This is a genomic window from Actinomadura sp. ATCC 39365, from assembly GCF_054392275.1.
Genome location: NZ_CP184335.1, coordinates 3,153,089 through 3,208,234, shown reverse-complemented (window position 1 = coordinate 3,208,234; position 55,146 = coordinate 3,153,089). Strand labels below are relative to the sequence as shown.

56 protein-coding genes and 2 pseudogenes (2 of these 58 only partly in view) are annotated in these 55,146 nt (G+C 73.1%); 27 read left to right on the top strand and 31 right to left on the bottom strand.

What is annotated here, in order from left to right:
• The 3 genes in view from ACNF49_RS16025 to ACNF49_RS16015 are tightly spaced (each overlapping or abutting the next) and all read left to right on the top strand, a layout consistent with a single transcriptional unit that may run on beyond the window.
• Positions 1-951 carry the 3' portion of a phospholipase D family protein gene (locus ACNF49_RS16025; RefSeq protein WP_482944205.1) on the top strand. The gene continues 609 nt to the left of window position 1, outside the view, so the window shows 951 of its 1,560 coding nt (coding positions 610-1,560); the start codon falls outside the window, past its left edge; its stop codon occupies positions 949-951.
• Positions 951-1,676, top strand: coding sequence for a phosphatase PAP2 family protein (locus ACNF49_RS16020; protein ID WP_482944204.1), 726 nt, complete (start codon positions 951-953; stop codon positions 1,674-1,676). Before ACNF49_RS16025 ends, ACNF49_RS16020 begins: the two co-directional genes overlap by 1 nt.
• Positions 1,663-2,361, top strand: coding sequence for a phosphatase PAP2 family protein (locus ACNF49_RS16015; RefSeq protein WP_482944203.1), 699 nt, complete (start codon positions 1,663-1,665; stop codon positions 2,359-2,361). The genes ACNF49_RS16020 and ACNF49_RS16015 overlap by 14 nt, the downstream gene beginning before the upstream one ends.
• Here ACNF49_RS16015 and ACNF49_RS16010 read toward each other — a convergent pair.
• A complete protein-coding gene (locus ACNF49_RS16010; RefSeq protein ID WP_357980824.1) occupies positions 2,358-2,534 on the bottom strand; it encodes a DUF6203 family protein in 177 nt (58 codons plus the stop codon). The two genes, ACNF49_RS16015 and ACNF49_RS16010, sit on opposite strands and share 4 nt — an antisense overlap.
• An 87-nt stretch (positions 2,535-2,621) precedes the next feature.
• Between ACNF49_RS16010 and ACNF49_RS16005 the strand changes: the two genes are divergently transcribed.
• Positions 2,622-3,503, top strand: a complete 882-nt coding sequence (locus ACNF49_RS16005) for a DNA-3-methyladenine glycosylase family protein (protein ID WP_357980827.1) — start codon at positions 2,622-2,624, stop codon at positions 3,501-3,503.
• 61 nt (positions 3,504-3,564) lie between these two features.
• Entirely contained in the window at positions 3,565-4,134 is a 570-nt protein-coding gene (locus ACNF49_RS16000) for a DUF1707 SHOCT-like domain-containing protein (RefSeq protein WP_482944202.1), read from the top strand.
• A gap of 93 nt (positions 4,135-4,227) precedes the next feature.
• Here the strand turns inward: ACNF49_RS16000 and ACNF49_RS15995 are convergent, their stop codons facing one another.
• The gene (locus tag ACNF49_RS15995) at positions 4,228-5,151 is read right to left on the bottom strand and encodes a TIGR03620 family F420-dependent LLM class oxidoreductase (protein WP_482944201.1); all 924 of its coding nucleotides are present in this window, start codon (positions 5,149-5,151) and stop codon (positions 4,228-4,230) included.
• Positions 5,152-5,243: 92 nt separating this feature from the next.
• Between ACNF49_RS15995 and ACNF49_RS15990 the strand changes: the two genes are divergently transcribed.
• Positions 5,244-5,789, top strand: coding sequence for a TetR/AcrR family transcriptional regulator (locus ACNF49_RS15990; RefSeq protein WP_357980836.1), 546 nt, complete (start codon positions 5,244-5,246; stop codon positions 5,787-5,789).
• Between the two features lie 23 nt (positions 5,790-5,812).
• On the opposite strand, the gene ACNF49_RS15985 is transcribed toward ACNF49_RS15990, so the two are convergent.
• On the bottom strand, positions 5,813-6,343 hold the full coding sequence (locus tag ACNF49_RS15985; RefSeq protein WP_482944200.1) for a TetR/AcrR family transcriptional regulator: 531 nt from the start codon (positions 6,341-6,343) through the stop codon (positions 5,813-5,815).
• Complete coding sequence (locus tag ACNF49_RS15980) at positions 6,336-6,674, bottom strand: hypothetical protein (protein ID WP_482944199.1); 339 nt, start codon at positions 6,672-6,674, stop codon at positions 6,336-6,338. The genes ACNF49_RS15985 and ACNF49_RS15980 overlap by 8 nt, the downstream gene beginning before the upstream one ends.
• Before the next feature lie 82 nt (positions 6,675-6,756).
• Between ACNF49_RS15980 and ACNF49_RS15975 the strand changes: the two genes are divergently transcribed.
• Entirely contained in the window at positions 6,757-7,221 is a 465-nt protein-coding gene (locus ACNF49_RS15975; RefSeq protein ID WP_357980846.1) for an AAA family ATPase, read from the top strand.
• A 14-nt stretch (positions 7,222-7,235) separates the two neighbouring features.
• Here ACNF49_RS15975 and ACNF49_RS15970 read toward each other — a convergent pair whose 3' ends face one another.
• On the bottom strand, positions 7,236-7,985 hold the full coding sequence (locus tag ACNF49_RS15970) for an SDR family NAD(P)-dependent oxidoreductase (protein WP_482944198.1): 750 nt from the start codon (positions 7,983-7,985) through the stop codon (positions 7,236-7,238).
• On the bottom strand, positions 7,982-8,434 hold the full coding sequence (locus ACNF49_RS15965) for a MarR family winged helix-turn-helix transcriptional regulator (protein ID WP_482944197.1): 453 nt from the start codon (positions 8,432-8,434) through the stop codon (positions 7,982-7,984). The genes ACNF49_RS15970 and ACNF49_RS15965 overlap by 4 nt, the downstream gene beginning before the upstream one ends.
• A gap of 90 nt (positions 8,435-8,524) precedes the next feature.
• Between ACNF49_RS15965 and ACNF49_RS15960 the strand changes: the two genes are divergently transcribed.
• Entirely contained in the window at positions 8,525-9,499 is a 975-nt protein-coding gene (locus ACNF49_RS15960) for a hypothetical protein (protein ID WP_498702508.1), read from the top strand.
• Here ACNF49_RS15960 and ACNF49_RS15955 read toward each other — a convergent pair.
• From ACNF49_RS15955 to ACNF49_RS15930, 6 genes and pseudogenes are all read right to left on the bottom strand, one after another.
• Positions 9,456-10,589, bottom strand: coding sequence for a HupE/UreJ family protein (locus ACNF49_RS15955; protein ID WP_482944195.1), 1,134 nt, complete (start codon positions 10,587-10,589; stop codon positions 9,456-9,458). The two genes, ACNF49_RS15960 and ACNF49_RS15955, sit on opposite strands and share 44 nt — an antisense overlap.
• A gap of 67 nt (positions 10,590-10,656) precedes the next feature.
• A complete protein-coding gene (locus tag ACNF49_RS15950) occupies positions 10,657-14,610 on the bottom strand; it encodes a metallophosphoesterase (RefSeq protein ID WP_498702507.1) in 3,954 nt (1,317 codons plus the stop codon).
• A gap of 230 nt (positions 14,611-14,840) precedes the next feature.
• Positions 14,841-14,993, bottom strand: coding sequence for a hypothetical protein (locus tag ACNF49_RS15945; protein WP_357972116.1), 153 nt, complete (start codon positions 14,991-14,993; stop codon positions 14,841-14,843).
• Between the two features lie 141 nt (positions 14,994-15,134).
• Positions 15,135-15,305, bottom strand: coding sequence for a zinc-binding dehydrogenase (locus ACNF49_RS15940; protein WP_482944193.1), 171 nt, complete (start codon positions 15,303-15,305; stop codon positions 15,135-15,137).
• Positions 15,306-15,415: 110 nt separating this feature from the next.
• Positions 15,416-16,042 (bottom strand): annotated as a pseudogene (locus ACNF49_RS15935) (NADP-dependent oxidoreductase); the annotation flags it as partial.
• A gap of 78 nt (positions 16,043-16,120) precedes the next feature.
• Complete coding sequence (locus tag ACNF49_RS15930) at positions 16,121-17,029, bottom strand: hypothetical protein (protein WP_482944192.1); 909 nt, start codon at positions 17,027-17,029, stop codon at positions 16,121-16,123.
• A 161-nt stretch (positions 17,030-17,190) separates the two neighbouring features.
• Between ACNF49_RS15930 and ACNF49_RS15925 the strand changes: the two genes are divergently transcribed.
• The 4 genes from ACNF49_RS15925 to ACNF49_RS15910 all read left to right on the top strand — a co-directional run bounded on the left by ACNF49_RS15925 (position 17,191) and on the right by ACNF49_RS15910 (position 22,179).
• Complete coding sequence (locus ACNF49_RS15925) at positions 17,191-17,745, top strand: papain-like cysteine protease family protein (RefSeq protein ID WP_357972122.1); 555 nt, start codon at positions 17,191-17,193, stop codon at positions 17,743-17,745.
• A 14-nt stretch (positions 17,746-17,759) separates the two neighbouring features.
• Positions 17,760-18,476: a hypothetical protein gene (locus ACNF49_RS15920; RefSeq protein WP_357972124.1), complete on the top strand. Its 717-nt coding sequence runs from the start codon at positions 17,760-17,762 to the stop codon at positions 18,474-18,476.
• Positions 18,477-18,623: 147 nt separating this feature from the next.
• On the top strand, positions 18,624-21,284 hold the full coding sequence (locus ACNF49_RS15915) for a hypothetical protein (RefSeq protein ID WP_482944191.1): 2,661 nt from the start codon (positions 18,624-18,626) through the stop codon (positions 21,282-21,284).
• 16 nt (positions 21,285-21,300) lie between these two features.
• Positions 21,301-22,179 (top strand): hypothetical protein, encoded by an 879-nt coding sequence (locus tag ACNF49_RS15910; protein ID WP_357972128.1) that lies wholly within the window; start codon positions 21,301-21,303, stop codon positions 22,177-22,179.
• A 52-nt stretch (positions 22,180-22,231) separates the two neighbouring features.
• Here ACNF49_RS15910 and ACNF49_RS15905 read toward each other — a convergent pair whose 3' ends face one another.
• The 3 genes from ACNF49_RS15905 to ACNF49_RS15895 form a co-directional block, all read right to left on the bottom strand.
• A complete protein-coding gene (locus ACNF49_RS15905) occupies positions 22,232-23,980 on the bottom strand; it encodes a serine/threonine-protein kinase (RefSeq protein ID WP_482944190.1) in 1,749 nt (582 codons plus the stop codon).
• 152 nt (positions 23,981-24,132) lie between these two features.
• Positions 24,133-24,558: a carboxymuconolactone decarboxylase family protein gene (locus ACNF49_RS15900; RefSeq protein ID WP_357972132.1), complete on the bottom strand. Its 426-nt coding sequence runs from the start codon at positions 24,556-24,558 to the stop codon at positions 24,133-24,135.
• A gap of 281 nt (positions 24,559-24,839) precedes the next feature.
• Positions 24,840-25,370 (bottom strand): GNAT family N-acetyltransferase, encoded by a 531-nt coding sequence (locus ACNF49_RS15895; RefSeq protein WP_482944189.1) that lies wholly within the window; start codon positions 25,368-25,370, stop codon positions 24,840-24,842.
• Between the two features lie 360 nt (positions 25,371-25,730).
• Here ACNF49_RS15895 and ACNF49_RS15890 point away from each other — a divergent pair, with 360 nt between their 5' ends.
• From ACNF49_RS15890 to ACNF49_RS15860, 7 genes are all read left to right on the top strand, one after another.
• Positions 25,731-26,153 carry a hypothetical protein gene (locus ACNF49_RS15890; protein ID WP_357972136.1) on the top strand — a complete coding sequence of 141 codons (423 nt, stop codon included), beginning with the start codon at positions 25,731-25,733 and terminating at the stop codon, positions 26,151-26,153.
• Between the two features lie 358 nt (positions 26,154-26,511).
• Entirely contained in the window at positions 26,512-26,880 is a 369-nt protein-coding gene (locus tag ACNF49_RS15885; RefSeq protein ID WP_482944188.1) for a hypothetical protein, read from the top strand.
• Between the two features lie 299 nt (positions 26,881-27,179).
• Positions 27,180-27,923, top strand: coding sequence for a rod shape-determining protein (locus ACNF49_RS15880; protein ID WP_482944187.1), 744 nt, complete (start codon positions 27,180-27,182; stop codon positions 27,921-27,923).
• 32 nt (positions 27,924-27,955) lie between these two features.
• Complete coding sequence (locus tag ACNF49_RS15875) at positions 27,956-28,282, top strand: TraR/DksA family transcriptional regulator (protein ID WP_357972142.1); 327 nt, start codon at positions 27,956-27,958, stop codon at positions 28,280-28,282.
• Positions 28,283-28,377: 95 nt separating this feature from the next.
• The gene (locus ACNF49_RS15870; protein ID WP_482944186.1) at positions 28,378-28,977 is read left to right on the top strand and encodes a TetR/AcrR family transcriptional regulator; all 600 of its coding nucleotides are present in this window, start codon (positions 28,378-28,380) and stop codon (positions 28,975-28,977) included.
• 55 nt (positions 28,978-29,032) lie between these two features.
• Positions 29,033-30,928, top strand: a complete 1,896-nt coding sequence (locus ACNF49_RS15865) for an alpha/beta fold hydrolase (RefSeq protein ID WP_482944185.1) — start codon at positions 29,033-29,035, stop codon at positions 30,926-30,928.
• Positions 30,925-31,773: a phosphotransferase gene (locus ACNF49_RS15860; protein WP_482944184.1), complete on the top strand. Its 849-nt coding sequence runs from the start codon at positions 30,925-30,927 to the stop codon at positions 31,771-31,773. Before ACNF49_RS15865 ends, ACNF49_RS15860 begins: the two co-directional genes overlap by 4 nt.
• Before the next feature lie 19 nt (positions 31,774-31,792).
• Here ACNF49_RS15860 and ACNF49_RS15855 read toward each other — a convergent pair whose 3' ends face one another.
• From ACNF49_RS15855 to ACNF49_RS15830, 6 genes are all read right to left on the bottom strand, one after another.
• Entirely contained in the window at positions 31,793-33,541 is a 1,749-nt protein-coding gene (locus tag ACNF49_RS15855; protein WP_357972150.1) for a SpoIIE family protein phosphatase, read from the bottom strand.
• Between the two features lie 9 nt (positions 33,542-33,550).
• Positions 33,551-34,072: an ATP-binding protein gene (locus ACNF49_RS15850; protein WP_482944183.1), complete on the bottom strand. Its 522-nt coding sequence runs from the start codon at positions 34,070-34,072 to the stop codon at positions 33,551-33,553.
• 106 nt (positions 34,073-34,178) lie between these two features.
• Entirely contained in the window at positions 34,179-34,544 is a 366-nt protein-coding gene (gene crcB / locus ACNF49_RS15845; protein WP_357972154.1) for a fluoride efflux transporter CrcB, read from the bottom strand.
• Entirely contained in the window at positions 34,541-35,167 is a 627-nt protein-coding gene (locus tag ACNF49_RS15840; protein WP_482944182.1) for a fluoride efflux transporter FluC, read from the bottom strand. The genes crcB and ACNF49_RS15840 overlap by 4 nt, the downstream gene beginning before the upstream one ends.
• Before the next feature lie 202 nt (positions 35,168-35,369).
• On the bottom strand, positions 35,370-35,948 hold the full coding sequence (locus ACNF49_RS15835; RefSeq protein WP_482944181.1) for a TetR/AcrR family transcriptional regulator: 579 nt from the start codon (positions 35,946-35,948) through the stop codon (positions 35,370-35,372).
• Positions 35,945-36,733, bottom strand: a complete 789-nt coding sequence (locus ACNF49_RS15830) for an SDR family NAD(P)-dependent oxidoreductase (protein WP_482944180.1) — start codon at positions 36,731-36,733, stop codon at positions 35,945-35,947. The genes ACNF49_RS15835 and ACNF49_RS15830 overlap by 4 nt, the downstream gene beginning before the upstream one ends.
• Before the next feature lie 132 nt (positions 36,734-36,865).
• On the opposite strand from ACNF49_RS15830, the gene ACNF49_RS15825 reads away from it, so the two are divergent.
• The 3 genes from ACNF49_RS15825 to ACNF49_RS15815 all read left to right on the top strand — a co-directional run bounded on the left by ACNF49_RS15825 (position 36,866) and on the right by ACNF49_RS15815 (position 39,867).
• A complete protein-coding gene (locus tag ACNF49_RS15825) occupies positions 36,866-37,852 on the top strand; it encodes an aldo/keto reductase (protein ID WP_482944179.1) in 987 nt (328 codons plus the stop codon).
• A 65-nt stretch (positions 37,853-37,917) separates the two neighbouring features.
• A complete protein-coding gene (locus ACNF49_RS15820; protein ID WP_482944178.1) occupies positions 37,918-38,679 on the top strand; it encodes a 3-keto-5-aminohexanoate cleavage protein in 762 nt (253 codons plus the stop codon).
• A 99-nt stretch (positions 38,680-38,778) separates the two neighbouring features.
• Complete coding sequence (locus ACNF49_RS15815) at positions 38,779-39,867, top strand: serine hydrolase domain-containing protein (RefSeq protein ID WP_482944177.1); 1,089 nt, start codon at positions 38,779-38,781, stop codon at positions 39,865-39,867.
• Positions 39,868-39,895: 28 nt separating this feature from the next.
• Here ACNF49_RS15815 and ACNF49_RS15810 read toward each other — a convergent pair whose 3' ends face one another.
• From ACNF49_RS15810 to ACNF49_RS15795, 4 genes are read right to left on the bottom strand one after another with little or no spacing between them, the layout of a single operon-like run.
• Positions 39,896-40,561 carry a transglutaminase-like domain-containing protein gene (locus ACNF49_RS15810; RefSeq protein WP_357972168.1) on the bottom strand — a complete coding sequence of 222 codons (666 nt, stop codon included), beginning with the start codon at positions 40,559-40,561 and terminating at the stop codon, positions 39,896-39,898.
• Positions 40,562-40,620: 59 nt separating this feature from the next.
• Positions 40,621-41,139, bottom strand: a complete 519-nt coding sequence (locus ACNF49_RS15805; RefSeq protein WP_482944176.1) for a hypothetical protein — start codon at positions 41,137-41,139, stop codon at positions 40,621-40,623.
• 17 nt (positions 41,140-41,156) lie between these two features.
• Positions 41,157-41,681 carry a hypothetical protein gene (locus ACNF49_RS15800; RefSeq protein WP_482944175.1) on the bottom strand — a complete coding sequence of 175 codons (525 nt, stop codon included), beginning with the start codon at positions 41,679-41,681 and terminating at the stop codon, positions 41,157-41,159.
• 60 nt (positions 41,682-41,741) lie between these two features.
• Complete coding sequence (locus ACNF49_RS15795; RefSeq protein ID WP_482944174.1) at positions 41,742-42,326, bottom strand: RNA polymerase sigma factor; 585 nt, start codon at positions 42,324-42,326, stop codon at positions 41,742-41,744.
• A 464-nt stretch (positions 42,327-42,790) separates the two neighbouring features.
• Here ACNF49_RS15795 and ACNF49_RS15790 point away from each other — a divergent pair.
• The 4 genes and pseudogenes from ACNF49_RS15790 to ACNF49_RS15775 form a co-directional block, all read left to right on the top strand.
• Positions 42,791-43,534: pseudogene (locus tag ACNF49_RS15790) on the top strand (S8 family serine peptidase); the annotation flags it as partial.
• 77 nt (positions 43,535-43,611) lie between these two features.
• Positions 43,612-45,558: a S8 family serine peptidase gene (locus tag ACNF49_RS15785; protein WP_482944173.1), complete on the top strand. Its 1,947-nt coding sequence runs from the start codon at positions 43,612-43,614 to the stop codon at positions 45,556-45,558.
• 188 nt (positions 45,559-45,746) lie between these two features.
• Positions 45,747-47,285 carry an alpha/beta fold hydrolase gene (locus ACNF49_RS15780; protein ID WP_357972176.1) on the top strand — a complete coding sequence of 513 codons (1,539 nt, stop codon included), beginning with the start codon at positions 45,747-45,749 and terminating at the stop codon, positions 47,283-47,285.
• 126 nt (positions 47,286-47,411) lie between these two features.
• Positions 47,412-47,774, top strand: a complete 363-nt coding sequence (locus ACNF49_RS15775; protein WP_352360762.1) for a cupin domain-containing protein — start codon at positions 47,412-47,414, stop codon at positions 47,772-47,774.
• 28 nt (positions 47,775-47,802) lie between these two features.
• On the opposite strand, the gene ACNF49_RS15770 is transcribed toward ACNF49_RS15775, so the two are convergent.
• Entirely contained in the window at positions 47,803-48,174 is a 372-nt protein-coding gene (locus ACNF49_RS15770; RefSeq protein WP_482944172.1) for an STAS domain-containing protein, read from the bottom strand.
• A gap of 250 nt (positions 48,175-48,424) precedes the next feature.
• Between ACNF49_RS15770 and ACNF49_RS15765 the strand changes: the two genes are divergently transcribed.
• Positions 48,425-48,862 carry a hypothetical protein gene (locus ACNF49_RS15765; protein ID WP_482944171.1) on the top strand — a complete coding sequence of 146 codons (438 nt, stop codon included), beginning with the start codon at positions 48,425-48,427 and terminating at the stop codon, positions 48,860-48,862.
• Between the two features lie 53 nt (positions 48,863-48,915).
• Here ACNF49_RS15765 and ACNF49_RS15760 read toward each other — a convergent pair whose 3' ends face one another.
• From ACNF49_RS15760 to ACNF49_RS15740, 5 genes are all read right to left on the bottom strand, one after another.
• Positions 48,916-49,524: a cysteine hydrolase family protein gene (locus ACNF49_RS15760; RefSeq protein WP_482944170.1), complete on the bottom strand. Its 609-nt coding sequence runs from the start codon at positions 49,522-49,524 to the stop codon at positions 48,916-48,918.
• Between the two features lie 69 nt (positions 49,525-49,593).
• Entirely contained in the window at positions 49,594-50,577 is a 984-nt protein-coding gene (locus tag ACNF49_RS15755; protein WP_357972184.1) for a GlxA family transcriptional regulator, read from the bottom strand.
• Between the two features lie 81 nt (positions 50,578-50,658).
• Entirely contained in the window at positions 50,659-51,996 is a 1,338-nt protein-coding gene (locus ACNF49_RS15750) for a PP2C family protein-serine/threonine phosphatase (protein WP_482944169.1), read from the bottom strand.
• Between the two features lie 82 nt (positions 51,997-52,078).
• On the bottom strand, positions 52,079-52,861 hold the full coding sequence (locus ACNF49_RS15745; RefSeq protein ID WP_498702502.1) for a neutral zinc metallopeptidase: 783 nt from the start codon (positions 52,859-52,861) through the stop codon (positions 52,079-52,081).
• A 42-nt stretch (positions 52,862-52,903) separates the two neighbouring features.
• Positions 52,904-55,146: the 3' portion of a penicillin acylase family protein gene (locus ACNF49_RS15740; protein ID WP_482944168.1), read on the bottom strand. The gene runs 61 nt beyond the window's last position; the window shows 2,243 of its 2,304 coding nt (coding positions 62-2,304); the start codon falls outside the window, past its right edge — the gene reads right to left on this strand; the stop codon is at positions 52,904-52,906.

Here is a 55,146-nt window from a genome sequence, read left to right as displayed (position 1 = left end):
GAGAAGACCTTCTGCGAACGCTGGGAGGACCCGGCCCCCGAGACCAGGGACCCGCTGCGCCGCCTGCGCGACCACTTCAGCAAGCTGGACGACGCTCCCCCGCTGCCCGAGCCGGGCCCGCCGCCCCCGCCCGCCGGCACGCACCACGTGCAGCTCCTGCGCACCTACCCCGCCCGGCACAGCGCGTACCCGTTCGCGCCGGACGGCGAGCGCAGCATCGCGCACGCCTATCACAAGGTGCTCGGCAGGGCCCGGTCGCTGGTGTACCTGGAGGACCAGTACCTGTGGTCCACGGACGTGATCGAGCCGTTCGCCCAGGCGCTGGAGCGCGAGCCGGAGCTCCGCATGATCATCGTGGTGCCCCGCCACCCCGACCAGGACGGCTGGCTGGCCGGCCCGGCGAGCCTGATCGGCCGGGTCGAGGCGCTGGACCGGCTGATGAGGGCCGGCGGCGACCGGGTCGCGATCTACGACCTGGAGAACCGCCAGGGCACCCCCGTCTACGTGCACGCCAAGGTGTGCGTGGTGGACGACGTGTGGGCGTCGGTCGGGTCGGACAACGTCAACCTGCGCTCGTGGACCTACGACTCGGAGCTGAGCTGCGCCGTCCTGGACGAGCGGGAGGACCCGAGGCCGCCGCACGGCGCCCTGAGGTTCGCCCGCGACCTGCGGCTGGCGCTCATGGCCGAGCACCTGGACGAGGAGTCGGAGTCCGGCCGGGACGAGCTGTGCGACCCGGTCGCCGCGTTCGACGCGTTCGCCGAGTCGGCGGCCCGGCTGGAGGGCTGGCACTCGGCCGGCTGCCGGGGCCCGCGCCCGTCCGGCCGGTTACGCCCCCACCCGGCCCCCACGCTGTCCCGGGTGCGCAGGGCGATGGCCATGCCGCTCTACCGGTTCGCCGTCGACCCCGACGGCCGGCCGCCGGAGCTGCGGAGATCGCGGAGGTTCTGATGAAGACGTTCCTGCTCGACAGGCTGGGACCGCGGATGACGGTCGCGGCGTTCGCCGTCGCGCTCATCATGATCCCGTTCTCCCTGCTGCTCGTCGTGGCCAAGATGCCGCTCAACCGGCTGGACGCCGGGGTGGCCCACGAACTGCACGAGTACGCGCTCGCCCATCCCGGCGTGACCAGGGTGCTCATCGTCTGGACCGACCTGTTCGGGCCGTGGCCGTGGCGCGTCGCGGTGGTGGCGTTCACGGTCTGGCTGCTGATGCACGGCAGGCGCAGGCTGGCCCTGTGGGCGATCACGACCGTGACCGCGGGCGGCCTGATCGGGCTCGGCCTCAAGATCCTCGTCGCGCGGGTGCGACCGCACCTGCCCGACCCCGTCGCGCTGGCGCCCGGCGACTCCTTCCCCTCCGGCCACGCGGTCAACGTGACGCTCGGGGCCGGCGTCGTCACCCTGCTCCTGCTGCCGATGTTGCCCCGGTGGGGGCGCCGGCTCGCCTGGGTGCTGGCCTGTTTCGTGGTGGTCTCGGTGGGCTTCACCAGGATCGCCCTCGGCGTGCACTGGGTGAGTGACGTCGTGGCGGGGGTCGTGCTGGGCGTGGCGGTGATCGCCGCGACCGCGGCGGCATTCGAGACGTGGCGGCGCGACACGGGCCGCCGGCCCACTGCGCCGCTGACCGAAGGTATGGAACCCGAACCGGTGAAGGTGCCCGATGAGCAGAGCTGAGCATGTCCGGTACTACGCGTTGTCGCTGGTGTTACCTCTGGTGCTGATGGGCGCCGTCACGTACGGCATGGGGCTGCTCATCGTCGGCGTCCCCCAGCCCGGTGACGTGACCGTGAGCAAGGACTTCGCCTCCATCCGCACGTCGCTGTGGAACACGCTCACCGACTACGGCACCAGCCTGTCGGACACGCCGTACGTCGTGGCGTTCACGGCGGTGGCGGTGATCCTGTTCCGGCTGGTCTACAAGCGCTGGCGGGAGTCAATCTTCATGATCGCGGCGGTCTGGGGCCAGTCGCTGGTCTTCCTGGCCACCACCGAGCCCGTCGGCCGCAGCCGTCCGCCGGTGCCCCACCTCGACCCCGCGCCGCCCACCTCCAGCTTCCCCTCGGGGCACGTCAGCGCCGCCGTCGCGTTCTACTGCGGGCTGGCGCTGGTGCTGACGACCCATGTGCGCAACCGGGCCCTGCAGGTGGTGATCTGGACGATCGGCATCGCGGCGCCGCTGATCGTCGCCTTCTCCCGGCTCTACCGCGGCATGCACTTCTTCTCGGACGTGACCTGGGGGCTGCTGCTCGGGGTGTTCTGCGTGGTGGTGGCCGCGCGGTCCATCCTCTACCGGACCTGGGACAGACGGCCGGCGGCCGTGGAGGGCGGCCGCCGGCGTCCGGCCTCCGTAGGGGACTAACGGCGGTGGTACGCGGGCCCGCGGCGCGCCCGCCGGCGGCCGGTCGGCCGTCCGGCGGGCCGCCCGGCCTGCTTCCTCCGCCGTCCGAGCAGGTAGCCGGCGGCCAGGATCGCCAGCCCCCAGGGGGTGCGGGCCAGCCAGCGCGCCACGAAGATCTTCAGGAACTTCTTCATGCCCGCCCGCTGCCCCCGCCGGGCCCCGTGATGCGGAAGCCCGGCCCCACCAGGGACCATGCCGCCGCGGCGCCTACCATACGGCCCATGACCACGCACGGATTCACGCTCACCGCGAAGGGCCCGTTCGACTTCGGCGCCACGCTGCGCTTCGTCGAGGACTGGCCGGCCACCAGCGCGCTGCCCTCCGACGGCCGGACGCTGCGCTTCGCCTACTGCGCCGAGTCCGACTGGCTGCCGATCGGGGTGAGCGTCACCGCCGCCCCCGGCGGCGTCGCCGTCACCACCACCCGCGCCCCCGGCCCGGCGATCCGCGGCGAGGTCGCGCGCATCTTCTCCCTCGACGTGGACGCCACCGGCTTCGCCGAACTGGGCGCGGCCGACCCGGTGCTCGGCGACGTGCAGCGGGACCGCCCTGGGCTGCGGCCGGTGTGCTTCTGGAGCCCGTGGGAGGCGGCCTGCTGGGCGGTGATCGTGCAGCGCTCGTCGATGATCGTCGCCTCGCGCATCAAGCAGCGCATCGCCGACCGGTACGGCGCGGCCGTCACCGTGGACGGGCAGGCGTACCAGGCGTTCCCGCCGCCCGTGAGCCTGGTGGACGCGGGCGGTCTCGGCCTGCCGGCGCAGAAGGAGGAGTGGCTGCGCGGCCTGGCGCGGGCGGCGCTCGACGGCGTGCTCACCACCGAGCACCTGCGCTCGCTCACCCCCGAGGACGCCCTGGCCGAACTGCGCGCGCTGCCCGGCGTGGGGCCGTTCTCGGCCGGGTTGATCCTGATCCGCGGAGCCGGCGCGCCCGACGCGTTCCCCGGCGACGAACCCCGGCTGTTCGGCATCCTGCGCGAGGCGTACGGGCTGCCCGAGGACGCCCCCGCGGGCGCCTACCGCAGGCTCGCCGAGTCGTGGCGGCCCTACCGGTCGTGGGCGTCGTTCCTGTTCCGCGCCACCGGCTACCGGGCCGCCGCAGACTGAGCCGGAGACTGAGCCCGCGCGCGCATGGCCCGCGCGCCCGATGATCCTTAGAGTGGTCGCCATGACGGACGACGCCGACATCCGGGCCGGCGACCACGACCGCGACCAGGTGGCCGACAGGCTGCGGCAGGCGGTCGCCGAAGGCCGCATCAGCCTCGACGAGTTACGCGAACGCATCGACCGCACGTACGCCGCCAGGACGGTCGGCGAGCTCGGCGCCCTCGTCGCCGACCTGCCCGTCATCTCCCCTGCTCCCTCCGCCGCCTCCGACGTGCTGCGGATGCACACCGAGCACTGGCGGGTGAGCCGGGCGGGGCGGTGGGTGGTGCCGCCGCGCATCGACGTCCGGCTCGGCGTCTGGGGCACCGCGAAGCTCGACTTCCTCGCCGCCGAGTGCCCCCATCCCGAGGTGGAGGTGCGGGTGACGATCACCTCGTGGTTCGGCGACCTGCATCTGAAGGTCCCGCACGGCTGGCGGGTGCGCGCCGACGAGGTCGTCTCCCCCGGGCTCGGCCGGGTCCACAACAAACCGGTCGAACCGCCCGCCGCCGACGCGACGGTGCTCCGCCTCTCCGGCCACAGCCGAGGCGACATCTGGATCCGCTACCGACCTCGACGACTTGAGGGCTGATCACCTCGCGTTGATCATCTGTCCCCCTCTCCCGCCGCCTGCCCGGTTCTGGGAACCCCCTCGGGCCGCCGCCGCCCGTGCCGGGCATGGTCGTCACAGAGAGGTCAGCGCGGCGAGTTCGCGCCACTCGGGGAGGGGCAGGTCGCCCGGGTTGCCGGTGAGGACCTGGAGGCACACGTGGTCGGCGCCCGCGTCGAGGTGGGCGCGTACGCGCTTCTCGATCGCCGCCGCGTCGCCGTGGGCCACGATCGCGTCCACCAGCCTGTCGCTGCCGTGCTCGATCTCGTCCTCGCCGAAGCCGAGCCTGCGCAGGCTGGCGGCCTGGTGGGGCGCCGCGGTGCGGTAGAAGGAGACGTGCTCCGCGGCCACCTCGCGGGCCCTGGCCGGGTCGCGGTGCAGCACGACGGCCTGCTCGACGGCCAGCAACGCGCCTGGCCCCATCGCCTCCCTGGCCCGCGCGGTGTGCTCGACGGGCACGAAGTACGTGTGGGCGCCGAGCGTCCGCCGGGCCGCCAGGTCCAGCATCTTCGGGCCGAGCGCGGCCAGCACGCGGCGCGGCGCGTGCGCCGGGGGCGCCGAGTCCAGCGGGACGGCGTTCATGGCGTCGAGGTAGCCGCCCATCGTGGTCACCGCCCGGCCCAGGCTCGGGATCGCGTAGCCGTCCATCTGGATCGGCTCGTCGCTGATGCGGTGGCCGCCGAGGCCGAGGAGGTACCGGCCGGGGTGGGCCTCGTTGAGCGCCCGTTCGGCGGCGGCCATGGTGATCGGGTCGCGCAGGGCGATGTTGGCGATGCCGGCGGCCACGGTGATCCGCCTGGTTGCCGAGAGCAGCAGCCACGACTGGCTCACCGAGTCGCGGCCGAACCCCTCGCCGAACCACAGCGCGCCGTACCCCAGCTCCTCGATCTCGGCCGCGGCCTCGCGCGCCTCCCCGGCGGGGCGGGCGTCGAGGGCGAACGTCCACAGGCCCACCTTGCCCAGGCGGGGTCCGTCGTCGTGGTGGACGTCGTCGGTCATGGGTCACCGTCCCGTCTATACGGAGAACTTCTCCGGTTACGTCGGGGACTATAATCGGAGACGTTCTCCGATTCAACCCGCGGGAGTGTCCAGTGCCGGCACGGGCCATGCGCGCCGACGCGCGCCGCAACTACGAGCAACTGGTGGCGGCGGCCATCGCCGTGGTCGCCGAGGAGGGGCCCGACGCCTCGCTCAACGAGATCGCCAGACGGGCCGGCGTCGGGGCAGGCACGCTCTACCGGCACTTCCCCACCCGCGAGGCGCTGCTCGCGGCCGTGTTCGAGGGGCGGCTGGCCCGGTTGTGCGCGCGAGCGGAGGAGGCGGGCCAGGCGCTGCCGCCCGGCGAGGCGCTGGTGGCCTGGCTGCGGTCGCTGGTCGCGCACGCCATGACCGACCGGGGGCTCGGGGCGCGGGTGATGCTCACCCAGGACGGCGCGGGGGTCGACTGCTGGGCGACGTTGCGCGCCGCCGCCGCGCGGCTGCTGCTGCCGGCCCAGGAGGCGGGGGCCGTGCGCGCGGACGTCGAGGTCGCCGACCTGGTCGAGCTGGCGGCGGGCATCGCCCAGGCCACCCCCGACCCGGCCCGCGCCGACCGCCTCCTCACCCTCACCCTGGACGGCCTGCACCCCCGCCCCTGAACCCCTTCAGGGGACACGGCCGCTCAGCGGGCCGCGGCGGTGGTGAACGCGGACATCCCGGCGGTCCAGGCGGCCTCGATGTCGGCTCCGGGCGGGAAGCGGCCGTCGAGTTCGAGCATGACCAGGCCGTGGGCCAGCCCCCAGACCGCGCGGGCGGCGGCCTCGCCCCGCACGAGCCGGACCAGCGGCAGCGCCGCCCGCTCCTCCACCCCGGCGGGCAGCAGGTCACGCGGCAGCGGCCCCGCGCTCATCAGCCGGTACAGGTGCGGCTGGCCCAGCGCGTACGCCCGATAGGCCCGCCCGAGCACCGCCAGCCCGCCTCCGCGGCCGTCGTGCTCGGCGCGTTCCAGGGCGGTGGCCAGTTCGGCGAGGGCGATGGCGATGAGTTCGGCCTCCACGGCGGACTTGTCGGGAAAGTGCTTGTAGAGCGACGGCGCGCGGATTCCGAGCCGGGCGGCCAGCGCGCGCATGGTCAGCGCGTCCGCCCCGCCCGCCTCGACCAGCTCCCGCGCCGCCGCGACGATCTGCCCCGCGCGCGGCGACAGCTCAGCCACGCGCGCTCCTCGGACCGTGACCGAGGAGACGGGCGACGGCGACGTACGTCATCCAGGCCAGCCCCGCCGTGAAGACCGGCACCCAGCCCAGCGGCGAGACCGAGTAACCGACCAGCACGGCCAGCGGGATCCACGGACGGTGGGCGAGGTCGTGCAGCACCGCCGGCCCGCCGAACCTGGTCGCGTACGGCGCCAGCACGAACAACGCCGAGCTGACCGGCGTGGCGCCCCCGTGCTTGACCACCTCGAAGACGAGGAACGCGAGGCAGAAGGCGGCCAGAGCGGCCCACCCGGAACGGCCGGCCACTCGCCTGACGGTCACTGCGGTCATGATGCCCTCCTGGAAGCTAACGCCGTTAGCCACACTCTAGGCTAACGACGTTAGCCTGTCCAGGACCAAATAGGGTGGAACCATGATCGATCGGGAGGTGGCCGTGCTCATCGGCCTGCAGGCCTCCGGCAAGTCCACCTTCTACCGGCGCTGCCTGGCCGCCACGCACGCGCACGTGAGCAAGGACGACTTCCCCAACGCGCGCCGCCGCCAGCACCGCCAGCTCCGGCTGATCCGCGAGGCGCTGGAGGAGGACCGGAACGTGGCCGTGGACAACACCAACGCCTCGCCCGAGGAGTGGCAGCCGCTCATCGTGGCCGGCCGGGAGCACGGCGCGCGGGTGGTGGCCTACTGGTTCCCGCCCAACGTCAAGGGCTCGCTCCAGCGCAACGCCGAGCGCACGGGCCGGGCCAGGGTCCCAGAGGTGGGCGTCTTCGCCACGCTCAGACGGCTGCGCCGGCCGCGCGCCTCCGACGGCTTCGACGCCGTGTACGCGGTGGAGTTCGACGGCCGCGGCGGCTTCCTCGTCCGCAGACAGGACGGCTGAACCGACGCCGGACGTCAGGGGCGGCGGGTGGCGAAGCGGTAGGCGATCTTGGCGGGGGTCAGCCAGCGTACGTGGGCGCCGTTCCTGGCCCGGCCGACCACCCGCTCGGCCAGCCACGGCGCCACCGTCTCCACCGGGTCGGCGAGGATCGCGAAGATGCGGGCCGACCGCTCCCGTTCGGCGTCCGAGTAGCCGTGCGTCAGCAGGTCGGTGACCACCATGCCGGGGCTGAGCAGGCCCGCCGTCACCCCGTCGGGGGCCTCCTTGGCCAGCGCCCTGGTCAGGTACGTCACGGCCCGCTTGGTGGCGCCGTAGACGGCGAGTCCGGGCACCGTCCGGCCGTCGCCGCCCAGCCCCTCCATGTTCCAGACGTGGCCGCCGCCGTCCTGCGCCGCCATGCCCGCCACCGCCACCGCGCAGCCGTTGACCGTGCCCAGCAGGTTGACCTCGGTCACCGCGCGGGCCTCGGCGGCGGGCAGCCGCCACAGCGGGAGGCGGTCGTGGGAGATCCCGGCGTTGTTGACCCAGATGTCCACCCGGCCGTGCCGCCGTACGGCCTCGTCCCAGAGGTCCTGGAGGCGGGCGCGGTCGGCGACGTCGGCCACGACGGCGGGTACGCCGAGCTCGGCCCCCGCCGCGGCCACGCGGTCCGGGTCGGTGCCGCACACGGTGACCCGGTGGCCGCGGGCGGTCAGCGAGCGGGCGAGGCCGAGGCCGAGCCCGCGGGTGCCGCCGGTGATCACGATCGAGCGGGACGCGCTCACGCCTCGTGCTCCTTCCTGGCCGCCACGGTCGCCTCGATCGCGTCCGCGAGGAACCTGCCGACGACCTCCCGCTCGGCCGGGGTGAACGCGTCGATCGCCGCGGTGAGGCGCCGGACGAGCGGGGCGAAGAAGGCGCCCGCCAGCTCGACGGCCTGCTCGTTCATGACGACCTCGACCTTGCGGCGGTCGCCAGCGTCGCGCCGCCGTACGACGTGGCCGGCCTGCTCCAGCCGGCCGAGGAGGGCCGTCGTGGCGGGGGCGGAGAGGTTCAGCGCGGCCCCCAGTCCGCCGGGCGAGAGCGGCCGGCCGGCGAGGTGGGCGTCGAGGATGACCACCAGGGCGTTCATGTCGGTCCTGTGCAGCCGGTGCCCGACCGCGAAGCCCTCCACGAACCGGTCGCTCTCCACGTTGAGCCGGCGGATGAGGACCATCAGGTCGTAGGCCGTCATGTCACCCCTTATATTTCTATGGTGGAAGTATTCCATCGTAGAAAGAAAACGTTAGCCGCGATCCGTCCTGAGACGGTACTCGTCGCGGGGGTGGTCGCGAGCGCCGTCCTGACCGGCCTGATCTGGTTCCTGGGCCGGTGGCTGGACGACGTCGTGCTGCTGCCCGACCAGGGCTCGTCCTGGTACTACTGGAAACTGCCCGAGCCCACCGTGTGGACCAGGCTGTCGGCCTGGGCCGGTTACGCCGCCCACCAGCTCGTGTTCTGGTGGCTCATCCACCACGCCCAGACCCGGGTCCGCCGCTACTCCGCCGGTCTCCACCCGGTGAACGTCGTCGCGCTGGCGGTGAACGCCGGGTTCGTCGCCCTGCACACCGTGCAGACCCATCTGTTCTACGACGGCCTGGCCCAGGACGTGTCGATCTACAGCTCCCAGGGCTCGGTCGTCCTTCTGCTGGTCGTCGTCCTGATCATGGAGAACCGGCGGCGCGGCCTGTTCCTCGGCCGGCCGGCGCCCATCAGGCGGGAGATCGTCGACTTCGCCCGCCGGTACCACGGCTACCTGTTCAGCTGGGCGGCGGTCTACACCTTCTGGTACCACCCGGCCGAGTCCACGCCCGGCCACCTGATCGGCTTCTTCTACATGTTCCTGCTGCTGCTCCAGGGCAGCCTCTTCCTCACCAGGGCGCACACCAACCGCTACTGGACGGTGACGCTGGAGCTGGCCGTCGTGGTCCACGGCACCCTGGTGGCCGTCATGACCTCGGGCCCGGACGGATTGTGGCCGATGTTCCTGTTCGGCTTCCTCGGCGTCTTCGTGATCACCCAGATGCACGGCCTGGGCCTGTCCCGCGCCGCCCGCTGGGCGCTGACCGGCTGCTACGCGGTGGCCCTGATCGCCGTGTACGCCGTGCGCGGCGACCTGGCCGGCACGAACGAGGCGATCAGGATCCCGGCCATCGAATACCTGCTGGTCGGCGTGCTGGCCCTGCTCGCCTGGGGAGCCGGCCGCCTGTGGGCGCTCAGAGCGGGAGCGGGATCCGGTCGAGGAACCAGTACAGGCTGACCGCCACGATGGACAGCGACACCGCGGCCACCGTCCAGCGGGCCGCGGCCGTCCGCCGCAGCAGCACCAGCAGGGGGAAGAGCACGGCGATGATCGCGAGCTGGGTCACCTCGATCCCGACGTTGAAGCTCAGCAGCGACAGCAGCAGCTCCCACGACCCGCTCTCGCGGATGTCGAGCGCGCCCGCGAACCCGAGCCCGTGCATCAGGCCGAAGGCGAAGACGACGGGCAGCCGCCAGGCGCCCGGCCGGTCACGGCCCAGCAGGTTCGCGAGCGCGACGACGACGATCGAGGCGGCGATGACCGGCTCGACCACCGCCGCCGGCACGTTCACCACGCCCATGGCGGCCAGCAGGAACGTGATGCTGTGGGCGACCGTGAAGGCGGAGGCGGTGACCACGACGTCACGCGCGCCGCGGGCGCCGATGATCAGGGTGAGCAGGAAGAAGACGTGGTCCAGCCCGAGCACGAGGTGCTCGACGCCGAGCAGGAAGAACTCCCCGATCTGGCCGGCCGCCGCGCGTTCGGCCAGGCGCAGGGTCGGGCTCGCGGCGGTCAGGACGGCCGAGCCCCGCTCGCCGGCGAGGTCGTAGCGCAGGAGCGTCCGGGTGCTGTGGACGAACGTCTCGGCGTCGGGGAACAGGGCGCTGGAGATCGTGTGCTCGCCGCCGTCCACCGCCGGGCAGGCGTAGGCGAGGGTCAGCGTCGCGAAGGCGGCCTTGCCGCGCGGGTGCACATCCGCCCCGCCCACCTGCCGGGGGACGCACGGCCGGTCGGCGCGGGCGACGGCGAAGCGGCGGGTGACGTAGCCGAACACGGCGTCGCGGTTGACCGCGAGCTGCCGCAGCTGCTCGGCGCGCTCCTTGGCCTCGTACGCCTCGGCGTAGAGCCAGGCGGACTTCATCAGCAGGTCGTACTCCAGGTCGAGCACGACCCTGACGTCGGTGGCGGTGCCGGTCACCTCGGCGTGGGCCTTCGTGGTGGCGTCGTGCGCCGCCGCGGGGGCGGGGTGCAGCAGGTCGGCCAGCGCTGCGCAGAGGATGACGGCCAGGACGACGGCGTAGGGCCAGCGCCAGCGCCGGTGAGGCATGTCCGGTCTCTCCAGGGTCGGGGGAAGGGCCGCCCCGGGCGCGGGCCCGGGGCGGCGAGGGGGCGGATCAGCGGGTGAACCAGCGGTACATGGGCGAGTCCTTGTCCCACTTGCCGGGACGGCCGTGCTCGTCCTTGGTGACGAAGACGCTGGGCTCGGAGGCGGTGACGCCGCCGCCCGCGGAACGGGCCGTGACGAACCAGGCGTAGGCCGTGTCGTCCTTGAGGTGCTTCCACGTCACCGAGGCGACCTGGCCCGAGGCGGCGGCGCTCCTGCCGATGATCTTCGTCGGCTTGTAGAGCGCCAGGGAGTCGGTCCTGAAGCTCGTCGTCCGCGTGGTGAGGTCGACGGGCAGGACCATGTTGTCCTCGCGCCCGTCGTAGCGGCGCAGCGGGTCGAACTCGCCGGCGCCGAAGTCGCCGAGCAGCGGGGAGTAGGTGTCCACGCTCAGCTCGGCCCGCTTGACGTCGAACTGCAGCAGCCGGAAGTAGCTGGCCCCGAACTGGAGCTGGTCCTCCGGCTGGTAGCCGCCGATCTCGGTGAGCCCGAGCCGGTCGGCCGAGACCGTGTAGAACTGGTAGTCGGCCAGCAGCTCGACCACGCCGTTGCCGACCTGGCCGACCTTCGGCTTCACGTTGGTGCCCACGCCGTGCTCGTGACCGGCCAGGATGAGGAAGACGTTCGGGTTCTTCTCGACCACCGTCTTGTAGAGCATCGAGCCGTCGGGGGCGGAGAAGGGGGCGCCGCGGCCGTCGGCGTTGCCGCTCGGCACGAGGTAGTCGTGCGAGAGCAGGATGCCGTTGCGGCCGGGGAACTTCTTGAAGACCGAGTCGGCCCACTCGGCCTCCTCCCTGGTCACGCCGTACGACAGGCCGACGACCACGAAGTCCAGGCCGCCCGCGGAGAACAGGTCGTAGTGGTTCTGGTTGTCGCCCTCCTTCCACGGGCCGCCGTACTTGGCGTGCCGCCAGCCCTGGGAGGCGTCCTGGTAGCGGGACGGGCCGTAGTACTTGTTGTAGATCGCCTCGGGGCCGTTCTCGGTGCCCGACTGGTTGTCGTGGTTGCCGGCGATGACGCCGTTCGGGATGTTCGCCTGGTCGAGCACGCGCTGCTGCTTCGACGACACCTCGAACTCGCCGACGACCTCGCGCTGCATGGCCTCGTCGGCGGGCTTGCGGATGTTGTTCTCGATGATGTCGCCGGTGTGGGCGACGTAGGAGATCTTGCGCTGGTCCTTGTTGGCGGTGATCCAGTTGACGATGCCGGCGTAGGCCGACTCCCACACCGCGCGCTCCTGCGCGGTCTCCTGCTCCACCGCGCCCTCGGAGATGTACTGGGTGTCGGTGAAGTGCACGATCGAGAAGTCGTACGTGGCGGGGTCGGCGAAGCCGTTCGGGTCGCCGGGGTCGATGTCGTCGGCGAACGGGTCCTCGCCGGTCACCATGACGTGCACCTGCTGCCGGTCCACGTACTCGGGGCCGACGACGGCGGTCAGGACGGTCCTGCCGTCGGCCCCGCCGCGGGCGCTGGTCAGCAGGTCCCACGCCTTGGCCTCGGTGTTCCAGGCCCGCAGCGAGGCCAGGCGCTCGGGGTCGACGACGCCCTCCCAGCGCAGCACGGGCGCGTCCACGTGGCCCTGCACCTTGACGTCGAACCGCTGGTAGACGAGGTCGCGTCCGGCGGGGGCGTCGAGCGTCCGGCCGTCGCCGGGTTCCAGCCCGTCGGCCCTGATCCGCTGCTCGCCCGGCACCTTCAGCGTCGTGGGCAGTGTCGTGGCCGTGCCCTGGTACGCCTGGTCCGGGGTGAGGATTCTGGCCTCGGAGAAGGTGGCCGTCACCTGGCCGCCGCCGGGCTCGCCGACCTTGGCCGACAGCGTGACGGGGTCGGTGACGTCGGCCGTCCCCGAGGCCGGGGTGAGCTCGGCGGGGGCGTCCGGGATGCCGGCCGACTCGAAGACGATCTCCCGGGCCGCGGTGTTGCCGAGCCCGTCGGCGCCGGTGACCGACAGCGTGTGCCGGCCCGCCTTCAGCCCGGGGCCGATCCGGGCGCCCAGCTCCACGGCCTGGCCGTCGAGCTTGACGTCCGGCCCGGACACGACGCCGGAGGCGTCTTCGAGCTTGACGTCCAGGACGACCGTCGCGTTGATCCTCTCGTCCGCGGCGGGGACGCTCCTCGCGACCTTCGGCGCGGAGTTGTCGGTGATCAGGACGCGGTCGGCGGTCTGGCCGGAGGTGGACCTGGCCGCCAGGGTGTGCCGGCCGTCCTTGATCGCGATGGTGTCGAGGTCGGCGCGCAGGCCGCGAGCCGGGGCGTCCACCAGGAACTCCAGGTCGATCTCGGTCAGCGGGTTCGCCGTGTCGCCGCAGTTGCCGTCACCCATGCCGTAGGACGGCTTGATCATCTGACCGGCGGCGGTGCCCTGCGCCGGGGTGAGGACGATGTTCGAGATCGCGAAGTCGTCCCGGTTGGCGCCGCAGGACGTGGGGTACGTGCCGGCCACGAAGTCGATCGTGTTCCAGCCGGGCACGAGGTACTCGTTCGGGATCGGCAGGTCCACCCGGCGGCTCACGAAGTCGCCGTCGAGCACCACCTTCTGGCCGTTGACCAGCACGAAGTTCTGGTAGCGGGCCTCGATCGAGTTGCTGCCCACGGTGAAGCCGAGCGTCGCCTGGCCCGCGCCGAGCGTCTCGGTGACGTGCACGGCGGGGGCGTCGATCGTGTAGCGCAGCTCGGCCTCGCGCGGGAGGGCCTGGTCGCTGCCGCAGTCGCCGTCGCCCAGCGCGTACGAGGGCTTGACGTCCTTACCGGTCACCGTGGCGCCGTCGAGGGTCAGGGCGAGGCCGGCGATCGTGAAGTCGTCGCGGTTGACGCCGCAGGAGTCCTTGTAGTCGCCGGTGACGACCTTGATCGTGTTCTCGCCCGGCGTCAGGAACCTGGCCGGGACGGCCACGGTCACGCGCCGGCTCGCCCAGGTGCCGCCCAGGTCGATGCGCTTGCCGTTGACCAGCAGGAAGTCGTCGTACTTGTCGTCGATCGAGTCCGCGCCCACGTCGAAGGCGAGCATGGCGGCGCCGTTGCCGAGCGTGGCCCTGGTGACCGGCTTGCCGCCGTCCACGGTCAGCGACTCGACGCCGCCCGCGCCGGCCGCCGGGACGGTCGCGTACACCGTCTTGGTGCCGGCCACGAGGGTGCCGTCGGTGGGCAGCAGCCGCGGCGCGCCGGCCGGGGCGTTGTTCACCGTCACGGTGTTCCGGACGGTCGCGCCCGCCGCGGTGGCGGCGCTGAGTACGTGCTCGCCGTTGGCCAGCCCGGTGGTGTCCAGGTCGGCGGCGAGGCCGGTCGTGCCGCGCGGGTCGGACTGGGTGAAGAACTTGAGGGTGGCGCGCTTGAGCAGCGTGGTGTTGCTGCCGCAGTTGCCGTCGCCGAAGTTGAGCGTGTAGGGGTTGTCCTCGCCGTCGGCCACCTCGCCGAGCAGTTGGAGGCCCACGTCCGAGAGCACGAAGTCGTCGTAGTTCTGCCCGCAGGACGACTGGATCGTGCCAACCACGATCTCGACCGTGTTCTCGCCCTTGACCAGGTGTTCGTTCGGGATCTCGATGGTGGCCCGCTGGTTGGCGAAGTTGCCGATCTCGGCCTTGTACGCGCCATTGACCTGCACGTAGCTGTGGTACTGCGCCTCGGTGGAGTTCGAGCCGACGTCGAAGGCCAGCTTGGAGACGCCCACCGTCGCGGTGGCGGTGACGGGGGTGCCGTCGATGTCGAGCTTCGTGACGCTGTCACCGGCCGTGACCGGGACGGCGGCGACCTTCGCGGTGCCCTCGAGGTAGGAGCCGGTGGCGGGGGTGAGCGCGGGCGGGGCGGGGGTGCTCGTCGGGGTGGGGGTCGGCCGGCCGCGGCCCTGCTCCACCGGGTCGGCGTACGCCGCCGTCACGAGGCCGCCCACCAGCACCGCCGCGAGCGCGGTGGTGACGGCGAGCCGTCCCCTGCTCCTCGAACCGCCTGATAACTGTCGTGCTGCCATCGGCTGCATCGGGTCCTTCCATGACGTTCACGGGCAGCCGATGAGGCGGCGTGCCCTTCGAGCGGACACGTTGGAGCGCACGGGTGAACGTTGTGCATGGAGAGACTGAAGGGGCGGGGAACTGTCTCCTCATTCTGGTCATCTGCCCACAGACGGGAACAACCCCGACAAGAGAGACGGCGTGACCCGCGGCCCGCGGGCCGGGTGTCACGCCGTCGTACCGCTCAGGCTCAGCTCTGGTGCCCCGGGAGGTTCTTGTTCTCCTGGGACTTGTTGCCGGAGGACTTCTTGTCGGCGCCGGTGCGGCTCTGGGTCGAGGAGCTCCGGCTCTTGTCCTTGTCCTTGTCGCCCGTCTTCGTCTTGCGGGCCTTGCTCTGCGGCATGACGGTTCCTTCCTTCGGTACGCGGAGTCAGCGGGTCGCTTGGCTCCGTAACTGCGCGTGCCCGTGGCCCGGACGGTCATACGGCAGGCCGGTCAAGGTTTCCTCAATAGGCCGAAATATCCATACATTTGCCGCCGGTCGTCAGATCTCGATCACCACCTTCCCCGGCACGCTGCCGCGCTTGTCGCGGAACGCCCGCCCGGTCTCGGCCAGCGGATACACCGCGCCGACGTGGGCGCGCAGCAGCCCCGCCCCGGCCCGCGCGGCGAGCTCGGCGAGCTGGCCGCGGTCGGGCTCGACGATGAAGAACACCGCCCGCCCGGCCTCGGGCACGACCGGCGGCGGCGCGGTGATCGAGACCAGCGCGCCCCCGGCCTGACCTTCGCCGCCGAGCGGGCGAGCAGGTCGCCGCCGATCGTGTCGAAGATCAGATCCACCGGCTCGACCGCCTCCTCGAACGACTGCCGCTCCAGGTCGACGAACTCGTGCGCCCCCAGCTCCACCGCCAGGCCCGCGACGCGCCCCCGTCCGGTGGCGATGACGTGCGCGCCGGCCCGGCGGGCGAGCTGGACGGCGAGCGTGCCCGTGCCACCGCCCGCGCCGTGCACGACGACCGTCCGGCCCGCCGCCAGGCCGCCGTGCGTGAACAGGCCCTGCCAGGCGGTCAGCCCGGCGAGGGGCAGCGCGGCCGCCTCGGTGAAGGTGACGTTGGCGGGGATCGGGGCCAGGTTGCGCGCCTCGACCGCGACGTACTCCGCCGCGCCGCCGTCGCGGTGCCAGTCGGTCAGGCCGAAGACGCGGTCGCCCACCGACAGGCCGGTGGTGCCGTAGGCGACCTCGGACACCACGCCGGCCACCTCGTGCGCGGGGACGGACGGCGCGCGCTCCCGCCCGGCCCGGTCGGTCCAGGTGCCCGGCCACTCCAGCTCGTCAGGGACGAAACCGGCCGCGTGCACACGCACCACCACGTCGCCGGTGGCCGGGCGCGGCACCGGCACGTCCTCCAGGGCCAGGTCGCCGCCGGGCCGGTGAACGCGTATCGCTCTCATGGTCATCGCCTCTCCGTTCATCGTCATTGTCGGCGACAGGACGGGACAGCGACCCGGAGTGTGACAGCGACGCGCCGGTCAGGGCCAGGACCACCGGATGCCGACCAGGCCCGGCTGGAGGGCGGCGGCCATCAGGTGGACGGCATGCTGGGCGTTCAGCGTCAGCTCGGAGGCGGTCAGCTCGCCGCCGCCCGGACCGCGGCGGGCGAAGCGGTGGATGCGCACCGGCAGCTCGACCGGGTCGAAGGCGACGCGCAGCACGTACTGGCCGGCCGGGAAGCGGAAGCCGCGCTCGTAGAAGCAGGACTCGGCGCCGCTGAGGTCGGCGATCTCGTACCGCAGCACGTGGGTGTCGCCGACCCGCAGCGACCGGTCGAACAGCAGCTCGGCGACCACCGTGGCGGTCTCGCCGTCCCTGGTGACGCGGCCGACGCGGCAGTCCTCCAGGGCGGCGACGGTGACCCGGTCCACGTCGCAGCCGACGTCGCCGCGGTAGATCATGATGTAGCGGTCGGCGCCCTCCTCGTGGGCCTGCACCACCTGCGTGGTCTCGCGGGTGGTGAGGCTGCGGTCGGGGCCGATGCGCAGCGACTCGTACATCACGGCGATGTGCAGGCGGCGGTCGTCGGCCACCGCGTCCAGCTCGTCCAGCATGGCCGAGACCACCTGGGCGGGCCGGAACAGGGTCGAGTACGCCACCCCGGGCGCGCGGCCGCGCGGCTTCGGCGGCCCGAGCAGCCCGATCAGCGAGCGCGGCGGCAGGTCGAGGATCTCCTCCAGGGCTCCCACGGCCCGCAGCGACTCCTCGCGCTCCGGCCGGCGCAGGCCCTGCTGCCAGTAGCTCAGCGTGCTCACCCCGACGTGGAGGCCGCGCTGCGCCAGCCGGTGGCGCAGCCGTTCGAGGGTCAACCCCCGCGCTCCGACCGCGGCTCGCAGGGCGACGTGAAAGGGGCCGGCGCGCAGCGCGGCCTGGAGCTCATCCGCCACGTTGTGAATGTTCACAGATTTCCACAGATTCGTCATCACTTCATGAACGTCATGAAATGTCACCTTCCACAGTGATCTGTCAGGGAAATCCGCTCCCCCTTGTACGGCCATCTCCGCAGGTCGAACATCCTTCGCAGCACCCCCCAGCAGAAGGAGCGCCTATGTTCCGCCTGGCCGTGGCCCTCGCCCTAGCGGCGGCCACCTGGATCGCGAGCAGCCCCCCGGCCGAGGCCGCGACCTGGTACAAGCTGAACTTCACCCAGCAGTCGCAGCAGTACTCCAACTGGTGCTGGGCCGCGACGGGCAACTCCGTCGCCGCCTACTACGGGTACTCCTACAGCCAGAACCAGTTCTGCAACCTGGCCTTCAACCGCGGCGTCAACACCAGCTGCCCGAACAACCAGGCCACCCTCGGCAACGACCAGACCGCCTTCCGCCAGATCGGCATCAACCCCGGCGTGTACGTCTACGACTACCTGACCTACGCCGCCATCGTCAGGGAGATCGACGCCGACCGCCCGATCATGGCCCGCATCCAGTGGACCAGCGGCGGCGGCCACATGGAGGTCATCTACGGCTACGACAAGACCTCGTCGTACGTGTACTGGAGCAACCCGTGGCCGTCCAGCACCCGCTACAACTGGTCCACCTACAACTACTACGTCTCGAACTCCTCGTTCTTCTGGACCCACTCGCTCGACTACATCGGCGCGTGAAGGAGGCCATCGACATGAAGCTCATCGCAGCGGTCGCGGCCCTGACCGCGCTGTTCCTGTGGGTCCCGAGCCCCGCGCTGGCCGACCCCGGCGCGCCCACCCAGGCCGACGTCGACGCCGCCAGGGCCGCCGCCGCGGGCGCCGGCGACACGGTCGGCCGCTTCTTCGCCGGCCAGGGCAGGCAGACCAGCCTGGCGCCGGTGGCGGCGCGGGTCGACGGCCCCACGGTCGCCGTCAACGACCTCAACCCGGACTTCGTGGCCGGACGGTCGGCGGAGATCGCCCGCTTCGCCTTCCTCGCCACCGGCGCCACCGCGCCGGACGGGCAGACCGCCTCCGTCTGGACCACCCGCGACCGCCGCGGAACGTGGGTGGTCAGCAACATCGCCAGCGGCGGCGACGAACAGCGGTACGCGGGCCAGACCGGCACCGTGTTCCGCGAGCCGCAGCTCAACGCCTGGTACGCCCTGCGCGACGGCACGGTCGTGCCGCTCAACGACGAGGCCGCGCAGTCGGTGGGCCGGGCGGGCGTCCCCGTGGCCGACTACCGGCGGCTGGCGCACCAGCGCTACGCCGCCAAGCTCCCCGGCAGCGCCTATGCCAGGGACGGCTACGCGGGCGGCTACGGCGTCCCCGGCCCGGGGAGCACCCCCTTGCCCTGGGTCGTGGGCGCCGTGGTCCTGCTCGGCGCGGCGATCACCATTCGCCTGCTGCGCGGGCGCCGCACCTGACAAGATCCGGTGCACGGCCCGCGCCTCCGACGGCCATCTCGGCGGAGGCGCGGGCCGCCTTTTTCTGAGTAGCCCCTACTCATGCCCTCCCCCGCCCCTCGCCCTCACCATGGCGGCACAGCTGCTCATCCACGAGGGGGGACGACCATGGCAGACATCCACAGCGCGGCGGCCGCGGGGCCGCCGTCCCCGCCGGCCGCGCCGGTGCTGGACAACTCGGCGCGGGAGGTGCTGAAGGGCACGCTCGTTCCGCTGCGGGTGCCCACCGCGCACGACGACGCACATGACGGCGCGGGCGGCGGCATCGTCAAGCTGGGGGCGGTCCGGCAGCTCGCGCTGGCCCCCGGCGACACCGACGCGGTCCGTGACCGCCTCCGGGCCGAGAACGCCCCTGGAGGCGTCTCCGGCGAGGCGTTCGACCTGCTCAGGCGCTTCGAGGAGCAGCCCGTCGCGGCGCTGCGCCCCGATCCCGCCGCGCTGGCGCGGGTGCCGGCCGCCGAGCTGGCGCTGTTCGCCGGGACGCTCGTCGAGCTGCGCGCCGAGCGCCTGCGCGAGGCGGAGAGCACCGGCGCCCGGGAGGCGGCCGGCCGGGCCGCGCAGGCGCTCAACACCGCCGCGGTGGCCCTGCGCGGCCTGGCGGTCAACACCGCCGCACCACCCATCGGCATGCTCAACCTGGAACGCATCGAGATGGTGCCGATCGGAATCCAGCGCGGCGAGCTCGTCTCGACCATCCCGCTCGCGCCCGGCGAGGTGACCGCGGTCACGCACAAGGAGTGGTCGGTCACCTCGAAGGAGTTCACCACCATCGTCACCGACTCGCTGGAGGAGGTCAGCGAGACGGGCGTGACCGACAACACCGACCTGTCGCAGTCGACGTCGTCGCAGAGCCAGCACTCGAACCAGTTCAACATCACCGGCACGGTCCAGGGCGGCATCCCGATCATCTCCGGTTCGAGCACCACCGGGTTCACCGCGCAGGGCTCGGAGTCGGCCTCGGCCGCCGAGAGCATCAAGCACGCCCGCGCCACCACGCAGAAGGCGTCCTCGCGCTCCCGCCGCGAGCACAAGGTGACCATCTCCACCACCACCGTGACGGGGTCGGAGGAGACCTCGACCCGGGTGCTGAAGAACACCGGCAACGACCCCGTCCGGATCGACTACTTCAGCCTCATGCGCAAGTGGCGGGTCAGGCTCTACCGGTACGGGCTGCGCCTGACGTACGACATCGCGGTCCCCGAGCCGGGGGCGTCGATGCGGCGGGCGTACGCGGAGCTCGAGCTGCTGCGCTCGCAGCAGGGCCCCTTCGAGTTCCCGGTCAGGCACGGCGACATCACCACGGAGCTGGTCGACCAGGACGGTCACCCGTCCCCGACCGGCGTCCCGAAGTACCAGTGGCTGGCCGACCGGCACGGCGTGACCGTCCGGCCGCATCCCGAGGCGCCGACGCCGCTGACCGTCAGCTCGCACGTCAACACCGACGGGAACTGGTGGTTCCTGGACCTGGAGTTCGACGTGCCGGGCGGCACGCACATCCGGGAGATCATGCTGGACGCGCAGGTCGGCAAGGACGACTCCGACGACAAGATGAACTTCGACGTCATCGGGGCCCGTTCGGAGCCGACGTGGCGCAACCTGTCGGACGCGCTCATCATCCGCGACCACCGGATCATGTCCTTCGACGGCGCCACGCCCTACATGCGCGGTTTCACCGGCCGCCACAAGATCACGTTCTTCTTCCACCACTCCGAGCGGGTGTTCGTCGGGCTCGGCGTGCGGCTCGACCTCACGGACGAGGCCGTCGAGCAGTGGCGCACCGACGTCTGGAACACCCTCTACAACGCCGCCCAGACCAGGTACTTCGCCGAGCAGGAGGACATCGCCGCGCGCATCGCGGCCATCGAGGACAAGCTGGCCAACGTCGACACCCTGACGCTGCGGCGGGAGGAGAGCGACGAGATCATGAAGTGCGTCCTGCGGTTCATCCTCGGCAGCGACTTCGACTTCATGCCCGCCGACGTCCTGGCCGCCTTCCTGGCCGCGCACGTGGACCTCCAGCACGGCATCGGCTTCGACGGGCCGAGCCTCGGTCTCAGCGCCGAGCAGTGGACGCTGCTGCGGCGGCACGAGGACCTGGTGCGTTTCATCAACCAGGCGATCGAGTGGGAGAACGTGGTGACGTTCCTCTACTCCTACTTCTGGGACGTCCCGCCGAGCTGGCCGTTCATCCGGCAGTTGCGGCACCCGGACCCGACCAGGCAGGCGTTCCTGCGGGCCGGCAGCGCGCGGATCGTCCTCACCGTGCGCAAGGGCTGGGAGGAGGAGTGGATGCGCTTCGCCGAGGGGGGTGCGGTCGGCGCGCCGATCCCGGCGCCGTACCTGACGATCGCGCAGGAGATCGCGGCCTACGACGACCGCAACTATCCCGGCATCCCGCCCGCCAACCCCGAACGGGCGGCCGCCCGGCTCCAGGACGCCGCCTTCACCACGTCCTCCTCGGACCTCGCGCCGAGCCCGAACCCGGTGAACATCAAGGTCGGCAACAGCTCGGCGTTCGTCGTCGGGCTGCCGGTCGTGCTGGACGCCGAGGACGACCGCCGCGTCCAGGAGGCCCAGCTCGTCGTCGCCATCCCGGACGCCACCCACCTCACGGTCGAGCGCCTGAGCTTCGCCCACCGCGGCACGCAGGCTCCCGTGCCGATCCTGCAACCGGGTGAGAAGGGGGCGCTCATCGCCGAGTGGCACGAGTACACGCCGTCGTCCGGCACCGACATCGCGCTCACGTCCAACCTCGCGACGATCTCGTAGGGCGGCGGACGGCCCGATGACGTACTTCTGCTTCCAGAGAAGCCAGAACGACCGGGTCTCCCGGATCTCCCTCACCGTCGGCGAGGAGACCCAGCCGATGATGTGGAAGGGCGAGAAGCCCGACGACAACGTGCACGCCGTGCTCTTCCACCACACCTCCGGGCTGGTGTTCCTGGAGGAGACCCGGGCCTCCTACGACCCGCAGGGCTCCTACCGGGTGTTCGCGCTGACCGGCAGGACGCCCGGCTCGGGCCGGTTCGAGGCCATCGAAGTGCCCCGGACGGGCGCCCTGCGCACGCTCGGCCGGTTCGACCTCGACGTCCGCGACGCCACCGACGACCAGGCCGACCTGGTCTACACCGGCAAGTTCCTGTACTGGCGCAAGTCCATGCCGGCCTCCCTCCAGGGCTCGGGCACACTGCTGTACGCGGCCACGTCCGGCCTGGTGGGACACCAGATCGGCACCATGCAGAACAGCAAGGACCACGGCCCGCTGCCGGAGGGCCTGTACACGTTCTTCACCCACGTCGATCCCCGGCAGAACTCCGTCGAGGCGGCGAACCAGCGGGGCGACAAGGCCGTCTCCAACCCCGGGGAGGGCATCCAGTTCCTGCCCGTGGGCGGCAACGGCCCGGTCTTCCCCGACTGGGGCACCTTCCGCGTCCGGCTCACCCCGACCCAGGGGAACATGTACGGGCGCGGCGGCTTCTACCTGCACAACTCGCACAAGGGGTACAGCCACGGCTGCGTCGAGGTCGGGACGAACGCCGACGGCCTCGACTTCTTCTCGGGCCTGCTGGCCTACGCCGGCAGCCAGCAACGCAAGGCCAAGCTCGTGCTGCGCGTCCGGTACTCCTACCCCGAGCAGGGCACCCTGGGCAGAACCCTGCGCTGACCCCTCGGCCCGCACCGTCGCGGAACACCGCGGCGGTGGCGGCGGCGCGGGGTCACCAGCGGCAACGCGCGCGGGCGGCGGAGACCGTCACCTCGTGGGTGTCGTCGGCCCCGACGGGCTGGTTGCCGACCAGGACGGTGAGCCGGCCCGCGGCGGGCACCCGCCAGGTGCCGATCGGGGCCCAGCGCCCCCGGTGGGCGCGCTGGTCCACGGTCACCGGCGGGCCGAGGTGCGGCGGGTCGGTGTCGTTGTCGTCCAGGTAGTAGAAGGCCAGGCCGGTCGAGCGGGGGTCGTCGGGGATGTGCACGTCGATCGTGCAGCGCGCGCCGCCGCGGGTGTCGAAGTACCAGTTGACCGCCTGGTTGAAGTGGGCCGGCTCGTTCCCGACGCGCAGCGCCAGCGCCGTGCCCACGCAGCCGTCGCCCTTCCACCCGCCGGTGACGGGACGCCAGGCGGGGTCGGCGTAGAACCACTCCGCGGCGCACCGGGGGCCGTGCACGGCCTGCCACCGGACGGGGCCCGTGGGGGTGGGGCCGGGCAGCGGCTGGGTGACCACCACGGTGTTGGGATCCAGCATGGTTCCGGGATCTGACACGGTTCCGGGATCGTCCGCCGCCGTCGCCCGGACCGTCGCCGGGCCGCCCGTCGTGGCGGTGGTGGTGGGCGCGGGGGTGGGGCCCGTCGTGGGCGTGGCGAGCCGGGGGAACAGGACGGCGGCCGTCGCGCCCAGGGCCAGCAGGACGGCTCCGGCCGCCAGTGCCCGCCCCGGCCAGGGCGTCCTCGCGGGCCGCGTCGCCCCGGCGGTGCCGTCCTCGGCGGGGCCGTCCCCGCTGGGGCCGTCCCTGCTGGAGTCGTCGCCGCTGGAGTCGTCCTCGGCGGGGTCGTCCTTGCTCGGGTCGTCCTTGCTCGGGTCGTCCTTGCTCGGGTCGTCCTCGGTGGGGCCGGTTTCGCCGATGAGCGCCTGGTACTCCGCATCCGAGGGCCAGGAGTGCGGGTCCGTGGCGCTTCCGGCGAGTGCCGCCGCCCGGTCGGACGTGATCCGCTCCGCCGGGTCGCGCGCGGCGCACGAGCGGATCAGCTCGGCGAGCTCGGGCTCGACGCCGTCCACGTCGATGTCGGCGTTCAGGCTGCTGTAGAGCACCGCCATCGGCTCGCCGCGCCCGAACGGCGGACGGCCGGTGGCGGCGTAGGCGATCGTGCCGGCCAGCGCGAAGACGTCCGCCGCCGCCGTGACCGGCTCCTGACGTACGGCCTCGGGAGCGATGTAGCCGGGGGTGCCGACGATCTCTCCCGACGTCGTGATCGTGCTCTGGCCGGGGGCCCGCGCGATGCCGAAGTCGATCAGCCGCGGGCCCTGCGGCGACAGGATGACGTTGTGCGGCTTGAGGTCGCGGTGCTGCACGCCGTGCCGGTGCACGTCGGCCAGGGCGGCGGCCAGCCCGGCGAGCAGCCGCCGGCACAGCCCCGCCGGCAACGGCCCCCGCTCGGCGACCGCCCGCAACAGCGTCGGCCCCCGCACGTACGCCGTCGCCAGCCAGTACGGCGGCGCCGTCACCCGTGCGTCCACCAGCGGCGCCACGTACGGGCTGCGCAGGCCGCGCAGGGTGGCCGCCTCGCGGCGGAAACGTTCCATGGCCTCGGCATCGGCCGGGTCGTGCTTGATGACCTTGATGGCCACCAGGCCCAGGCGGCGGCTCCTGGCCAGGTACACCACGCCCATGCCGCCCGCGCCGAGGCGCCCGAGCAGCCGATGGCCGCCGATCTCGGGTGGGTCCGTCGCCTGTAACGCCTGCACGCTCATCCCAGTCGATCATGACAGACCAGGCACTCGGGAGGCAGCCCTCTGTCACGTCCGACTCCAACCGGATCCGAAGCCGGCGCCGGATCGGGCCTGAGCCCGGGCGCGGGGGGATCCGGCCGGATCGGGCTGGAGCGAGCGGGCGGGGCCCGGGGTCAGGCCGTGCCGTCCGGCACGGGGAGCAGGCCGCGTTCGGCGAACACCTTCTTGGCGGCGAACGTCGCGTTGAGCGCGCGTGGCATGCCGCAGTAGACGGCCGAGTGCAACAGGGACTCAATGATCTCATCGGGCGTCAGGCCGACGTTCAGGGCGGCGTTGACGTGCACGTCGAGCTGGGGTTCGCAGCCGCCGAGCGCGGTGAGCGCGCCCAGGGTCACCAACTGGCGGTCGCGGGGAGCCAGGCCGGGGCGGTCGTAGATCTCGCCGAAGGCCCAGGCGACCACCTGGTGGGCCATTTCGGGCGAGACGTCGGCAAGGGCGTCCACGACCCGCTGCCCGGCCTCGCCGTCGATCTTCCGAAGCACCTCCAGACCGTGCTCGTAGCGCTGTTCACGGCTGGTTCCTTCTGCAATGTTCGTCATGCCCGGAACCGTAGAACTTCGAGCGCACTCAAATGCAAATCGCCCTCGCAGCGACGGCGAGGGCCACGGCAGATGCGACGCCGGGAACGCGGGCGCCCAGCGCAGCGGGCTACCCGGCGAGCGCGGTGGGGCGCAGTGCGGTGGGGTGGTTGGGGGGGTTATGTTGTTAGTTTGGGGGGTTTGGTTGCTTTTCTCGGGGTGTGATGTCCGAGTTATTCGATGTCGGTGTGGTTTGGGTCTGGATATTCACACTAGTCCAGGGATTGTATGAAACTTCGTGGTTATTCGGGGTTGAGGAATACCACAATTCCGTCGTTCTCGCCCGCTCGTCGCCAGCCCAGACGCTCGTACAGGCGAATGGCGTCGGGGGCGTTCACGGAGGTCAGCAGCCAGCTCCGACTTTCGCCGCACAGAAGGTCCAGAATGCGCCCCGCCAGACCTCGGCCGCGGGCGCGCGGAGCGACCGCCAGCTCGTCCACCTGGAGTGCGCCGGCCAGCATCCGGGACACCCCGTCCGGGCCGAGCGCCGCGAGCACCTTGCCGTAGCTGCGGGTGTGCGGCAGCGGGGTCGCCGTCGGCCAGGCCGTCCCGAACCCGCACGGACGCGCGCCCTCGACGGCCAGCACCGCGCGGAACCCGGGCCGGGCCGCGTCGGCGGCGAACCGGACGCCGAACTCGGCGACCTCGCCCTCCCCCTCGCTCCACGGCGGCCCAGTGAACACCTCGCGATAGAGATCGATCAGCTCCGCCCGGCGCGCGAGCGCCTGCTCGCCGGTCAACAGTTCCAGCCGCACGTCCGTACGTTCCGTCATGCTTCACCTCACTGTCTAGTCGTAGTACGACAGTGACGATAGCGGACGTCCGGCCAAACCGGCACCCCCGCGCCCGCGACGCCGGACGCCCGGAGCGCATGTTCCCGGCAGCGCCGCATTTTCGGGGCGACAGTGCTAGGGAATGATCGAGTCACAGTAAAGCGACACCACCGCTCCTTGTCGCAATAAACCTGGACAAGTCGGCTGTAAGGGCCTGGTAAATCTGGTCAAGCTTTAGCAGCTCATGCCTGTCTTGTCAGAACTCCGAACTCAATGCGCGGGTAAGACTGCTCATGCCGGAGACCGACGGCAGTCGAGAAGTCCCGCGGCGGTTCTGGAAACTTCTGAACGGAAAGCGCGATGAAATCAATGATGAAGAAGCCGGCGGCCGTGCTCGCCACGAGCGCGTGCCTGCTGCTGGGTGGCGGCCAGATGCCGGCAGCCCAGGCCAGCACGGCCGGCACGGCGTCGTATCAGAGCCCAGCCGATGAGAAGCCGGTCCTCCGGGGCGGCTGCGGCTGGCGTCACTGCGGTCCTCGCTGGTGGGGCCCGCGTTGGGGCGGCTGGTGGGGCGGCGGTCACCACCACGACCACGACCACGACCACCACCACCGTGTAGGCCCGCGTGGTCCCCAGGGCCCGCGTGGCCCGCAGGGTCCCCCGGCCGTCCACAAGCCGGACCACCACGACCACGACCACGACGACCACGACGACCGTGGCCACGACGACCACAACGAGGACGACGACTGGGGCGAGTGGGGCGAGAACTTCGACGGGTTCTAAATAGCCCTGGGCGAGGTTCCCGCTGACACAGCAACACGCTGAACGGCGGGGTTCCCGGCGACATGCGCACACCGGCCGTCCGGACGAAGACCGGCTCCCGGTCCGGTGACCGGCCACGCGCCCATGTCCCGGCGAACCCCGCCCTGCAGCCCCCGGCCCCGTACGCCCCCGCCTCTGCGCACCCCCGCCGCTGCATGCCCCGCCCCGCACGCCTCCCCGGCAGTTTCCTGCCCCCACCAGCACCGGAAGCCCCTCCCGAGGCCCCCGCCCCCGCGACTCCCCGTCGACCGCGCCGTACCGCCGGACGGGAAAACGGACGGTAATGCCTTTTCTCACCGGCTGGGCTATGGTCGGCCTTATGACGGGACCGTGCAGAGCGCCACGAGGCCCCATCGCGCTGTGCTGCGTGGTGGGCCTGGTCCTGCTGTCCCTGCTGGTCGCCGGCCCTTCCTACGCCGACGACCAGACTGCCCCGCGCCCCGTGTCCGCCGGTCACGAATGGACCCCGGACAAGGGCGGCGACCGGATGCCGAGCCTGCCGCCCCAGGCGTCCAGCGGCCGTGAGCACCACGTGCTGTCGTTGTGGCCGCCGCTGCGCGGCGCGCGGCACGCCGAGGCCGCCCACCTCCCGCTGCTCCCGGCGCCCGGTTCCGACGCGGCCGCGATCCGCGACCCGCAGCAGGTCGGGCACCGCACCGCGGGCTCGCGCAGCCCGCCGCTGATCTAGCTCCCTCCCTCTTCACGAGTCGCCGCCTCCCGGCCCCCCAGCGCGCCGCGGGGCCGGTCGTCGCGCCCGGCCTTTCGCACCGCCGGGTCCACGCGTTGCCCGGCCGCCCGCGGGTTCCCGCGCGTCCCGTACGGCCGGAGGTCGCCGTCGTGGCGTCCCCGCGTGCGGGATGCGCCCTTTTCTCTCGTCTTTCGCGTACGAGTCCTCCGCGTCAGAGCAAGGAGCCGATCATCGTCATGTCCGACGCCGGATCAGTCCACGAACACTCACCGCGAACATCCGCGGTGCACCGCGCCCACGTGGTGCTCGACCTGGGCACCTCACGCACCCGTTCGCTGTCCCTGGACGGGTTCGCCATCGCCGACCGTCCCTCGGCGGTCGTCGTCCCGTCGCCGGAGAGCGCGGCCGGGATCCCGGTCCGTCCGATCCGCCGGGGCATGGTCGTCGACCCGGGCGCCTGCCTGCGGCTCGTGCATCTCGTGCTGCAGGACGCCTGGCTGGCCGGCGGCCGGCCGCTGGAGCACGTGATGGCCGCGGTGCCCAGGGCCGCGACGGGCAGCGACCGGCAGGCGGTGCGCGCGGCCGTCGCCGAGGCGGCCGGCTGCCAGGTGACGCTGGTCGAGGCGCCGCTGGCGGCCGCCGCCGGCGCCGGTCTGGACGTCGCGGGGCCGGGGCCGTACCTGCTGCTGGACGTGGGGGCGGGCATCGTCGAGGCCGTCGTCGTCAGCGGCGGCGCGGTCAGCGACGCGGCGGCGCTCCAGCTCAGCGCCACGACCAGCACGGGACTGCTGCCGGACGCGCTGGACGGCGTCGTGGAGATGACCGCCGGCCTGCTGCGCCGCCAGCCGGCCCACCTCCGCCCGGCCGTCCGGGACAACGGCCTGACCGTCACGGGCGGGGGCGCGCTCCAGACGCGACTGCTGGACCGCCTGCACACCGCCCTTCGCACGCGGATCAACGCCGCGGCGGAGCCGCAGCACGCCACCGTCCGCGGCCTGCTGCGCCTGTGCCTGCGCCCCGCGGCACCCGTCATCGCACTCTGAACCCCCGCAAACCGCGCGGAAAGGAAACCACCATGACCGACCACCTCAGCACCGTGCAGCTCCAGTCCCTGCGCCAGGACATCGACGAGCAGCTGGAGCGGCGCAGCCGCCACCTGCTCGGTCTGCAGGCCGCGGCCCAGGACGGCAATGGCGCGGACGACACCTGGCAGGAGCTGCTGGCCTCCCTCGCCACCGCCGACCGGGCCATCGCCGAGCTCACCCAGGCCCGCGACCGGCTGACGGCCGGCTCGTACGGCCGCTGCTCGCACTGCGAGGCTGGCATCCCGTTCGAACGGCTCAAGATCCGGCCGCTGGCCCGGTTCTGCATCAACTGCCAGCGCCGGTACGAAGCCGCCTGAGCCCGGGACCGGCCGCCCCGCGCGACGTCGGGCGGCCGGTCCACCGCCGGCGGCCGGATGGACAGGAATATGCAGACCGGTCTAGTGTGTGCCGCATGGCGGTCAAGGGGGACGAGACACGGGCGCGCATCATAGCCGCGGCCCGGACGCTGGTGGAGGCCCAGGGCAGCCACGGCACCGGCCTCAACGAGGTGCTGGCCGTGGCCGGCGCGCCGCGCGGGTCGCTCTACCACCACTTCCCCGGCGGCAAGGACCAGCTGGTGGGCGAGGCGCTCGCCGCCGCCGGACGGGAGGTCGACGCCATGATCGACGACCTGGCCGGCGCGCTGCCCAGGGCCCGCGACCTCGTGCCGGCCGTCCTCGACGCGCTGGCCGACAGGATGGTGGCGGCCGGGTACGCCAAGGGCTGCCCGGTGGCGACCGTGGCCCTGGAGATCGCCTCCTCGAATGAGCAACTGCAGCGCGTCTGCGCCGGCATCTACGAAGGCTGGCAGCGCAGGCTGGCCGACGCCCTGCGCGCCGACGGGCACGCCACGGCCGACGACGCGGCCGACGACGCGGCCGACGACGCGGCCGACGACCTGGCGGCGACCGTGCTCGCGCTGATCGAGGGCGCGCTGGTGCTGGCCCGCGCGAGCCGTTCCCGGCTGCCGGTCGAACGGGTCCGCCGCCAGGTCGTCAGACTGCTGGCCTGAGCCGGCGGTTCTTCATGCCCACAAAATATGCAGATCGGTCTAGAGAGGAATGGACATGGAAGACGCCGTGGTGTTCGGTGCGACCGGCTTCATCGGCAGATGGACGGTCCTGCACCTGCTGGAACAGGGCCGTGCCGTGACGGCCGTCGTCCGCCGCGCGGACGACGGGCCGGCCCGCTGGCTGCGTGAGCGCGGCGTGCCCGCCACGCGGCTCACGGTCGTCGAGGGCGACGTCACGGCCGGGCCCGGCCTGGGACTGGGCGCTGCCGGCGAAGGGGCGGCGGGCGTGCGGGACGTGTTCAACGCCGCCGGCATCTACCGCTTCGGCATGGGACGCGAGGAGGCCAGGGCGGTCAACGTCGAAGGCGCGCTCAACGTGCTGAACTGGGCCGCCGCCCGTCCCGGGTTGCGCCGGCTGGTGCACGTGTCGGGCTACCGCGTCGGGCTGGACCCGCGGCCGCGCCACCCGCTCCCGGAGGCCGAACTGGCGGCCCTGTACCGGGACAAAGGGGCGTACGAGGGCTCCAAGGCCGAGGGGGACGCCGCCGTACGGGTCGCCGCGGCGCGGCTCGGTGTGCCGCTGACCGTGGTGAACCCGAGCAGCGTCATCGGCCATTCGCTGACCGGTGAGGCCGGCCAGTACCTCGGACTGGCCTCGCTGGTCCGTGACCTGTGGGCGGGCCGGCTGCCCGCGCTGCCGGGCGGCGCCCGCACGTTCGTCCCGGTGGTGACGGTGGACCATTTCGCCCGGTTCATGGCCGCCGTGCCCGAGCACGACCCCGAGCCCGGCGGCCTGCACTGGCTGCTCGAACCCGCCACGCCCGACCTGCCCGACCTGATCCGGCTGCTCGCGGAGCACCTCGGCGTACGCGCGCCGCGCATACGCGTGCCGGTGGGCGTGATCCGCCGCCTGCCGTCCGCGCTGACCGGCGCCGAGCCCGAGACGCTGGGCTTCCTGACCGAGGACCGGTACGACACGGGCTCGGCCGACCGGGTCGCCGGGTCCGCGGGGCTCCGCCGGCCACCCGTGGGTGACGCGTTGCGCCGCTGGGCCGACCGGCTGGTCGCCGACCGGTTCGGGGACGCTCCGGCCGCACGTCCCGGTGGTTTCCACAACGTGGCGGGGTCGCGTACGTACGTGGCGGGTGAGCGTACGGCGCCGCGGCTGGTCCTGCTGCACGGGCTTCCGCTCGACGGCGACTCCTGGCACGGCGTGCTCGACGAACTGGACAGCACCCCTCCCCCGGCCCTTCCCGGAACCGGTTCGCACCGGTTTCCTGCGCTTGTCGCCGATCTGCCGGGGCTGGGGCGTTCCTCGTCCGCCGGGGGCGCGGCGTCGGACTGGCTGGCCGAGTTGCTGGGGCCCGTGCGCACCCGTCCGGTGATCGTCGCGCACTCGGCCGCCGCCGCGCCGGCGCTGCGGTACGCCGCCGCCCATCCCGGCCGGATCGCCGCCCTCATCCTGCTGTCCCCGTACTTCCTCCAGCGCCGGCCGTCCGCTCTCACCCTGCTCCTCGCGGCCCCTCTCCTCGGGAGGATGGGCCCCGACCGGCTCACGGCCGCCCTCCTCGGCCCGGCGTCCCCGTCCGAGGAGGCGCGGCGGGCGGTCGCGAGCGCCGCGGCCGGGCTCCGCCGTCCCGGGGTCGCCCGGCGCACCGCCCGCGTGCTGCGCGCCGCGCAGCGCCCCGCCGAACGCGCCGCCCTCCGCACGCTGCTCGGCGGCCCCGTCCCCGTGCACCTCGTGGCCGGCGAGCTGGACCCGCTGCCCCCCGACGCCGCCCCCGCCACGGTCATCCCGGGAGCCGGGCACCACCCGCACCTCACCCACCCGGCCGCCGTCGCGGAGATCGTGCGGCAGGTCCTTCTCAAGCACGCCGTGGACGATTGCCCTCCACCGCCCCTGCCTGAGATCATGACCGGCCCACTTCCTCGCCACCCCAGGGAACCATGAGCTCCGTCACCTACACCGAGCCCACCGAGCCCCAGCCCGAGATCCCACTCGCCGGCGGGGACGTCACCGAAGGCGTCGTACGCGTCGGCGACACCGTACGCCGTCCCGTGGGACCCAACTCCCCGCTGGTCCACGCCCTGCTGGGGCACCTGGAGGAGGCCGGGTTCGCGGGCGCGCCGCGTTTCCTCGGCATCGACGCCGCCGGCCGCGAGGTGCTGACCTTCGTCCCCGGTGAGGTCGCCGGACGGCCGCGGCCCGCGTGGCTGGCCGACGAGGAGCGGCTGGCCTCCGTGGGCCGGCTGATCCGGGCCTACCACGAGGCGGTGGCGGGGTTCGTCCCGCCCGACGGCGTTCGGGCGGACTTCGGGTTCACCGAGCCGCCGGGCATGCCGCCCGCGCCGCCGTACCCGCCGGAGCTGGTCGGGCACCTGGACTACACGCCGGACAACATCGTGTTCCGCGACGGTGTGGCGGCCGGGCTGATCGACTTCGACATCGCCAGGCCGGCCACCCGGGTGGAGGAGCTGATGAGCGCGATGTTGTACTGGGCGCCGCTGGCCGACCCGGCCGACGCCGACCCGCCCCTGCGCGGGCTGGACGTGCCGCGCCGCTGCCGGCTGCTCGCCGACGCGTACGGGATGTCCGGCGTCGACCGGTCGCGCCTGGTCGAGGTGGCCGTGCTGCGTACCCGGCGGTCGTGGTTCTCGATGCGGCAGATCGCCGAGGAACGCGGCGGCGGCTGGGCCCGGATGTGGGAAGAGGGCGTCGGCGACCTGATCAAGCGGCGCGAGGCGTGGCTGGAGCGCCACGGCCCGGCGATCGAGGCCGCGCTCACCGCCCCGTGACCGCTCGGAGGCGTCCGCCCTACTGGCCGGGCGGCGGCAGCCGCAGGGCGAGCAGCGCGATGTCATCGGTACGCGGCGACGGCGCGAGCGCGAGCACCTGCTCGCAGAAGTCCTGGAGCGGACGCCGGGCCAGCGTCGCGGCGTGCCGGCGCAGCCGGGCCAGGCTGGTGTCCAGGTTGACGCCGGGCACCTCGACCAGCCCGTCGGTGTAGAGCAGCAGCGTGCTGCCCGGCGGCAGCGGCGCCAGGGCGTCGTGGCGGGTCACGTCGTCGAGATGCACGCCCAGCAGCAGCGACTGGCCCTCCTCCAGGTAGCGGGCCTGCCCGTGCGCGGTGACCAGCAGCGGCGGCAGGTGGCCGGCGCTGGTCCAGCGCAGGATCCGCGTGTCCGGATCGCCCTCCGGCTGGGGCGGCTCGATCCGGGCCAGGATGGCCGAGGCCGTGGGGGCGTCGCTGGCGACGGCCATGACCTTGTTGAGCCGGTCGAGGATCAGGCTGGGCGACTCCTTGTGGTCGCAGGCCAGGGCGCGCAGCATGTTGCGGAGCTGGGCCATCTGCCCGGCGGCCTCCAGGTCGTGGCCGGCGACGTCGCCGATGGCCAGCGCGGTGACGCCGTCGGGGAGCACGAACGCGTCGTACCAGTCGCCGCCCACCTGGGAGCCGGCCGGGGCCGCCAGGTAGCGGGCGGCGAGCTGCAGGTGATCGACCTGGGGCAGCGCGGTCAGCAGGTGGCGCTGCATGGTGTCGACGATGTCGCGCTGCTGGCCGAACAGGCAGGCGTTGTCGGCGGCCAGGGCCGCGGTGCGGGCGATGTCGGCCACCAGCTCCACGTCGGCCTCCGTGTACGGCCGCGCCGGGTCGGTGCGCGCCACCGTCAGAGCGCCCAGCACGCGGCGCGGCGTACGCAGCGGCGCCACGATCGCCGACGAGCCGCCCAGCACGTTGAACAGGGAGTCGTGCGCGGCGGCCAGCGGCCCGTCGGGCGGCGCGGCGATCTGCTCGGGCCCCAGCAGCAGCGCCTGCTCCCCGCGCAGCACCCGGACCAGCGCCGATCGCGAGGGGCCCTTCGGCAACGACGGCAGCTCGGCGAACCACGAGGGGTCCACCGGCGCGGCCCCGGCGCAGGCCATGGCCAGTCGGCGCAGCTCGCGCGGCCCGAGGAACATGTCCACCGCCGCCCAGTCGGCCAGGCGCGGCACCAGCAGGCGGCCGAGCCGCGTCATCGCCTCGCGCACGTCCAGCGTCTGGGTGAGGACGGTGCTGATCTCGGTCAACAGGCGGAACTGCTCGGTCAGCTTCTGGGCGCGGACGAGCTCTTCGGCCTGCCGGCCGGCCGCGTCAAGGCGTTCGACGACGTCGATGAAGATCACGACGACGCCGGCCGGCTCGCCGTCGTGGTGGATGGGCGAGGCCAGCCAGGCGACCGGGAGCAGCCGGCCGCCGGCGGTGGCGAAGGTGGCGAACTCGCTGCGTACGGGCCGGTCCTGCCGGCACACCGTGACCAGCTCGCAGGCGGAGCGGGGCGGGAGGCTGCCGTCGAGGCGGCGGTGCAGCGTCTGGTGCGCGTCGGCGCCGCGCAGCTCGTCGGCGGGAAAGCCGAGCAGGGCGACCGCCCCGGGGTTGACCCACGTGATGCGGCCGGCGAGATCGGTGAGGTAGATGCCCATGCCCGTGCCGTCGAAGGCCGCCCGCAGCAGCCACTCCGCGGGCTGGGCGCCGGAACCGGAGCCGTCCGGCCGGTGTCCGGCGTCACCCCGATCAGCCATCATCACACTACGTTATCGGATGATTACTGACATGCCGACTTCGTGTACCCGGGAACGTGCCGGGCCGGGACCAGCCGGGCTAGGACCAGGGAAGGCGCCGCCGGCCATGGTGCTGATGAGGCGGCGATCGGCGGCGCCGGGGGCTTCCGAGGGCACCAGCATGCGCAGCCGCAGCCGCGAGCCGAGGCCGGTCTGCTCCAGCGCGACCGAGTCGCACAGTTGCTGGATCACCCACAGGCCGAATCCGTGGGACGCGGTCGGGTCGACGTCGGCGGCGTCGAGGTGGTCGGGGGTCAGGCGGCCCGCGGTGTCCAGGATCTCCACGCAGACGCCGATCGGGTCCCGGGTCGCGGTGACCAGGCCGGCCGAGCCGCCATGGTCGAGGACGTTGGTGACGGCCTCGTTCACCGCGAGCACCAGGTCCTCCAGCCGCTCGCCGGACAATCCGCTGTGGTGGCCGTGGATGCGCACCAGGTCACGGATGAACGCCAGATCGGCGCTGATGGGACAGCGCAGCTCGAACTCCACAAGCATGATCGTCTCGTCTATCGGACGTCGGGAAGGGGTACGCCGGCCCCTTCCAGCTTTCCCGTCGAGCGATCGTCAAACGCGCCGACCGCTCACGGGCCGGATCCCAGCACTACGAGATGACGGCCTGGGCGAGGGCCATGCCGCACCAGGCCGCTCCGAGCCCGGCCGCGATGCTGGCCGCGGCGTTGAGCGCGGCGTAGGTGCGGGCGCCGTTCTGCAGCAGCCGCAGGGTCTCGTACCCGAAGGTGGAGTACGTGGTCAGCGCCCCGCACAGGCCCGTGCCGAGGAGGGCCTGCGCCCCGCCGGTGGCGGGCAGCGCCAGCAGGAAGCCGAGCAGCGCGGACCCGGCCACATTGACGGTGAAGGTGCCCCACGGGAACAGGCTGTCGTGCCGGGCCTGGACGGCGCGGTCGATCAGGTAACGGGCGGGCGCCCCCACGGCGGCGCCCAGCACCACCAGCAGCAGCGCCGTCACGGACGCCTCCCACCGCGCGGAGCCCGGGCGGTCTGGTCGGGGGCGCCCATGTCGGGGGTGGTCTCGGCGGGAACGGTCTCGGCGGCAGTGGCGAACCGGCCGAACAGCCCGCGCCCGAGCACCTGGCCCAGGAAGACCGCGGCCAGTGCCGTGACCAGCGTGACCGCCAGGTAGGCGAGGGCCGTGCGCGGCTCGCCCGCGGCCAGCGCCCCGTGGGCGTCGGCGATGGAGGTGGAGAACGTGGTGAACCCGCCCAGCACCCCCACCCCCAGGAACGGCCGGGTCAGCGGATGGGCCCGCCAGACCTCGGTGATGGCCACCATCAGCAGCCCGATCAGCAGGCAGCCGGTGACGTTGACGGCCAGCGTCGGCCAGGCGAACCCGCCGGGCGGCACCGGGAAGGCGGTCAGGACGGCGTAGCGGGCGAGCGCGCCCAGCACGCCGCCGGCCGCGATGACGGCCAGCGTGGCGACCGGGGCACGGGCCAGCTCGCCGCGCTGGGCGGGCACATGCAGGTCGACGTCGGGATCGACCGCGGCCCGCGGATCGACCTGCGCACCCCCGATGCAGCCGGGCTCGGGTCCAAGTTCGGGTTCAGGTTCAGGGGGACGGGCTTGGGCCATGAGGCATCTCCTACCAGCACATGAGCGTGGCACATCTCTGGCAGGGACCGTTGGCGGCGACACCGCGGTTACCCCCGGACGGGCGGGAGGCGGCGGGCCCCACCGCCGCGGCTCCCGGCACGGGAAGCCGCCCCCATCATACCGGCGACCACCCCACACCCACCTCCGAGGAGTCTCCCGCGCAGGTAACCGGCCCCCGTCGTCAACCGCTGAGCGACAACCAGACGCGGTCGGACAGAACGCGGGCCGCCTCGTCCAGGTCGATGTCCGGCGCGCCCGCCAGCCACCGCCTGCTCACCTCGGCCACCGGCCCGATCAGCAGCATCTCCACCTGCGCCACCGGCAGCCGCGCGACCGCCCCCTCCGCCATGCGCGCGCCGATCCAGGCGTTCAGCCTGGCCAGCCGGGACGCCTTGGCCGCCGCGATGCGCTCGGCGTACGGGCCGAGGTCCAGCGCGTACGGCGCCGCGTGGATGAAGCGGGCCTTGTCCGGGTGCGAAGCGGTGAAGCCGAGGTAGGCCGTCACGGCGCGGCGCACGCCGTCACGGGCGTCGGCGGTCTCCTCGGTGACGGCGACCAGCGTGTCGAGCAGCTCGTCCATGCACCGGCCGTACAGCGCGGCGGCCAGCCCTTCCAGGCTGCCGAAGTGGTGGTAGACGCTGCCCATGCTGACGCCGCTGCGCGTGGTCACCGCCCGGAGGGTGAAGTCGGCCGGGTAGACCTCCAGGGCGGTGTCCAGGAGCCTGCGCACGGTCTCCTCGCTGCGCCGGTGCCGGGTCATCGCACCGCGGCCAGCGCCTCGGCCTCGTCCCAGACGCGCCTGGCCAGGTCGGCGTCCAGCGCCGGGCCCTGCAACGGGACCTGGCGGTCCTGGTCGAAGTACCGGCCGGTGCCGGGAGCCCCGGCCAGGGAGACGACGTGCCGCGCGCCTTCCTCGGGCGCGGCCCAGCTGCGCTTGGCGGCCTTGAGCAGCCAGCCGAGCGGGCCGCGGCGATCGCCGAGCCCGGTGCGGATGACGCCGGGGTGCACGGCGTCGATCGTGATCCCGGCCGTCCGCCAGCGTTCGGCGAACAGGGGCACGGTGAGCAGGTTGCACAGCTTGGTGTCGGCGTACGTGCGCATCGGCGAGAAGGCGGCGCCCATGGCCGTGCGTCCGGGTTCGGCCCGGCCCTTGACGTACAGGCCGGCGGTGACCTGCACCACGCGTCCGAGCCGGTCCTCCAGCAGGTGGTTGAGCAGGAACGGCGCCAGGTGGTTGACCGCGAACGACTCCTCCAGCCCGTCCCCGGTCAGGACGCGGCGGGCGGGCCACAGGCCGGCGTTGTGCACGAGCACGTCGATGCGCGGGCAGCGGTCCCGCAGGTCGCCGGCCAGCCGCCGGACCGACTCGGCCGTGGTGAGGTCGCCCGTCACGGCCTGGACGTCGCCGCCGATCCGCGCGGCGGCCTGCCGGCCCTGCTCCGCGTCCCGCGCGACCAGCAGCACCTGGTGCCCTTCGCCGGCCAGGCGTCCGCACACCGCGTATCCGATGCCCCGGTTGCCGCCGGTCACCACCATGATGGACATGTCAGAGCATTTTTCTAGAGAAATGATCTATTTTCAAGAAGATGGCCGGTCCGGCTTGACCTGGAGTTCGCTCCAGCCCTCAGACTCCCGTTCCGGGGCCTCGTACAGAACGTGACGAAATGGGGAGACAGCATGAAGTACCGGACGATCGGCACGAACCCGGACATCCGCCGCGAGGTGAGCGCACTTGCCCTCGGGGCGATGTTGTTCGGCTCGGTGACCGACGAGAAGACGTCGTTCGCCATCCTCGACCGCTACGCCGAGGCCGGAGGGACGTTCATCGACACGTCCGACAACTACGCCTTCTGGGTGGACGGCGGCCAGGGCGGGCAGAGCGAGGAGCTGCTCGGCCGCTGGCGGCGCAGCAGCGGCGCCGGCGACGAGATCGTGATCGCCACCAAGCTGGGCGCGCGGCCGCTCGCGCCGGGCACCAGCTACGTCGACAACGCCGAGGGCCTGTCCGCCAAGGTCATCAGGGAGTCGGCCGAGCGCAGCCGCGAACGCCTCGGCGTGGACCGCATCGACCTGCTCTACGCCCACATCGAGGACCGCACCGTGGAGGTGGCCGAGACCGTCGAGGGCTTCGGCGCCCTGGTGGCCGAGGGCACGGTCGGCCTGCTCGGGGCGAGCAACCACGCGATCTGGCGGGTGGAACGGGCCCGCGCCCTGGCCGCCGCGGCCGGGGTGGCCGGGTACGAGGTGCTGCAGTACCAGCACAGCCTGCTGCGCCCACGCTTCGACGTGCCGGAGTCGATCTTCCAGGACGGCAGCCTCGGCCACGCCGGGGCCGAGCTGCTGAGCTACCTGCGCGCCGAGCCCGCCCTCACCCTGGTCGCCTACTCGCCGCTGCTCGGCGGGGCCTACACCCGGCAGGACAAGCAGGTGCCGCCGGACTACGACCACCCCGGCACCCCGGCCCGCCTGGCGGTGCTGCGCGAGGTCGCGAAGGAGTGCGGGGCGAGCCTGAACCAGGTGGTGCTGGCCTGGCAGATCGGCTCGGCGTTCCCGGTGATCCCGCTGGTCGGGGCGTCGTCGGTGGCCCAGCTGGAGGAGAGCCTGGCCGCCGTGGACCTGGAGCTGACCGACGACCAGCGCGCCCGCCTGGACGCCGCCCACTGAGACCGCCCGCCGCCGGGAAGCGACGCCGCGCCTGAGCCCGGTTCGCGGGGGTAAGGATGGGGCGCATGTTCATCAAAGCGTGTCTGAACGGAAGCCGGGCGGCGGGCGAGCACCCCCGGCTGCCCATGACGCCCGCCGAGCTGGCCGCCGACGCCGTGGCCGTGCGGCGGGCGGGGGCTGGGGCGGTGCACGTCCATCCGCGTGACGCGGCGGGGCGCGAGTCGCTGGCCGCCGCCGACGTCGGGGCGGCGACGTCGGCCGTCAGGACGGCGGCGCCGGGGCTGCCCGTGGGCGTGTCCACCGGCCTGTGGATCACGGGCGGCGACGCCGTGGCCCGCCTGGACGCGGTGACCGCCTGGGCGGAGCTGCCGGCCGGCGCCCGTCCGGACTTCGCCTCGGTGAACCTGTCGGAGCCGGGGTTCGGCGAGCTGGCGCGGATGTTGCTGGCGGCCGGGGTCGGGGTCGAGGCGGGGGTGTGGACGCCGGCCGACGCCGCGACGCTGACCGCCTCGGGGCTGGCCGGACGGATGACGCGCATCCTCGTCGAGGTGATCGACGCGCCGCCGGAGGAGGCGGTCCCCCGGGCGGCGGCCGTTCTCGACCGCCTGGACGGGTCGCCGGCCCCCCGCCTGCTGCACGGTGAGGGGCCGGCGACGTGGCCGCTCGTCGCGGAGGCCGTACGGCGGGGCCTGGCCACCCGGATCGGCCTGGAGGACACGCTGCTCGATCCGGACGGCGGCCCGGCCGAGGACAACGCCGCTCTCGTCCGCCACGCCCTGGCCATCGCCCGCCCCGGCGGATGGAGAACGGCGCGCGCCGGGCGGTAGGGGCAGCCCCCGCATGAGGGTGGGTGGTGCCGTGACTGTGGCAGAGCCGTCAATTCGCCAGAGTCGGGACATAGTTGATCGACGCGACAAGGAGTCCCGATGCCTTCCTCCGCCGCCCGGCGCGCACTCGCCCTGCTCGTGATCGTCCCGCTGGCGCTCGCACCGATGGCTCCGGCGTTCGCCGCCGACCGGGCGCCGTCGTTGCAGTCGCGGCTGGACGCCCTCACCGCCTCCCCCGACGTGCCCGGCGCCGTGGCCTACATCCGCCACCCGGACGGCAGGACCACGACGGTCGTCTCCGGCACCGCGCGGCACGGCACGAAGCAGACCATGCCCGGCGCCGACGGCCGGTTCAGGATCGCCAGCGTGAGCAAGTCGATCATCGCGGCCACCGTGCTGAAGCTGGCCGACCAGGGCAAGGTCAACCTGGACGAGCCGGTCGAGACGTACCTGCCGGGGGTCATCCGCGGCAAGGGCATCGACGGGCGCGACATCACCGTGAAGATGCTCCTGCAGCAGACCAGCGGCCTGCCGGACTTCACCCCCGCCGCCGACTGGTCGAAGATCGGCAAGCAGGACCTGCTCGAACTGGCCCTCTCCCTCGAACCGACGCCCCGCGGCCGGTTCGCCTACTCCAACACCAACTACATGGTCCTCGGCCTGGTCGCCCAGGCGGTGACCGGGCGCGACTTCCGCGTGGTCAGCCGCGACCTGGTGCTGAAGCCGCTGGGCATGCGGGACACGTACTGGCCGGCCAAGGGCGAGACCGGCATCCGCGGCCCGCACGCGCACACCTACGGCGTGCACCCGCTGCGCCCCAAGGACGGCGTCGTCGACCTGACCCGGCTGCCCGGCCACGCGTTCGGCGCCAGCGGCGGGCTGGTCTCGACGCCGCGCGACCTGAACACGTTCTGGCGGGCGCAGTCCGTCAGGTCCGGTTCGTACGTCGACGTCGACCGGCCCGGCTGGCCCAAGGGCGCCCGTTACGGCTACGGCGTCATGGAGATCCCGCTGAGCTGCGGCGGGAAGTTGTGGGGGCACGGCGGCGACGTCCCGGGCGTGTCCACCTTCAGCGGCCGCGACCGCGCGGGCCGCACGGTCACCGTGTACACCACGGGCTCGGCCAACGGCGGCAAGGCCCGCGACCTCCTGATCGCCGCCTTCGACACCGCCCTGTGCACCCGCTGACCGGGGTTCCGGCGGCCCGGCGCGCCCGCTAGGCGGACCGCCGGCTCAGCACGGGGTCGGCGACCAGCCGGGCCACCGGGCACAACGTCTGGCCGTGCTCCCGGAACAGCTCGTCCCTGGAGCCGAAGTACCCCAGGTCCGCGCGGACCCGGGCGGACAGGTCGCACTTGGGTGAGGACGTGCCGTCCCAGTCCACGACCGTCCGGGTGACGGCGTCGAAGAGGGTCTCGGGGCCGTCGTTGCCGAAGCCGGAGGTGGCGCACAGGCCGTCGAACAGCTCGGAGATCGGCACCCAGCCCTCTTCGAGCAGGAACTCCGGCCACGCCAGGATGACGTCGGCGGGCACCAGCGGCCGCATCCGCGGGAAACGCGAGTGCCAGAACGCGCCGTCGACCACCCGGCCCCTGACCCGGGTGGCGATCCCCCGGCCGCGGGCCAGCGCCTCCAGCACGGCCATGCGCTGGCTGCACGAGCCCCGGCCGCGAGCGACGGTCACGGAGACCGGCTGCTCGTCGTTCATCGCGTACACCGGGCGGATGGTCTGACTGACCAGGGTGTGCGCGGCGCGTACCAGGGCGCGCGGCGGCGTCGCCGCGCCGGGGAGTCGGGCGGCCAGGGCGGTGACGCGGGGGTGACGCCAGTCGAGGATGGCCGTGGCGGCGGTGCCGGGCCCTGATGATCCACCTTCGCTCATGCCCGCCACGATAACCCGCCCCTTTCCGGGACGTGCCGCCGCCCCCGTCGCGGGGTGGGTCAGCGGTTCATGTCGCGACGCAGGGCCGGGAGCCGGGGCTCCTCGTCGGTCCAGGCGGCCGTCCTGATCGCCTCGTACGAGCGGTCCTGGCCGACCGTCGACTCCAGGGCCAGCGGCAGGCCGGTGGCGGTGTCCACGACGAACCGGTACCGCTCACCCGGCCCGCCCGGCCGGCTGACCGCCTGGCCCTTGCGGCCGAGCGGGTCGGTGGCTTCGCTCTCCGCGCTCGCCCCCGGGAGCGCGGCCAGCATCCGGTACGTCGCCGCCCGAACCTCCGGCGAGGTCGGGAAGTTCATGACGAGCCGCACGCCGGTCTCGAAGAGCTGGGCGTTCATGTCCACCCGCTCCTTGCCGTACCCCTTGGACACGACGCGTTCGAGGGTGTCGCGCAGCCCTTCCGGGGTGGTCGGCAGGGCGTTCAGGGTGGCGGGCGTCATGGGCGTGCCCAGCAGGGTGAGCGTCTTGCCGCTGTCGTCGCGTACGGCGTCGCGCTCGCCGGGGCCGGCCTGCAGCTTCACCGGGGGCGTCCCCCCGCTCAGGGTCCAGGTCCGGGGGAGCCGACGGCGCGCCAGGCCGTCTCGTCCTCGGGCGTCGCCGGCTCGGCGCCGAGATCCTGGCGGATCACCCAGGTGGGGCGGCCGGCCGCCTTGGGGAGCCAGAGCTCGACCGAGCGGCTGGTCCTGAGGGTGTAGTGGCCGCCGGGCGCGCGTTCGTACCGGCCGACGACGCCGTCGCGCCTCCAGTACGCGCCGTCGCCCGTGGCGGGGGTGACCGAGTCGGCGGCGGCCAGAAGGATCTCACCGGCCGAGAGCCGGGCGGGCGCCGCGGATGCGGCGGATGCCGAGGGTGCCGACGGCGACGAGGGTGCGGCGAGGAAGGTGGCGGCCACGGTGACGGCGGCCGCCCCGGCCAGGCTCGCCCCCACGAGCGGCCGGCGCCGCCGGCTCCTTCCGCCGTCCGGCAGCGCCCACGGCGCCGGCCGCCGCTCCTCCCGGCGGACGCCGGCGTCCATGGGGGAGGCGTAGGCGTCGGCGAGGCGGGCGCGGCCGTCGGCCAGCACCTCGGGGGTGGGGGCGGGGCCGCGTAAAGGTCGCGGATCAGGGTCAGGTCCTGGTTCAGGTCAGCCACGGGAGTCTCCAAGCAAGGGGTTGACGCCGCCCAGGGCGGCGCGAAGCTTCCTTCTGATGCGGTTCAGCCGGGAACCGACCGTTCCTGAGGGGATGTCGAGGGCCTGGCCGATCTCCTGATAGCTCAGGTCGGCCAGGGCCGGGAGCAGCAGGACGTCGCGGTCGGCGTCCGGCATCGCCTGCAGCGCCGCCACCAGGTCGTCCTTGACGCCCGCCGCCGCCAGCCGTCCGGCGACCAGGTCCTCGTGCCCGTCCTCGGCCTGTTCGCCGGTGAGCGTCCCTTCCGGCGCCCGTTGCATCGCCTGCAACCGGCGCAGCTCGCTCCTGCGGTGCTGGGCGACGACGTTGGTGGCGATGCCGTACAGCCAGCCGCGGACCACGCCGCGGCCGGAGTCGAAGCCGGCCCGGCCGTGGAAGGCGGCCAGGAAGATCTCCGCGGTGAGGTCGTCGGCGGCCTGGGTGCCGAGGCGGCCGGCGACGTACCGGTGGATCTCGGGAAAGTAGCGGTCGTAGAGCACCCCGAACCTCTCGGGGCGGCGCAGGGACTCGGCGATCGCCTGCTCGTCCTCGACCGTCATGGTTTGTGTCACACCCCTACTTGGTGGGAGCGCCCGTCCTTCTTCACGCCGTCTCAGCTCGTGAAGAGGGGGCGGGCATTCCGCCAAGAAGACATGTGATCCTCAGAACGACAGCGGTCTCGCTGACCATCGCGCTCCTCGGAGCCGTCCCGTCCGGCCTGCCGGCCCCGCCGGGCGGCCCCGCCCGTACCGTGACGCTGATCACGGGAGACCGGGTGAGCCTCGTCGCCGACGGCGTGCGCGTCGCGCCGGGCAAGGGCCGTACGGGCGTCGTCTTCAGCACGGAGAAGATCGGTGACCGGCTCCGCGTCGTCCCCGGCGACGCCGTCCCCCTGCTGGCCGCCGGCCGGCTCGACCCCCGCCTGTTCGACGTGACGACCCTGCTGGAGTACGCCCCCGGCGCCCTGCCCCTCATCGTCACGGGCCCGGACGCCGCCCGCCGGCCGGGCCTGGCCGCCCACGGCATGGCGGTGACCCGCGCCCTGCCCGCCGTGAACGGCGCCGCCGTACGCTTCGACACCGCCGCCGGCTCCTGGCCCGGCCTCAGGGCCTCGCTCTCCACCGGCACCGGGAAGATCTGGCTCGACGGCCGGGCGACCCTGTCGCTGGACGCCAGCGTCAAGCAGATCGGCGCCCCCGCCGCCTGGGAGAAGGGCTACACGGGCGCCGGGGTGAAGGTCGCCGTCCTGGACTCCGGCATCGACGACACCCACCCCGACCTGGCCGGCAAGGTGGCGGCCCGCTGGAACTTCACCGGCACCGACACCGCGGCCGACCTCACCGGGCACGGCACCCACGTGGCCTCGACCATCGCCGGGACGGGCGAGCGTTACCGCGGCGTCGCGCCGGGCGCCACCCTCCTGGACGCCAAGGTGTGCGCCGACCGCTGGTGCGCGGAGTCGGCGATCCTGGCCGGCATGCAGTGGGCCGCCGAGCAGGGGGCCAAGGTGGCCAACCTCAGCCTCGGCTCGCCGGACGCCCCCGGCCTGGACCCGCTGGAGGAGGCCGTCCGGACGCTGACCGAGCGGTACGGCGTGCTGTTCGTCGCGGCCGCCGGCAACTACGGCAAGCCGGGCACCGTCGCCTCGCCCTCCACCGCGGACGCGGCCCTGTCGGTCGGCGCGGTGGACCGTGCCGACCGCCTCGCCGTCTTCTCCAGCACCGGTCCCCGCGTGGGGGACTCGGGATTGAAGCCCGACATCACCGCGCCCGGCGTCGCCATCCGCGCCGCGCGCGGCAAGGACTCCCCGGCGAGGGCCCGTACGTCGAGATGTCGGGCACCTCCATGGCGGCCCCGCACGTGGCCGGATCGGCCGCGATCCTGGCCGGGCTGCGCCCGGACTGGACGCCCGAGCAGCTCAAGGCCGCCCTCATGGCCACCGCCCGGCCACAGCCCGGCACCGCGATCCACGCCCGGGGCGCGGGCCGCCTCGACGTGGGCCGCGCGATCGGCCAGAGGGTGACCACCTCCCCCGCGTCGGTCGGCTTCGGCGTGCTCGCCTGGCCGCACGACGACGACGAGCCGGTCACCAGGAAGCTCGCCTACCGCAACGACGGCCCGGAGCCGGTGACGTTGCGCCTGTCGGCGCGGGCCGGCGCGGACGTGTTCGAGGTGTCGCCCGCCACGCTGACCGTCCCCGCGGGCGGCCGGGCGGAGGCGACCGTCACCGCCGACACCCGCGGCGACGTGGCCGACGGGCCGCTCGGCGGCTACCTGGAGGCCACCGCCGAGGACGGCACGACCGTGAGCACGCCGCTCGCCGTGGTCAAGGAGGTCGAGAGCTACGACCTGACCCTCGACCGGCCGGGCGCCGCGGACGCGCTGACCACCCTCTACCGGACCGACGTCGACCGGAAGGACTGGAACCCGGTCACCGTCCAGGCGGGCGGCAGGGTCACGCTGCGGCTGGCCAAGGGCACCTACGTCGTCGACAGCCGGACCACCGACGGCCAAGGTCTGACCATGCTCGTCCATCCCGGCCTGCGCCTGGACCGGGATCAGTCCCTGCGGCTGGACCCGGCTCAGGCGCAGCCGGTGTCCATCGCGCCGCCCGACCCGGCGGCCAGGCACCTGATGACCGAGGTGACCTACGGCGGCCGCACCCGGGACGGCTCTCCCTACTACCTGGGCGCCGAGGCCACCATGTTCGACGCCGCGCCGGGCATCCGCACCGCGCAGGTCGGGTCCGGCCGGTACGACCTGCTGACCAAGGTCGCCGGCCAGTGGGCGGTGCCGGGCCCGGACGGCGACCTGGCGGGCAGCGCGCAGGCGTACCGGCTGGCATGGTTCGTCCAGGGCCAGGTGCCGACCGGCTTCAGCCGCCGGGTCGGGCGCGCGGACCTGGCCACGGTCCGCAGGGACTACGGCGCGCCGGCGGCCGGCACGGACGCGAGCGCCGCAAGCGTCGCCTGGCCCGCGGAGGGACGGTTCTTCGGCATCATGTTCGTGACCGACTTCCGGCCTCCCTTCACGCACACCGAGTACGTCAACACCGGCGGCGGCCTCCGCTGGCAGAACGTCTACACGGAGAGCGGCCCGACCTGGGGAGGCGACCTGGCCTCGACCGCCCTCAGGTACGAGGCGGGGCGCGCCTACGACGAGACCTGGAACCGCGGCGTCTTCGGCCCCGCGCCGGTCACCGTGGCGGACACGCCTGCCTTCTCCCGGACGGCCGACGTGATCTCCGCGTTCCCCTCGCTGTACGCCGACGGGGCCGGCCATCCGGGGACGTCGAGCGTGTCCCGGGCGCGGACCGCCCTCTACCGGGACGGCGAGCTGGTCGCGGAGGAGCCCGGTCCGGGGGCGCGGTTCGGCGTGCCGGCCGGGGAGGCGGCCTACCGGCTGGAGGTGTCGGCCGAGCGCGGCCCGGAGCCGCTCTCCACCCGTACGGCGGTCGCCTGGACGTTCCGCTCGGCCGGTGGCCGGGACGGCGCGCTGCCGCTGCCGGTCGTCGCCTTCTCGCCCGCGCTGGACCCGGCGAGCGGCGCGCCCGCCGGGCGGGCGTTCGCGGTGCCGGTGTCCGTGCGCGGGCAGGCGGGCGCGGTGCGCGAGCTGGCCGTGGACGTCTCCTACGACGACGGCCGCACCTGGCGGGCGGCGAAGGTCGCGGGCGGTGCCGTACGGCTGCGCCATCCGGCCGGGGCGGGCTTCGTCTCCCTGCGCGCCCGCGCCGCCGACACCGGGGGCGCCACCGTGGAGCAGACGGTGATCCGCGCCTACCGGATCGGGTGACCGCCGACCGGCGGTGACGCCGCGACGCCCGCCGTCGGTCACGCCGGTCGCCGGAGGGCGGAGCCCGTCCGCACGGGCGACTTTAGGGAAATTTCCGATTTTGCCGTCATTTCTAGCCACAAACCGCGATGATCAAGCTCGGCCGGATGCCCACGGGGGGCGCACCGACCGTTGATTGGAGCCCCATTTTGCGGAGAAGACTCCCACTGTTCGCCACCGCCTTCGTGGCGCTGGCGGCGTTGATCCCTGTTCCGGCGGCGAACGCGGCGACGACCGCGAAGCCCGCCACCACCACGACGAACGCCATCACCTGGGCGCCCTGCGAGGAGGAGCCCAGCGCCGAGTGCGGCAAGCTGACCGTGCCCATCGACTGGGCCAGGCCGAGCGGGCCGTCGATCGACCTCGCGGTCGCCCGGCGCAAGGCCACCGACCCGGCCGCCAGGGTCGGCTCGCTGGTGATCAACCCCGGCGGTCCGGGCGGGTCCGGCGTGGAGGCCGTCTACGGCGCTCCCGGGTCCTACACCGAGGAACTGCAGCAGCGGTTCGACATCGTCGGCTTCGACCCGCGCGGCGTGGGCCGCAGCCACCCGGTCATCTGCTCGGCGTCGGTCTACAACCAGATGCCGCCCACCGTCATGCGCAGCCAGGCCGACTTCGACGCCTGGAACGCCTTCACCAAGAAGCTGCACCCGGACTGCCGGGCCCGTACCGGCCCGCTCTACGACCACGTGGACTCCGTCTCCGTGGCCCGTGACATGGACGCCCTCCGCGCCGCCCTCGGCGAGGAGAAGCTCACCTACTACGGCATCTCGTACGGCACCCTGATCGGCCAGATGTACGCCGAGCTGTTCCCCGGCCGCATCCGGGCGCTCGCCCTCGACAGCAACATGGACCACAGCCTCGGCGTGAAGGGCTTCTTCGCCACCGAGGCCCTGGCCGTCGAGGACGGCTTCGACCAGTTCGTCGGCTGGTGCGAGCAGGACACCAGTTGCGTGCTGAACGGCCGTGACATCCGTGCGATCTGGAAGAGCCTGCTGGACAAGGCCCGCCGCGGCGAGCTGGTCTACCCCAGCACCGGTCAGCGGATGACCGAGCTGCAGGTCATCTACAACGCCGCGCTGGGCAACGAGGGGCCCGACTGGCGCACGCTGAGCGAAGTGATCAACTGGCTGAACGGCGGCCCGGCCCCCGAATGGGTGCCCCCGCTGCCCGGCCGGGGCCCGGTGGAGGGTGACGTCGCCGAACTGCCGACCCGGATCCTCTGCCAGGACTACAACCTCAAGGTGAACAGCTACGCCGAGTACGCCGACCTCATGCGTACCGCCGGCCTCCTGGCGCCGGACACGAAGTACCACCCGTACCCGACCGACGACCTGCCCATCTGCCTCAACTCGGGCGCCCCGGTCAACCCGCCGCACTCGCTGCGTTACACCGGCCAGGCCCCGCTGCTGCTCGGCAACTCGATCCACGACCCGGCCACGCCGTGGATCTGGGCGGCCAACGCCACCCGCCAGCTCGGCCCGAAGGCCGTGCTGCTCACGTACGAGGGCTGGGGTCACCGTATCTACGGCAAGGACAAGTGCCAGACCGACATCATCGACCAGTACCTCATCGGCCTGAAGGTTCCGCCGCAGGGCACCCGCTGCGCCGTGGGCACGCCTGAGGAGACGCTCAAGAAGCAGACGAAGCGGGCGTGGCCGTCCGACTCGCTGCCCTGGGCCGGATAGTCCGCACGTCATGGGTACGGCTCCATCGCGGGCCGTACCCATCCCCACAAAGGGATATTTGCCCTGGCGAACCCCTCGGTATGGACAATTCAGCGTAAGAAGGTAGCTGATGAGGGGGGATGAGCCATGATCGAGGTCAAGAGCATCGACAAGCCCGACGAACGGCGCGACTTCCCGAAGGGCCACCTGGAGATCTGCGAGCTGAGCGGCCTGACCTTCGGGGTCGCCACGTTCGAGCCGGGATGGCGTTGGTCGGAGTCCGTCAGGCCGATCGCCGGCACCTCGTCCTGCCAGGTGCACCACAACGGCTTCGTGGTCTCGGGCCGGATGCGCCTGCGCATGGACGACGGCACCGAGGCCGAGGCGGGGCCGGGCGAGGTCTTCGTCTGCCCGCCGGGACACGACGCCTGGGTGGTCGGGGACGAACAGGTCGTCCTGTACGACTTCGCGGGCGGCGCCGCCGACTACGCCAAGGCGAGGAACGGCTGACGCCGCGCGCGCTCCGGACGGACGCCGCCTAGGCGGGCGCGTGCGACCGTCTGGGAATGATCTCTTCCAGCGCCTCGGCGACGGTGGCGCGTACGCCGAGACGTCCTTCCAGACCGGTGATGCGCATCAGCCTGGCCGGTTGCGGGGTCGGCGCGGCGACCATCACCGTCCGTCCCGTGGCGGTGATGCGTTTCCACGCGCCGATCAGCGCGCCGAGTCCGGCCGAATCCATGAAGCCGACGTCGGACAGGTCGATCAATGTGACGGCGGCCGGCGTGCCGTCGAGATAGCCGGTCGCCCAATCCTCGATGGCGCCGGCGGTGTGCAGGTCAAGGTCCCCGGCCGGGTGCAGCACGACCGTTTCTCCCGCGGAGTTCGCCAGGAGCCGGAAAGTGTCCACTTTCACTGCTATCACTTCCCTCCTTGGTCCGCTCTCCCCTGGTCATCGGCCGACAAACCCCGCGACCTGCCTGCCGGACGCAGCGCCGCTGCTCAATGCGGATATTTTCGCAGGACAATTAGCGGTGCGCCACGACGCCATTCCCGGTGCGAAAGCACGGCCATTTCTTCGACGCCGGACGCATGCCCATACATAAGTAAAGAAATGCTGGGCAGCGGCAATGAAACGTGATCGCCGACGTTCGAGGAGAGTGAGAACCATGGTCCTGCTCGGCCTGCTGCTCATGGTCGCCGGGTCGGCCGCCGTGGTCGTCCTGTTCACCCAGACGACGACCACCGCCACCGCCGCACTGACACTGATGGGCGTCACCTTCCGGGTCGGTGACCTGGAGTTGTTCGCCGCGGGGGCGGCCACCGCCGCCGCGTTCATCTTCGGCGCCTTCCTGATCGCCGCCGGGACGGGCCGCAGGCTGGCCCGCCGCCGCGAACTGCGCCGCCTGCTGGCCGAGCGGGCCGACGACCAGCCCGCCACGGACCAGGACAGGCACCCCACGACGGACCAGCCCGCCGACCGGCTCGTGGCCACCGGGCGCACCGCCGACCGGCAGCCCGAGTCCGCCCCCGCCGCGCGTCACCGGACGCCGGCCGACCGTCTGGTCGCCGGCCGCCGCCGCCCGGTCACCGGCTGACCCCGCGGCCCGGACGGTGGGCTCAGCTCACCGACACGCGGGCCCGGGACGGATCAGGCGGGCAGCGCGTCGGTGGTGGGGACCACCAGGCCGAACAGGTCGCCGATCGTCGTCAGAGCGGCCTCGTGCAGCACGTCGGCGGGCAGCGGCGCGCCGCCGGGGCCGGCCGGCGTACGGGTGGCGCAGGCGTCGGCGACGACCGTGGGACGGTACCCCAGCCGGAAGGCCCCCTGGGCGGTGAACGTGACGCACATGTGCGTCATGAACCCCGCCAGGACCAGGTCGGGCCCGGCCTCCATACCCGCCAGGACGTCCTGGAGATCGGTCTGGTGGAAGGCGTCGGGGAACGTCTTGACCACCACCGGCTCCCCCTCGCGCGGCGCGACCGGCGCGCTGATCGCCCCGATCTCGGCGCGGACGTCGTACGGGCTGCCGGGGCCGCCGTCGTTGACGACGTGCACGACGCGGGCCCCGGTGGCGCGGGCGCGCTCCAGCAGGCGGGCGCCGGCCGCGAGGGCCCGCTCGGCGTCCGGCAGGGCCATGACGCCGGTGCTGTAGGTGTTCTGGTAGTCGATCAGCACGAGGGTCGAGTCGGCCAGCCGGGCGGGCTCGGCCGGCAGGCCGACGACCTGGCGCAGGGTGGGCGAGACGGTGCTGCTCATGGCAGGGTTCCTTTCGGGCAGGCTCGCGCCGCCACCCGGCTCGGGCGGCGTACGCGGGGAGAGAGGGGATCAGGCCACCGTGCGGAAACGGCGGCGGTAGGTGCCGGGGCCGGTGCCCAGACGGCGGCGGAAGGCGCGGTGCAGTGTCTCCACCGAGCCGAGCCCGCTGTCGGCGGCCACCCGGGGCAGCGGCAGGTCGGTGGTCTCCAGCAGCCGGCGCGCCACCTCCACGCGCGCCGACTCGACGTACGCGGCCGGGGTGAAGCCGGTCTGTTGCCGGAACACCCGGGTGAACTGCCGCTGGCTCAGCCCCATCCGCGCCGCCAGCTCGACCGTGGTCAGCTCCTCGGCCAGGTGCTCGGCGATCCACAGGCGCAGGTCGTCGATGTCGCGGCGGCCCGAGGCGGCCCGGGTCAGCGGGACGCTGAACTGGCTCTGGCCGCCCTGGCGCTTGAGGTAGACGACCAGTTCGCGGGCCACCGCGAGGGCCGTCTCCTCACCGTGGTCCTCGGCCACCAGCGCGAGGGTCAGGTCGAGGCAGGCGCTGATGCCCGCGCCCGTCCAGATCCGGCCGCTGGAGCGCAGGAAGATCGGGTCGGGATCGACGGTGACCCGGGGGTGGTCGGCGGCCAGTTGCCCGGCGGTGGACCAGTGGGTGGTGGCGGTCAGGCCGTCCAGGAGGCCGGCCTCGGCCAGGATGTGCGCGCCGACGCACACCGAGGCCACCCGGCGGGCGTCCGGAGCGGTCCGCCGTACCCAGGCGACCACCTCGGCGTCCGTCAGGGCGCGTGGCCCGTCGGGCGTGACGGTCACCGCGCCGGGCACCACCAGGGTGTCCACCTGGTCGCCGACCTGGTCGAACGTCAGATCGGCGACCAGCCGCACCCCGGCGGACGTGGTGACCTGGCCGCCTTGGGGCCCGGCCAGCCGCACGTCGTACAGGGCGCGACCGGCGACCCGGTTGGCCAGGGCGAACACCTCGGCCGGGCCGGTGACGTCGAGCAGGTCGACGTCCGGGAAGAGCGCGATGACGACGCGGTGAGCAGCGGGCATGCCCCGATTCTCACCGAACGGGCGGAATGTCCGCAACGACAGTTATCTGGCACATCTGGCCATCGAGCGGGCCGGGTCCGGTCAGCCGGCGTGCAGGTCGGCCGGTTCGCCGAGCCGCAGGGCCAGCAGGGCGACGTCGTCGGTGAAACCGTCGCCCCGGTGGACGAGCAGCAGCTCGCACATCTCCTCCAGGGGCAGGTGGCGCAGCCGGGAGGCGGTGCGGATCAGGCTCTCCATGCCCCGGTCGAGGCCGTGCGCGGGGTCCTCGACGAGCCCGTCGGTGTAGAGCAGCAGCGTGGACCCGGCCGGGATGACCTGCTCGTGGTCGGGCCGGGGCAGGTCGGGGGTGACGCCGAGGGGGTGGCCGCCCTCGGCCCGCAGGTAGCGGGCGGGGCCGTCGACGGGGAGCAGCAGCGGGGGCAGGTGCCCGGCGGTGGCCCACCTCAGCCGCCAGTCGGTGCCGCCGTACTCCTCCAGGCGGGCCAGCAGCACCGTCGCCATCGGGCCGCCGTGCAGGGCGTGCAGGATCTCGTCGAGGCGGCGCAGGATGTGGGAGGGCGGCTCGCAGTGCTCGTAGGCGAGCACCCGCAGCATGTTGCTGATCTGGCTCATGACGGTGGCCGAGCGCAGGTCGTGGCCCATCACGTCGCCGACCATCAGGCAGGGCACGCCGTCGGGCAGGACGATCGCGTCGTACCAGTCGCCGCCGATGCGCGGGACCGTGCTGGAGGGCAGGTAGCGGGCGCAGGCCCACAGGCCGTTCAGCTCGGGCAGCGACGGGAGCAGGCTGCGCTGGAACTCCTCGGTGTTGCGGCGGATGCGCTCGTAGAGTCGGGCGTTCTCGATGGCGACGCCGGCCGCGCTGGCCAGCGCCGCGACGATCCGCTCGTCGTCGCCGGTGAACGGCAGGCCCGAGCGTTTGTCGGCGAAGTACAGGTTGCCGTACGCGGTGCCGCGGACCAGGATCGGCGTGCCCAGCAGGGTGTGCATCACCGGATGGCCGGCGGGGTATTCGCGGAAGCTGGGGTGGGCGAGCACGTCGTCCACGCGCAGCGGCCTGGGCCGGGCCATCAGCTCCTGGAGCAGGCCGTGGCTGGTGGGCAGGCGGCCGATGGCCTCGTACACCTCTTCGGAGACCCCGTAGGTGAACAGGTCGGCGAACTCGCCCTCGTCGTTGAGCACGCCGAGGGCGCCGTACCGGGCGTCCACCAGGTCGGCCGAGACCTCCACGATCGTGCGCAGCGCGGCGTTCAGCTCCAGCTCGGAACTGATCGCGAGGACCGCCTCCAGCAGGCGCGCCATCCGGCCGTGCAGATCCTCGATCTGCGTCAGGCTCGCCTGCAGCCGCCGGAGCTTCTCGGCGCCGAACGGCCCCAGGTCTCCGCCGTACGCGCCGCCCTCCGACCGCTGTTCGCCCACCCCACCCCCCGAGATGCCCTTGCCCAGGTCATGCCCCCGGTCACCGGCATGACACCTGGTCGCGGGCACCGCGGGAGGCGGCTCAGAGCACCTTGGAGGAGGCGGCCGCCCAGGTGTTGCAGGAGCCCGGGTCCCCGGTGGCGAAGCCACGCTTGATCCACGAGCGAAGCGTGGAGGTCTTGCCGTACGAGCTGTACTTGCCCAACTTGTTCCCTACGGGGAGGGTGAGGAAATAGTCCCAGTCCTTCTTCGACCTGCCCGCCAGGGGCCAGACGCTCTTGACGAAGGCGCCGCCCAGGCACTCGGTCTGGAGATTCTTACGCCGGTCCTGCTCACGCCCTTCCGCCTTGGTGGGGTACGGGATCACGTCGTAGGCGTCGGAGATCCCGACGAGGTTCTGCACGTGGTATGCGTACATCCCGGCCGTCGTGTGGAGCAGCCACAGGTCGCTCGGGTCGTCCGTCCAGTCCTTGCCGATCTGGAAGGCCAGCGTGCGGGTCTTCGCGCAGTACCACGTCTGCGAGTCGTCGTCGTTCACGGCCAGGCCGCAGTACTTCTTGGGGATGCGGTTCATGTGCCGCACCTTCACCGGCTCGTACGGCAGCCCCGCCCCGGTCAGGTGCTGCTGCCAGGTGCTCTCCAGACAGGCGACGACCGCGTCCACGTAGGCGCGGGCCTGCTTGAGGTTGTGGCGCTTGACCCGCGGCTCGGCGCAGGTGGTCGTGGGCAGCGGGCCCGCCTCGTAGAGGGGGTTGGCGATCAGCTTGGGATGCTTGACCGGGTAGGCCGCGCTCTCGGCGGCGGCCGTGCCGGCCAGGGAGGCCGTGAGCACGCCCGCCATCGTCAAGATCATGAGGGGTTTCACGAAGGGTGACAATAAGGCCAGAACGCGGCCGCCACAAGGCGGTCAGCCGCTCACAGCGGTGACGTTCAGTTGCGGGGCCGAGCGGATCTCGGCGTCGGTGAACCGTTCCGTGACCCAGCCTCCCCGGGAGAACAGCGCGGTCTGGTCGGTGTGGTGGGGCGAGTTCGGGTTGGCGGACAGGGAGTAGGTGAGGACGGTGCGGGTGCGCGGCCCGTCCGGGGTGAGCTCGACGGCCATCATGAAGCTGGAGCCGGTGTTCACGTCGGGGTAGCGCCCGTCCTTGCCGAGCGGGCCGGAGTTGCGGACGCGGTCGAAGCAGCCCTCCCCCTCGGTGCAGCCGGGGATCGGGACCGACGCGTAGTGCTGGGCCTGGCCGGTGGTGAGAGTCAGGGGCAGGCGGTTGTCCCGGAAGAACAGCACGGCGTCGGCCAGGGCGCGCCGCACGGCGGGGTCGTCCCGCTTCAGGCCGCGCGGCGTGGTGAGCGGCTGGGCGGGGTCGAACGGCACCCGCCACCAGCTCTGCGGCGGCTCCCCGGGCTTGACGGGGACCTGCAGCCCGTCGAAGAACCGCCGCCACAGCACGGCGCCCTCGCCGTCCAGCGTGGCGCGCCCGTCCCAGCGGGTCAGGGTCCGGCAGGCGTCCCGTACGTCGACCCGCTCCCCCGAGGAGGCCCGCAGCTCACGCTGCCCCCGGCACAACGCCACCAGGTCCGGACGCATGAGCTCGAAGCCGTGGTTGCGCTTGCTCCGCGCGGTGGCCTGGAGCGTCTCCAGGGTGAAGCCGGGGGCGCCGAGCCCGTCGGTGCCCCTGAGCCGCCGGTCGATCATGTCCAGGCTCACCCGGGGCCGCAGCTCCACGTCGGTCCGTACGGTGCCCCAGACCTGGTCGTAGCCGGTCAGCGGGGCGGCCGGGTTCGTCATCCACGGGCTGTTGTTGGAGTTGGCGACATAGTCGGCGCGGGTCAGTCCGGGCCGGTTGCCGGGGCCGAAGATGCCGGGCACGACCGCGTCGGCGTCCTTGCCCCACAGGCACGCCGAGGTCGAGCCGTCCAGGACGAAGGCGTCGATCGACGGGTCGGGCGACGGCTTGGCGCACCGGCCGGCCTGGGCGTCGGTGACGTGCGGGACGACGGAGGCGTCGGCGAAGGACGCCGTCCCCCCGACGTCCGTGGTCAGCGTGTAGACGAACGGCAGGCCCTGGTGGGCGTCCTGGGCGGCGCGCAGTCCGCGCAGGTCGCCGGCCTTGGCCATCGCCAGCCACTCGTCGGCCGCCCGCAGGTTGGCGGCGTTGACGTCGGCCAGCGCGTACGCGTACTCGTCGCCGCGCCCGGCGGCCAGCACCGGGCCGTAGCGGGAGGTGAACAGGGTGCGCGAGACGAGGGTGCCGTCCTGGAGCGGCACCACGACCTCCTGGCGGCCCATCGGCTCGGGCCGGCCGTCGACCAGGTAGGTGGTGGGGTCGCCCTGCGCCAGTTCGAGCCGGTAGAGGGTGAACCGCTGGGCGTGGGAGACGGTGTGGGTCCAGGCGACGGTCTTGTTGTGGCCGATCTGCACGACGGGGGTGCCGTACAGGCTGCCGCCGGCGACGTCCAGCACGCCGGGGATGGTGAGCTGCACCTGGTAGAAGCGGCGGACGCCGTTCCACGGGAAGTGCGGGTCGGCCAGCAGCATGCCGTGGCCGTCGCGGGTGGCCTCGCGGCCCAGCGCCCAGCCGTTGCTGCCGGGGGCGCGGCGCGGGCCCTCGTCCCCGTCGTCCCCGCCGCCGACGATGGCCTCCTTGAGCGCCGAGCCGCCCGACATGCGGCTCAGGTCGAGGAGGTTGGCCCAGACGTCCTCGGCGGTGATCGGGCCGACCCAGGACTTGCCGCGGCAGGTGGGGTCGGGCAGGTTGGCCACGCCGGTGTCGTCGAGGTAGCGGTTGTAGCCGGCCACGTACCCGTCGACCAGCTCGCGCAGCTCCGCGCTCGGGCCGATGGGGGCGGGCCGGGCCAGCAGCCGCCGGACGACGCCGGAGTCGGCGACGCTGCGGTGGTAGAGGTCGCTGGTGAGGTTGGCGACCGGGCGCACCGGGTCGTCGGACCGGGCCTGCGGGCCGAAGTGGCGCGATCGTTCGCCGCGCAACGTCACCACCCACGAGGCCAGCACGCACAGGTTGTCCTGGGCGAAGGCGTACCCGTAGCCGAAGCCCAGGCCACCGTGGTTCTTGGCGGACACGTGCGGGATGCCGTACTCGGTGCGCCGGATCTCGGCCGACCAGCGGCCGGCGGCGGCCGCGGACGGCGGGC

Excerpts from the sequence above, each read along its gene's own strand:
- ACNF49_RS15950 (WP_498702507.1), bottom strand. The coding sequence starts at position 14,610 with ATGGCAGCACGACAGTTATCAGGCGGTTCGAGGAGCAGGGGACGGCTC.
- ACNF49_RS16000 (WP_482944202.1), top strand. The coding sequence starts at position 3,565 with ATGACGGACGACGCCGACATCCGGGCCGGCGACCACGACCGCGACCAG.
- ACNF49_RS15915 (WP_482944191.1), top strand. The coding sequence starts at position 18,624 with ATGGCAGACATCCACAGCGCGGCGGCCGCGGGGCCGCCGTCCCCGCCG.
- ACNF49_RS15860 (WP_482944184.1), top strand. The coding sequence starts at position 30,925 with ATGAGCTCCGTCACCTACACCGAGCCCACCGAGCCCCAGCCCGAGATC.
- ACNF49_RS15980 (WP_482944199.1), bottom strand. The coding sequence starts at position 6,674 with ATGACCGCAGTGACCGTCAGGCGAGTGGCCGGCCGTTCCGGGTGGGCC.
- ACNF49_RS15870 (WP_482944186.1), top strand. The coding sequence starts at position 28,378 with ATGGCGGTCAAGGGGGACGAGACACGGGCGCGCATCATAGCCGCGGCC.
- ACNF49_RS15775 (WP_352360762.1), top strand. The coding sequence starts at position 47,412 with ATGATCGAGGTCAAGAGCATCGACAAGCCCGACGAACGGCGCGACTTC.
- ACNF49_RS15785 (WP_482944173.1), top strand. The coding sequence starts at position 43,612 with ATGGCGGCCCCGCACGTGGCCGGATCGGCCGCGATCCTGGCCGGGCTG.
- ACNF49_RS15900 (WP_357972132.1), bottom strand. The coding sequence starts at position 24,558 with ATGACGAACATTGCAGAAGGAACCAGCCGTGAACAGCGCTACGAGCAC.
- ACNF49_RS15890 (WP_357972136.1), top strand. The coding sequence starts at position 25,731 with ATGAAATCAATGATGAAGAAGCCGGCGGCCGTGCTCGCCACGAGCGCG.
- ACNF49_RS15895 (WP_482944189.1), bottom strand. The coding sequence starts at position 25,370 with ATGACGGAACGTACGGACGTGCGGCTGGAACTGTTGACCGGCGAGCAG.
- ACNF49_RS15835 (WP_482944181.1), bottom strand. The coding sequence starts at position 35,948 with ATGACCCGGCACCGGCGCAGCGAGGAGACCGTGCGCAGGCTCCTGGAC.
- ACNF49_RS15925 (WP_357972122.1), top strand. The coding sequence starts at position 17,191 with ATGTTCCGCCTGGCCGTGGCCCTCGCCCTAGCGGCGGCCACCTGGATC.
- ACNF49_RS15920 (WP_357972124.1), top strand. The coding sequence starts at position 17,760 with ATGAAGCTCATCGCAGCGGTCGCGGCCCTGACCGCGCTGTTCCTGTGG.
- ACNF49_RS15965 (WP_482944197.1), bottom strand. The coding sequence starts at position 8,434 with ATGACGGCCTACGACCTGATGGTCCTCATCCGCCGGCTCAACGTGGAG.
- ACNF49_RS15755 (WP_357972184.1), bottom strand. The coding sequence starts at position 50,577 with ATGCCCGCTGCTCACCGCGTCGTCATCGCGCTCTTCCCGGACGTCGAC.
- ACNF49_RS16020 (WP_482944204.1), top strand. The coding sequence starts at position 951 with ATGAAGACGTTCCTGCTCGACAGGCTGGGACCGCGGATGACGGTCGCG.
- ACNF49_RS15830 (WP_482944180.1), bottom strand. The coding sequence starts at position 36,733 with ATGTCCATCATGGTGGTGACCGGCGGCAACCGGGGCATCGGATACGCG.
- ACNF49_RS15840 (WP_482944182.1), bottom strand. The coding sequence starts at position 35,167 with ATGGCCCAAGCCCGTCCCCCTGAACCTGAACCCGAACTTGGACCCGAG.
- ACNF49_RS16005 (WP_357980827.1), top strand. The coding sequence starts at position 2,622 with ATGACCACGCACGGATTCACGCTCACCGCGAAGGGCCCGTTCGACTTC.
- ACNF49_RS15955 (WP_482944195.1), bottom strand. The coding sequence starts at position 10,589 with ATGCCTCACCGGCGCTGGCGCTGGCCCTACGCCGTCGTCCTGGCCGTC.
- ACNF49_RS15905 (WP_482944190.1), bottom strand. The coding sequence starts at position 23,980 with ATGAGCGTGCAGGCGTTACAGGCGACGGACCCACCCGAGATCGGCGGC.
- ACNF49_RS15820 (WP_482944178.1), top strand. The coding sequence starts at position 37,918 with ATGTTCATCAAAGCGTGTCTGAACGGAAGCCGGGCGGCGGGCGAGCAC.
- ACNF49_RS15910 (WP_357972128.1), top strand. The coding sequence starts at position 21,301 with ATGACGTACTTCTGCTTCCAGAGAAGCCAGAACGACCGGGTCTCCCGG.
- ACNF49_RS15855 (WP_357972150.1), bottom strand. The coding sequence starts at position 33,541 with ATGATGGCTGATCGGGGTGACGCCGGACACCGGCCGGACGGCTCCGGT.
- ACNF49_RS15825 (WP_482944179.1), top strand. The coding sequence starts at position 36,866 with ATGAAGTACCGGACGATCGGCACGAACCCGGACATCCGCCGCGAGGTG.
- ACNF49_RS15810 (WP_357972168.1), bottom strand. The coding sequence starts at position 40,561 with ATGAGCGAAGGTGGATCATCAGGGCCCGGCACCGCCGCCACGGCCATC.
- ACNF49_RS15795 (WP_482944174.1), bottom strand. The coding sequence starts at position 42,326 with ATGACGGTCGAGGACGAGCAGGCGATCGCCGAGTCCCTGCGCCGCCCC.
- ACNF49_RS15815 (WP_482944177.1), top strand. The coding sequence starts at position 38,779 with ATGCCTTCCTCCGCCGCCCGGCGCGCACTCGCCCTGCTCGTGATCGTC.
- ACNF49_RS15875 (WP_357972142.1), top strand. The coding sequence starts at position 27,956 with ATGACCGACCACCTCAGCACCGTGCAGCTCCAGTCCCTGCGCCAGGAC.
- ACNF49_RS15885 (WP_482944188.1), top strand. The coding sequence starts at position 26,512 with ATGACGGGACCGTGCAGAGCGCCACGAGGCCCCATCGCGCTGTGCTGC.
- ACNF49_RS15945 (WP_357972116.1), bottom strand. The coding sequence starts at position 14,993 with ATGCCGCAGAGCAAGGCCCGCAAGACGAAGACGGGCGACAAGGACAAG.
- ACNF49_RS15865 (WP_482944185.1), top strand. The coding sequence starts at position 29,033 with ATGGAAGACGCCGTGGTGTTCGGTGCGACCGGCTTCATCGGCAGATGG.
- ACNF49_RS16010 (WP_357980824.1), bottom strand. The coding sequence starts at position 2,534 with ATGAAGAAGTTCCTGAAGATCTTCGTGGCGCGCTGGCTGGCCCGCACC.
- ACNF49_RS16015 (WP_482944203.1), top strand. The coding sequence starts at position 1,663 with ATGAGCAGAGCTGAGCATGTCCGGTACTACGCGTTGTCGCTGGTGTTA.
- ACNF49_RS15850 (WP_482944183.1), bottom strand. The coding sequence starts at position 34,072 with ATGCTTGTGGAGTTCGAGCTGCGCTGTCCCATCAGCGCCGATCTGGCG.
- ACNF49_RS15995 (WP_482944201.1), bottom strand. The coding sequence starts at position 5,151 with ATGACCGACGACGTCCACCACGACGACGGACCCCGCCTGGGCAAGGTG.
- ACNF49_RS15760 (WP_482944170.1), bottom strand. The coding sequence starts at position 49,524 with ATGAGCAGCACCGTCTCGCCCACCCTGCGCCAGGTCGTCGGCCTGCCG.
- ACNF49_RS15975 (WP_357980846.1), top strand. The coding sequence starts at position 6,757 with ATGATCGATCGGGAGGTGGCCGTGCTCATCGGCCTGCAGGCCTCCGGC.